The sequence below is a fragment of the Actinacidiphila guanduensis genome, from assembly GCF_900103985.1.
Taxonomy (GTDB): Bacteria; Actinomycetota; Actinomycetes; order Streptomycetales; family Streptomycetaceae; genus Actinacidiphila; species Actinacidiphila guanduensis.
In genome coordinates this window covers 57,272-113,361 of record NZ_FNIE01000019.1, presented here as the reverse complement: position 1 = coordinate 113,361, position 56,090 = coordinate 57,272, and the positions used below count along the sequence as shown (strand labels likewise).

Here is a 56,090-nt window from a genome sequence, read left to right as displayed (position 1 = left end):
GACCGCGCCGAGAGAACTACGCCGGGGCGGGTACGGCTCCAGGCCCTGGAGTGTTTCGAGGGCGGCCGGAAGAACGCGGAGATTGCTGCTGCTCTGCGGATCAGCGTGCGGTCGGTTGAACGGTTGCGCCGTGCCTTGCGTAAGGATGGCGAGGCGGGGGCCCTGCCCAAGGGGTCTCCGGGAAGGCCCGGGCTCAACGAAGCCCAGATCGGCAGGCTGGCGTGGGAGCTGGAGCGGGGTCGACTGGCTCACGGGCGGGCGGGCCAGCGGTGGAACCTGGCGCGGATACAACGGTGATCGATTGGCTCTTCCAGGTCTCTCTGCCCGGTCGAGGGCGCCTGGAAGCTGGTGAAGCGGCACGGCTGGAGGCCAGCCCTTGGCCGACCACCCGCTTCAAGTGCAAGCCCGTGCATGAACTCACCTCCGCTGAAAGGACCCCCGTCGAGGCGCTGGCCGCGGGATGGGCACCGGTCGAACGCGGCGTCGCACGGCTGAGGCCTCGGCGGATCCTCCGGAGATCCCGATGCGTCCCCGACTGCATGACGTCAACCTCCAAAGTCGTCCTCACCCTGGAGCGGCAGCGCTCCGTGGTTGCGCAATCACTGAGTTCGTGGCTCCCGAAGCGGTGGACCTCGTCCATACGATCACCAGCGAGTTGGAGAGCTTCGTGCGTGCCCTCCACGGTCACGCGTTCTGCGGGAACGTCAATTCGCCAGCACCACTCCCAGCATCGCAAGCCAGCCCAGCGAGACGAAGACGGGAAGCAACACCATGACCAGACCGGTCGGAGACGCCTGGAGCCATTCGGATCCCGGGTCTGCCAGCTGGCGCCCCACTATCCGCTGCCCGCCGTGCCACGCCATGTACTCCTCCAGCTCCACGACGGTGCTCTTGCGCTTCTGCAAGTAGCGACGCCCGAAGCGCAGCATGACGGCGAACGCCAGCCCTGACCCGAACCCGATCACCGCGATGACCGCTCCGACGCCCCGGGCCACTGCATGCGACTGCGCGCCCTCTTTGCCGAGGGTGAATGCCAACGTGGCCGCGAGGCCCGCGGTGATGTAGAGGAAGTTGTTGAGCTTGTTCCAGTTGAGGAGGTCCTCATGTTTGTATAAGTCCACCGCGATCTCGTACTGGGTTTCCAGCAGTGACTCGCGCGGCTTGCGCGAGACCCACACCACGCGCATCCGACCGTCCGGCGGTCGCAACCGCGTCAGTTCCTCGAAGCCCATCTTCCGGTGGAATCGGCTCGAGGCTTCGTTGGGCGGCTCGTCGACCACCGCGGCGATCACCGGGTTGGCGGTCCACTGCTCCAGCACGTGGTGGTACAGCCGCGACGCCACGCCCTGTCGCGCCGCCTCGCGGGCCACGCACACCTGCTTGATCACCAGGAAGCTGCCGAGCGTGGTCTTGATCCGGCGGTTCAGCCACTCGTCGGGCTCGATCTGGGTGTCGCTGTAGGCCAGCAGGAATCCCAGGACGTCGTCGCCTTTGACGGCCACATAGAAGTGCTCGGCGTTCACCAGCCGCCTCTGGTACACCTCGGCGGTGTACTCCGAGACCAAGAACCCCTCCTGACTGGCAACAGCCGGATCGATTCCCTCCAGATTCCTGGACTGTGCCAACGCGTGGATCATCGGGACATGCGCCGCAGTCGCCCGCACGATCTCGATCCCCGCTTGAACAGGCGCGGTCACGCGCTCACCTCCGCAGAGCAGACAGACCAGAACCCTGCAGGAAAGCGTGTCCTGACGGCCCGTCCGATGCAAGGGCGCACACTGCCGCAGGGTCCCGTCGCTGTTCACCCCGCATTGCGCGTGGCAACAGCTACGCAGGTGTCGCGCAGGACCTGCGGCAGGTCGTGCCGGTCCAGCACTGCTTCGACGACACGGATGCGGCCTGTGGTCCGCGGCAACTCCGTCAGGACAGTGTCCAGTTCGCCGACGGTACGCACCCGGGTGCAGGTCGCGTCGGCGCCGAAGGCGGCTGGGATGCGCTGCCACTCCCAGCGGGCGATGTCGTTGTAGGCGGCGTTGGGGCCGTTGATGGCCCGTTCCACGGTGTAACCGTCGTTGTTGACGACGATGATGATCGGGTCCAGGCCCTCGCGGGCGATGGTGCCGAACTCCTGCACGGTCAGCTGGGCCGCGCCGTCACCGATGACCAGAACGGCGCGGCGGCGTGCGGCAGTGGCGAGCTGGGCACCCGCGATGGCGGGCAGGCTGTAGCCGATGGAGGACCAGCCGGGCTGTGCGATCACCTCCACGTCGGCCGGGAGGCGCTGGCCCAGGAGGCCGTAGAACGGGGTGCCCTGGTCAGCGGCGACGATGTCGCCGGGCCTGAGGAAGCGGCCGAGGCGGCGCCAGAGCACGTCCTGGGTGAGCGGTGTCGCGGAGGCGGCGGACGCGTACTCCGCGGCGGTTCCGGCCAGGGCTCCCGCGACCCCGGCGGTAACGGGCCGCGCCGGGTCGTCGGGAAGTGCGGTGATGGGCCGCGCCCGGTCATCGGGGAGTGCGACAACGGGCCGCGCCGGGTCGTCGGGAAGTGCGCTGAGGAGAGCGCCGAGTTCGTCGATGGCCTGGTGCAACGGCAGGCGGTCGATACGCGTGGCGCCGACGGTGGCGTGGTGGGGCTGAAGGTCGATCAGGCGGGCCGGGTCCACGCGTGCGGTGAAGCCGCCGGTGTTGAGGTCGTTGACCGTCAGGCCGACGCCGATGACCACGTCCGCGTCCTCGACCGCGGCACGGGTGCCGGGCGCGGAGATGGCGCCTATGTAGAGGCCGGCGAAGGTGTCCTGCGACTCGTCGATGACGCCCTTGCCGCCCGTGGTCACGGCCGCCGTCAGCCGCCCCTTGCGGATCAGGTCGTCCACTTGCCGTCCCACGTCGTACCGGCGGGCCAGGCCGTCCACGAGCACGGTGATCCTGGTGGCCTCCCGCAGCAGGCGCGCGGCGGCCTCGCCGAACGCGGCGGCGGGGGCGTGGGGGTGGAGGGGCGTTCGCGCGGACGGCGCCGCGGCGCTGTCCGGCTCGGTGCGTGCGGGGCAGGGCCGGGTGACGAGGTCGGAGGGCAGAGCGAGATAGCCGGGCCGCTTCTCGTGGAGGATCGCGGCGATCACTCGATCGATCTCGCCGGCCGCGTCGGCGGCCGTGAGGCTCGCCGCCGCGCAGGTGACCTCCCGGGCGGCGCGGACGAAGTGCTGGTGGTCGCCGTCCAGCAGGCTGTGGTGAACGGGCAGGCCCTGGCGCTGGATCGCGCAGGTCGGGGTGCCCACGATGTGCAGCACCGGCACGTTCTCCGCGTAGGCCCCGGCGATGCCGTTCATCGCCGACAGCTCACCGACACCGTAGGTGGTCACGACGGCGGCGAAACCCTTCAGGCGTGCGTAGCCGTCGGCCATGTAGGCGGCGTTGAGCTCGTTGGCGTTGCCCACCCAGCGCAGCTGCGGGTGGGCCTCGATCCGGTCGAGGAAGGTGAGGTTGTAGTCGCCCGGGACGCCGAAGACGTGGGTGACGCCGGTGGCGGCGATCCGGTCGAGCAGATACCGGCTGACGGTCGGGGGTGTGGCATCGGACATGGCGCGCCCTTCCGTGGTACGCGGAGGGGGTGGTCAGGGCATCAGCGGGAGCTTGCCGACCAGCTTGCTGACGCGGTTGCGGGGGCCGACGATGCTGACCGCGCAGTAGTCCATGTCCTCGGCCGCGGTCTTGCCCACGGCGGCCTGGTAGTCGGTGAAGACCAGCGTGCGCTGGGCGGCCGCGGGCATGTCGGCGACGTAGGTGTCGGGGGCCGCGGCTGCCTTGGCGCGGATGGCGCGCAGAGTGCCGGCGTCGGCGGCGAGCACGGTGCAGCCCACCCAGGGCAGGGCCGGATGGACGGTCCCGTCGGCGTCGGCGACGTCGACACCGAGCAGCCCGGGCACCTGGGTGGCCGTGGGAGCGGCCGCGCAGATGGCGGCGTTCGCGGCGCGGCCCGGCGGGAGCGCCTCATCGACGACCACCACCCATTTCAGCCGGGCCGCCCGGGCCGACATGCCCAAGTCCACCTCGTCCGGTGCGAAGCCGACGGCCGGGCCGGTCCGATTCAGTGCGTGCATCCGCGTCTCCTGGTGTCAAATACGGCGACTATGCTTGGATGCTAGGCGCTCGTACGGAGCAGATTCAAAGCATCCGTACATGTATCGGAATGAGGCGGATCTTCGTGGCCCTGGACGAACTAGATACGGCGATCCTGCGGGAACTGCAGTCGGATGCACGGATGACCAACAGGGACGTGGCCGCCAGGGTCGGCGTCTCGCCCACCACGGCGCTGGATCGCACCCGGGCCCTGCGCCGGCGCGGGATCGTGCGCGGAGCGATCCTCGACGTGGACCTCGCCGCGATCGGCCGCTCGGTGCAGGCGCTGATCGCTGTCCGGGTCCGGCCCCCGTCCCGTCCGGTCATCGACAGCTTCCGCGCCTGGGTCAGCGCCCTGCCCGACACGCTCGGCGTGTTCGTGACCACCGGCACCGAGGACTTCATCGTGCACGTCGCCGTCCCCGACAACAACGCGCTGTACGCCCTCGTGATCGACAAGCTCACCCAGCGCCCCGAGGTCGCCGACGTGCGCACCTCGATCGTCTACGAGCACATCACCAACACCCGGATCGCCCCCGTGCCGGAGGGCCCTTCCTGAGCGTGGCGCCCTCAAGAAGGAACGCGGGGCCGGGCATTCTCCCAGGCGGCCGCGGGCGGACCTCAGTCCTTCCAGTTCACAACGGTGCGGACGGTGCGGCCGAGCATCCACTCCTTCTCGGCGGCCGAGAAGGCGCCGGAGTCGAGGAGGTAGTGCAGGCTGTGGGAGTAGGGCGCGGGGTGGGGGGACAGGCCGGGCTTGACGGCCTGAGTGAAGTCGCTGGCCCACAGGATCCGCTCGGGCCCGTAGGCGTCGACGACCTTCCGGAAGTGCGGGACGAGGTCGGGATAGGGGTACGGTTCGGCGGCGAGCCGTTCGACGTGCGACCACTTCAAGTGCAGGTTGCCGTACTCGGCCAGCCTGCGGATCTTGTCCAGCCGGGCATATCGCTCGGTCGGTGCCGTGCCGGCGGCCGGCCAGGCGACGCCGATGTGATCGATGACGAACGTCAGGTCCGGGAACTTCCGCAGGTACGGCTCAAGGGTCTCGGCGCGGGGCGTCACCATGATGAACACCGGGACCTGCTCGGCCTCGCAGGCCGCGAACAGCCTGCTGTAGCCGCCCTGCTCGAACTCCGGGTCGCGCCAGGTGTTGCCGTCGTACTCCGCGTGGACACGGATACCGACGCACCCGGGCTTCCGGCGCAGACCGGCCACCATCTCCTCGAGGGCGGGGTCCTTGTGGTCCACCCGGCTCAGCCAGACGAAGCGGTCCGGGTACCTGGCGACGGCCAGTTCGGAGAACGGCCGCTCCGGGCGCCACGCCCCATTGGCGTGGTAGCTGCCGGGAAGCATGTGGAAGCGGTCGTCGAGTCCGGTGAACTCGTCGAGGACCGCGCCGTGTACGCCCACGGCGTCCATGGCGACGACTGTCGCGTCGAGGGTGGCTTCGAGATCGGCCTCCTGCCATCGGGGGCCGATCTGGTTCGCGTGGAGCTGACCGTCGATGATCTTCATGAGGTGTCTTTCCGTGCGGGTCTTTCAGGCGGCGTCCGGCGGGTTGCATGCTGCGCGTCCGCCGCCGGATGTTCCGGCGTCCTGGTCAGGCGTTCTGGCTGTGGGAGAGGCCCGGCATGTGGGCGGTGATGCCGCCGTCGACGACCAGGACCTGCCCGTTGATGTAGGAGCCGGCGTCGCTGGAGAGGAAGACGACGGTCTCTGCGATGTCCGCGGGCACGCCGGTGCGCTCGACCAGTCCTCCGGTCGCCTTGCGGAACGCTTCCTGGCTCGCGGTGTCGTCGCCGACCATGATCACGCCGGGGGCGACCGCGTTGCAGCGCACTCCCTGTGGTCCGTAGGTCGCGGCGATGGTGCGGGTCAGGCCGATCATGCCGGCCTTCGCCGAGGAGTAGGCGGTGGCGAAGCCGGAGATGCTGTACAGCGCCGCCGTCGAGGTCATCATGGTGATCGCACCGGTTCCCGCGGCGATCATGTCGGGGAGTACGCGCCGCGCACCGAGCATGGGACCGCGGAGGTTGGTGGCGACGACCCTGTCCCACACCTCCAGGGAGCTGTCGAGCAGCCCCCGGTCGCCCGCCACCGACGCCTTGAGTGCCGCATTGTTCACCAGCACGGTCACCGGGCCGTGGCGCTCCCGTACCGCCGCGAGCACCGACTCCCAGGCGGAGTCGTCGCCGATGTCCAAGGCAAAAGCCTCCGAGGCGCCCCCGGCCGCGCGGATGTGCTCACTGGTCGCCTGGGCCGTCGCGCGGTCGATGTCGGTCGCGATCACCGTCGCGCCCCTGGCCGCGAGGGCGAGGGCGCATCCGCGGCCGATACCGGCGCCTGCGCCGGTCACCAGCGCCTGACGCCCGTGAAGGGATGTGTCCAAGATGATCTCCTGATGTGCCCGCTCGTACCGGGACCGGGGTCAGGGCGCTCGACAGCGTCGGGACCTAACCGTAGGGACCCTTCGAATGTACCGTAGGGTCTCTACGGTTAGCAACCGTAGCCGTAGGGGTCCTACTCTTGGAGGGGCATCCGCGATTCACCAAGGAGACGGGTCCATGTCCCAGGCCGCACCTGCAGGCGCACCCCCGGTCCGGCGCATGCGCGCCGACGCGCAGCGCAACTACGACAGGCTCCTCGAGGCCGCCGGACTGGCCTTCGAGGAGCACGGGGCGGCTGCGGCCCTGGACGACATCGCCCGGCGGGCAGGCGTCAGCATCGCCACGCTGTACCGTCACTTCCCCACCAGGCAGGACCTGTTGGAGGCCGTCTTCCTCCGCATCGCGGACACGCTGCGCGATCAGGCGGTGGAGCTGCTGAACAGCCCCGACCCCTTCCAGGCGCTCGTGGAGTGGCTGCGCCTGCACCTGGAGAGCGGGGCCACCGGCCGCGGGCTCGCCGCCAGCGTCATGAGCGCCAAACTGCAGGACGGATCCGCGGTCAACACGAGCTGCAACGAGATGAAGGCCGCCGGCGAACGTCTCCTGGCCCAGGCGCAGGCGGTCGGTGGCGCCCGGGACGGGATCGACCTCGGCGACCTGCTCCTCGTCGTCCACGGAATCGTCCTCATCAACGAGCAGCTCCCGACATCCCCCGACCGGCCGGAACGCATGCTCAAGGTCGTCGTGGACGGGCTGCGTCCAGCGTCCTGATCAGCGCGCCGGCACGGACACGACGCCTCCCCTGGTGCCTGCGCAGCGGCGGGCCCGTGGTGTGATGTGGTGCTCCATGAGGGGCCGTTAGGCGAGCTGGGACCAGGGTTGAGGCGGTACGAGGATGACGGGGCGGGCCGGATCGCACGGGCCGGGGGCCGGGGACGCGCAGGAGCCAGGGCTCCGTGGCACTTCGGGGGAGGGGGCACCCCGTGACGGGCGCCGCGTCTCGGGGGAGGCGGAACCCCGCGACGGGCGCGTGCCGTTGCGGGTGGCCGGGGCGCCGCTCACCGCCGGGGAGCGGGAGATCCTCCGCGTGCTGCGCCGCTCGGGCGAGATCGGCGGGGTCACCGACGAGATCCTCATCGCGGTCGGCAGCGGCATCGTCGAAGGACGGCTCAAGCCCGGCGACGACCTCAACTCCGTCGAGCTGGCACGGCGGTTCAACAGCAGCCGCACCCCCGTGCGTGAGGCGCTGCTGACCCTGGAGCGCGAGGGCCTGGTGGAGATCGCCGCCCGCAAACGCCCCCGGGTCAGGCGGCTGGGCCTGACCGAGGTGCGCGAGATGTACGAGCTGCGCGCCGAGTTGTACGGCCTGGTCAGCCGCCGGATCGTGGAGCGGTGCGGCCCGGAGCGGGTCGCGGTCTTCCACGGCATCCAGGCCCGGCTGGAGCAGGCGGCCGCGGCCCACGACCAGGAGCGGTACTTCTGGCTGATCGTGGAGTTCCGCAACACCGAGGCGCGCCTGGCCGGCAACGAGACGGTGCGAACCGTGCTGGACTCCGTCGGCCTGCGCACCCTCCAGCTGCGTCACCTGAGCCTGTCGCTGCCGGGCCGGCTGGAGACCTCGGTGGACGACCACCGCCGGCTGGTCCGGGCCTACGACGACGCGGACGGCGAGCTGGCCGCCGCCCTCACGCGCTCCATCGTGCGCCGGGGGCTGGCCGCCGTGGAGCGCTCGGGCTGGACGGGCTCGGCGGACTGACCTTGCCGAGGAGTCCCGCGGCGGCGAGGACGGTCGCCCGCTCGGCGTCGGTCAGGGCGATCGCGTCCACGGCCTCGACCGGCCGGTCGAGCCGCATCGGGAACGGGTAGTCGCTGCCGAGCACGACCCGTTCCGCGCCGACGACGTCCACCAGGTGGCGCAGCGCCCCGTCGTCGTGCAGCACCGAGTCGAACCACAGCCGGTCCAGCAACTGCCGTGGCCTGAGCGCCCCCTTGGCGCGCACCGGCGGCGGCGCGGCGGTGAACCCGCGGTCCAGCCGCCCGATCTGGTAAGGGACGAAACCGCCGCCGTGGACGAGCAGCACCCGCAGCCGCGGGTGGCGCTCCAGCACGCCGCCGAGCATCAACGCGGCCGCCGCGTAGGTGGTTTCGGACGGGTTGCCGACCAGGATGTGCAGGAACAGCCGACGGACGCGCTCGGGCACCTCCAACTCGGCGGGGTGCACGACGACGGGCACGTCCAGCTCCTCGGCGGCCGCCCAGAAGACGGCCAGCCCCGGATCGTCCAGGCCGAGTTCGTTGACCCGGGCGCCGATCTGCACCGCCCGGTGATCCAGGTCGCGCACCGCCCGCCGCAACTCCTGGGCGGCGAGCTCCGGTTGCTGCAGGGGGACGGCGGCGGCCGCCCGGAAGCGGCCGGGGTGCGCGGAGACCAGCGCGGCCAGCGCGTCGTTCTGCACCCGCGCGAGCCACAGCCCGGCCGGGCCGTCGAGGTGGTAGCCGGCCAAGTCCATCCAGGGCGCGACCAGTTGGACGTCGACACCCGCGGCGTCCATCCAGGCCAGCCGGGCCGCGACATCGCTCAGCGGCGGGATCAGCGGCAGCCCGGTCAGGCGTCCCGCGACCTCCACGCGGGTCACCGGACCCTGCTCCACCAGCCGTACGCCGTACTCGGCGCCCTCCTCGCGGATGCGCTCCACGGCGGGGTCGCCCACGTGGTGCGCGTGCACGTCCACGACCAGCGGGGCGGTCATGAGCGGCCCCCCGCCCGGGAGTCGGCGGCGGCCTCGTCGAGCAGCCGTACCAGCGCGTCGACCACCACCGCGGGGTTCTCCAGCGGCGTCAGGTGCCGCGTGCCCGGGACGACGACCGCCGGGCCGGCGCCGACGCGCGCCGCGAGGTCCCGGGCCATCTCCGGCGGGGTCGCCTTGTCGTCCGCGCCGACCAGCACGGCCGCGGGAGCGCCGATGGCGGCGGCCGAGGCCCGCAGGTCCGCCGCGCCGAGCATGGCGCACGAAGCCTCATACGCCGCAAGGTCGTTGGCGGTGAAGATGCCGGTCAGCTCCGCCATCAGGCCGGGGCGGGCGGCGCGGAAGTCGTCGCCGAACCAGCGGGTCAGCTGGAACGGGACGAGCGAGGCGAGGCCCTTCTCCCGGGCGGCGGCCGCGCGCCCGGCCCAGTCCGCGGCGGCGGTCGGCCCGTACCAGGCGGTGGTGTCCACGAACAGCGCGGCGGTCGTCCGGTCGGCGTGCCGCGCGGCGAATGCCTGGGCGACGCAGCCGCCCATCGAGCAGCCGGCGACCGCGGCCCGCGGCCAGCCGAGGTGGTCCAGCAGGTCGCGCAGGTCGTCGGCGAACTGCTCGACGGTGTACGGGCCCGCCGGGCGGCCGGACCTGCCGTGGCCGCGGCAGTCCAGGGCGACCGTCTCGGCGCGCCCGTCCAGCGCCTCGGTGACGCCCGACCACAGCGAGCGGTCCAGGGCCAGGCTGTGCACGAAGGCGATCCGGGGGGCGCCCTCGGGCGCCGGGCGGCGGGTGTAGGCGAGCGCGACGCCGTCGCGTGTGGTGGCCATGCCCTCGACGGCGGTCATCGGGCGGCTCCTTCCGCGGCGCGCAGCGCCGCCGTGGTCAGGGCGCGCCGGGCGAACTCGGCGATCATCCGAGTCTTGTACGCCGCGGAGCCGCGGACGTCGCTGTAGGGGCGGGTCCGGTCGGCGGCGCGCCGGGCGGCCTCCTCGATCACCGCGTCGCCGACGCCGCCCGGGCCGCCAGGGTCACGGCCGGCCGCATGCACCAGGTCGGCGAGATCGATCAGGACCGGCCCGCCGGTCACCGAGCCCACCGCCAGGGAGAGTTCGCGCGCCGCGCCGTCCGCGTCCAGCCGCACCACCGCGGCGACGTTCACGCAGGCGTATTCCCACAGGCCGCGGACCAGGAACTTCACGAACGACGAGCCCACCGCGCCGGCGGCGGTCAGCGGCAGCCGCACTTCCTGGATCAGCTCGTCGCCGCGCAGGCCGCCGAGGTCGCCGACCGCGAGGGTGCGGGTGGAGCAGGCGCTGCGGACGGTGAGCCGGGCGCCGGCCGCGGCGAGGGCCACCGGCGGGTCGTGGCTGTCGTCGCGGGCGGCGAGGTTCCCGCCGAGCGTGACCATCCGGCGGATGCGGGCGGTCGCCACCGAGCCGGCCGCCTCGGTGACCGCCGGCCACACCGCGGCGAGCCGGGCGTCGGCTTCGAGGTCGGCGAGCCGGGCGCCCGCGCCGATCACCACCTCGTCCCCGCTCCAGGTGACGGTGCCGAAGCCGGGCAGCCGGCCGACGGAGACCAGTGTGGCGGGTGTCGGGAGGCGGTCGTGGCGGCGCAGGGTGTGGCGCACGCCGCCGGCGACCGCGGCGGCCTCCGGCGCGGCCAGCAGCCGGAGCGCCTCGTCCAGGGAGTCCGGGGCCAGCAGCACCGGCGGCTGCACGGGCCCGGTGTGCTCGGGGGCGCGGTCGAGGGTGGTCATCGCGATTCGCCTTCCTCGCGGGCACGGCCGTCCGGGTCGTGGATGCCCCAGTAGATCTTCTCGGCGGTGATGGGCAGTTCGTGGACGCGCACGCCCACCGCGTCGGCCACCGCGCTCGCCACGATCGAGGGGACCGGGTCGAGCGCGATCTCGCCGACGCCCTTGGCGCCATAGGGCCCGGTCGGCTCGTAGGAGTCGGCGAACTCCACGTGCAGCTTGGGCATGACGCCCGCGGTGGGGAGCTTGTAGTCGGTGAAGCTCGGCCGGGTCGGGGCGCCATCGGCCCACGCGAAGCGCTCGGTGATCGCCATGCCGAGGCCCTGGGCGATGGCGCCCTCCACCTGGCCCTGCGCCAGCGGCGGGTTGAGGACGGTGCCGCAGTCGACCGCGGCGGCCAGCTCCAGCACGGTGACCGCGCCGGTCGCCGGATCGACCTCGACCTCCGCGGCCTCGGCGACGAAGTTGTACGCGCCGGACTCATTGCCGAACCGCGACTGGTCGGGGAACTCCGACGGGTTGTCGAACGCGCCCATGCCGACGATCGGCTGGCCGTCCGGCCGGTACAGCTCGGCCCGCACGACGACCCCGACCGGCACCTGCACGGGTGTGTCGTCGCCCGCCGCGGGCGGTGCGTGCACCACGCCGTCCTCGACCCACAACTCGCTGGCGGGCCGGTCGAGTTGGCGGGCGGCCGCGGCGAGCAGCTGCTCGCAGGCGTGCTCGGCGGCGCGCTTGACCGCGTTGCCCGCCACGTAGGTGACGCGGCTGGCCAGGGCGCCGAGCGCATGGGTGGTCAGGTCGGTGTCGGGTCGGGTGACGGTGATGTCCGCGACGGGCAGGCCGAGTTCGGCGGCGGCGATCTGCGCGAGGGTGGTGCGGGCGCCGGTGCCGATCTCGCCCTCGCCGACGATGACGACGGCCCGGCCGTCCTCGGCGAGCCGCACCATCGCCGAACTGCCGTCGTAGTCGCCGAAGCTGCGCCGGCCCGAGACGTGGACGCTCACCCCCATCGCCAGGCCCCGGTTGGGCGTGGGCGCGGCCCGCTTCTCGTACCAGCCGATGGCCTTGGCGGCGCGGCGGATGCACTGCTTGAGCTCGCAGCTGCCGATCCGGTGGTTGTGCGGGGAGACGCTGCCGGCCTCCACCGCGTTGAGCAGGAACAGGTCGGGCGGTTCGATGCCCAGCCGGGTGGCCGCGAGGTCCCACGCCTGGCCGACGGCCCAGTCCGCGGAGGGGTTGCCGAAGCCGCGGAAGGCGCCGGTGGGCACCAGATTGGTGTAGACGAGGCGGGAACGGGCCCGCACCGCACGGTAGTTGAAGAGTGCGTCGTGCCGTACCGTGGCCGCGCCCAGGACCGCCTGCGCCTTGCCGGTGTAGGCGCCGTTGTCGGCGATCATGTCGATGTCCTTGGCGGTCACCAGGCCGTCGGAGGTGAAGCCGAGCCGGACGTGGTAGCGCATCGGGATGCGGGGACGGCTGGCCAGGAACTCCTCCTCCCGGGTGTTGACCAGCTGCACCGGGCGGCCCGCCTTGCGGGCGAGGATCGCACAGATCACCGAGGTGTTGTCGTCGCCCGACTTGCCGCCGAAACCGCCGCCCACCTCGGTCTGCACCACGCGCACCGCCCGCAGCGGCATGCCGAGCGCGGTGGCGTACCGCTGCCGGGCCAGGAACGGCGTCTGAGTGTTCACCCACAAGGTGACCCGGTCCTGCGACCACTCCGCGGTGCAGCCGATCGTCTCGATCGAGCTGTGCCACTGGCGGGTGCTCTGCCAGACGCCCTCCACGATCACATCGCTGCGGTCGAACCACGCGTCGGCGCCGCCGCGGTCGAAGGAGAACTCGTGCGCCAGGTTGCCGGCCGCGTCATCGTGCACCAGCGGCGCACCCTCGGCGAGCGCCTCGTCCAGGCTGAGGACGGCGGGCAGCACCTCGTACTCGACCCGGACCAGCTCGGCCGCCCGCCGCGCGGTCTCCACGTCGACGGCGGCCACGGCGGCGATTTCGTCGCCGACGTAGCGGACCTTCTCCAGCGCCAGCGGGTAGAGGTCGGGGCGGAAGGCGCCCCACTTGATCCGCGCGGTGTCCGCGCCGGTGACCACCGCGTGGACGCCCGGCAGCCGCTCGGCGAGCGAGGTGTCGACGGACACGATGCGCGCGTGGGCGTGCGGCGAGCGGACGACGGCGCCGTGCAGCATCCGCGGCAGGCGGACGTCGGCGGCGTAGGCGGCCCGGCCGGTCACCTTCTCCACGGCGTCGACCCGCTGCACCGCGGTGCCGATCACCGCCGGCAGCACGGCGCGGTCCGGGGGCAGTTCGGGCGCCGGTGCCTGCGGGGCGCCGGCGGTACGGGCGGCGGGGACGTGGGCGGTGGACATCAGCGCACCTCCCCGGCGCGGGCCCGCTCCAGCGCGACGGCCTCGCGCGCGGAGTCCAGGATCTTCACGTAGCCGGTGCAGCGGCAGTAGTTGCCGTCCACGGTCTGCCGCAGCTGCTCCTCGTCCGGGTCGGGCTCCTTGTCGAGCAGCGCCCGCACCGCCATCACGTGGCCGGGCGTGCAGAAGCCGCACTGCATGCCCGCGCAGGCGACGAACGCCTCCTGCACCGGGTCCAGGCCGCCGGGACCTGACAGGTCCTCGACGGTGCGGACCTCGCGGCCGTCGAGCAGGCCCGCCATCTGCAGGCACGCGGGCACCGCCTCGCCGTCCACGATGACCGTGCAGGCCCCGCAGTACCCGACGGCGCAGCCGGACTTGGTGCCGGTCAGGCCGAGGCCGCCGCGCAGCAGATCGAGCAGGGTCGCCGCGGGGTCGTCGAGATGGACCTCCACGTCCTCGTGGTTGAGCCGGAATCGCAGGGGAACCGCCATTGCCGTCCTTCGTGTCGATGGTGCCGACCAGTTGCTTGCTCACATGCGGGCCCGGGTACGGGACTGCTCGCCGGCCCCGGTGCCTGCCGTTCCCCGCGGCCCGGTGTCCTCAGGGCTCCTCCCCGGTCCACCCCGAGCGCTCGACCGCCGCGAGCCCGGAGAGGACCAGGGACCGGGTGAGGGCCGCGGCCAGATTCGCGTCGCGGTCCTCGTACGCCCGCAGCAGCCGGGCGTGGTCGGACAGCGACGGGTGCAGCCGGCCCGGCTGGGACAGGCTCAGGTGCCGCAGCTGCAGGGCGCGCAGGCCGAGGGTGTCCAGCACGCGGCGGATCGTGGCGTCCCGGGCGATCTCCGCCTCGGCGTTGCGGAACTGCACATTCGTCCAGAAGTACGCGTCCACGTCGCCCGCCGCGACCGCCGCCGCAAGCGCCCGCTGATGGCGGCGCAGCACCTCCAGGTCCGCCTCGGTGGCGACCCGGACGACGGTGCGGCTGACCACCGAGTACAGGTAGGCGCGCAGGCTGTACAGCTCGCGCACCTCCCGCAGCGCCAGCCGGGCCACCCGCGGCCTGCGCCGGGCGGCCAGCTCCACGAAGCCCTCCCGCTGGAGCACCACCAGCGCCTCGCGGACCGGGGTGCGGCTGGTCCGGAAAGTGCGGGCCAGCTCCACGGAGTTGACGTCGTCGCCGGGCGAGAGCCGGCCCTCGATGATGTCGGCGGCCACCGCGACCGCGATCTCGTCGGCGATGCTGGCCTCCGCCGTGCCGCGCCTGAGGATGCGCATCAGCTCCAGCCGCCGGGTCCCCTCGCTGACCGAGGGGAACCCGGAGCCGGCCGACACGGCGGAGTCGGTGCTCACCGCGATCCGCCCAGCACGTCCGGCCAGCGGCGCACCACGTGGTCGAGCAGCTCCCGGCCGGACTCGGCGACCCGCGGGAAGTCGGCGAGCCGGGTCCAGGGCCGGCAGGCGTCGATCACCGCGCGGGTGTTGAACGGCGGCAGGCCCGGCGCGCGCAGCGGGTCGACCCGGCTGCCCCACGTCTGGCGCATCGTCTCGATGTCCTCGGCCGGGTCGGTGCGGGTGCACACCGCCCACATCACGTCGTTGAGGCTGCGCGGGTCCACATCGGCGTCCACGACGATGACGAACTTGTTCATGTAGGCCGCGGACGGCAGCTGCGAGGTGAGGTACCCCGCCTGCCGGGCGTGGCCGGCGTAGCTCTGCTTGATGGCGACGGCGAGCAACTGCCGCCCGCCGCCCACCTCGTGGGCCCACACCCCCTCCACACCCGGCAACCCGGCCCGCACCAGGGCGTCCTGGATCATCGCGGACTTCATCACGCTGCGCATGTACGAGTAGTCGTGCGGCGGCTTGCCGGGAGGGGCACCGAGCTGGATCGGGTCGTCGCGGTGGTAGATGCGCTCGACGTCCATGGTGAGGACCGGCTCGACGCCGCCGCTGTAGTAGCCGGTCCACTCGCCGAAGGGCCCCTCGGGCTCCTTGCGGTCCGGGTACAGCCAGCCCTCCAGGACGATCTCGCTGTACGCGGGCACCGGAAGCCCGGTCACCTCGCCGCGCACCACCTCCACCGGGCGCCGCCGCACCGCACCCGCGTACTCCAACTCCGAGAGCCCGGTGGGTACTTCGGTGCCGGCCACGACGAGCAGCAGCGGGTCGTGGCCGAGCGAGACGGTGACCGGGGCCCGGCCCTCGCGGGCGAACCAGGCGCGTACGTGGGCGGCGCCGTGCTTGCCCGCTTCCATGTTGATGCTCGCGGCCCGGCCGCCGTTCTGCACTTGCATGCGGTACGCGCCCGCGTTGAGCACTCCGGTGTCCGGATCGGTGGTGAACACCGCGCAGCCGGTGCCGATGTAGCGGCCGCCGTCGGCCTCGTGCCACTTGGGCACCGGGAAGGCGAGCAGGTCGGCGTCCGGCGCCCGTACGACGTTCTCGCACACCGGCCCCGAATCCACCTCCTGCGCCGGGTACTTGTGCGCGCTGTCCACCCACTCGCCCGGCCGGGTGCGCAGCGCCTCGACCAGGCCGCGGTCGTCCAGGTCGGTGCCGAGCCGCAGCGTCATGCCGAGCCTGCGGGCGTTGGCCATGCTCGCGGTGAGCACCCGCTGCCCGGGCGCGTAGCCCTCGATGGCGTCGAAGAGCAGCGCCGGGGGCGACGGGAGGCGGTAGTTGACCTCCGACGCTGCGCCGATCTCCTTGTCCCAGTGGGCGCCGGAAAGGGTCCGCACCTCACCCATCTCCTGCGCCAGGCCGAGCCAGTCGCGCAGGTCGTTGACATCCTCAAGGGAGCCCAAGTGGCCCGCCTCCTCATCGTCTCCGTGGTCCGCCAGAGCCCAACTGCGGTCCGTTGCCCACTACTTGTACAGGCCGGCGATGTATCCGGACTTCACCAGGCTGTCCACGAAGGAGTTGTCGACGTACTTCGCCGGGTCCGCGGGCTTCTTGCCGCCGGAGGTCGCCACCGCCTGGGTGAAGGCGTCGTCGATGAGCTGCGGCGCCACGCTCGGTGTCTTCGCCCACAGCGGCTCGAAGAAGTCGTAGGAGTACTCCGCGAGGGAGCGGTCGCTGTTGCCGCTGTGCTTGATGATGCTGGCGATCGCCGCGGACTTGTCGCGGTGCAGGATCGACAGACACTCGGCCTCGGACTTCACGAACGCCGCGACGGCCTTCTTGTTCTTGGCGAGGTAGTCGCCCTTGACCGTGTAGGCGTTGGCGGCGGCCGGGAACTTGGTGAAGTCCATGATCTTCTTGAAGCCCTTGGACCGGGTCTGGGTGCCGGTCGGCGGCTGGGTGACGATCGCGGACACGGCGCCGTTCTCCAGCGCGGTGACCTCGGCCGGCGTGCTCTTCAGGAACGTCTTCTTCACATCGCTGCCGCTCCAGCCCTTCTGCTCCAGCAGCGCGTCCAGCGAGGCGTCACCGAGCGAGCCGGGCGAACTGAGCCCGATCTTCTGGCCCTTGAGGTCGTCCACCGACGAGATCGACGGCTTGCCCCACATCTCCAGGTAGTAGTGCGAGATGGGCAGCGCCACGTACTTCAGGTCCAGGCCCTTCATGATGCCCTGCGCGGTGGTCCGCGCCGCGCCCGCGCCGACCTGCACGCTGTTGCTGACCAGCGCCGCCGCCAGCTGCGAACTGCTGTTGAGCAGCGTGAGCTTGACGTGCAGGCCGTTCTTCTTGAACACGCCCCGGTCCTGGCAGACGTACAGGTCGGAGTAGGCCGCGCCGATCGCGGTGTACCCGATGTTCATGCTCATGCTGGACGACGGGGTGGAGGAGGTCCCGTTGCAGCCCGATATCAGCAGGGCGAGGGCGGCCGCCGCCGGCAGCGGGGCCAGTCTGGCGACTCTGGCGATTCTCATGGAGGTTCCTCGGATGGGGTGGCGCACGAAAGGGGAGGGTGGGCACTCGGGTGGGGGAGCCGGGGCCGGGGCCGGGGCACGGGCCCGGAGCGGGGCCGGGCCGCAGGGTCAGTCCGTGCGGGACCAGAAGGTCAGCCGCTGCTCCAGGTACGCGACGCCGTGGTTGAGCAGGACGGCGATGATCGCGATCACCGCGATGGCCGCCATGGCGTCGTCCGTCTGGAAGTTGGAGGTCTTGAGCTGGACCACGTAGCCCAGGCCCGCCGAGCCCATGAACAGCTCCGCGACGATGGCGCCGATCAGCGCGCGGCCCACCGCCTGGCGGACACCGGCGAGGATGTAGGGGAGGGTGGCGGGGAAGGCGACCGAGCGCAGGGTCGTCAGCCGCGAGGCGCAGAAGACCCGGGAGACCTGCAGGTGGCTCTGCTCCAGGTTGCGGGCGCCGGCGATGACGTTGATGAGCAGCGGGAACATCGCGCTCCACACCACGATGACCACGCGGGCGTCGGCGCCGATGCCGAACCAGAAGATGAGCATCGGCAGGAAGACCACGTAGGGGACCGAGTACATGATGCTGATCAGCGGGTCGGTGAGCGCGTACAGCACGCGGTTGCGGCCGATCAGCAGGCCGAGCGGGATCGCCGCGACGATCGAGATGAGCATGCCCCAGGCGACGATGGACAGTGTCGAGCCCAGCGGGGACCACACGTCGCCGGAGGTGAAGGAGTCGACCAGGGCGCGGAAGGCGCCCGACGGCGAGCTGCTGAACTTCGGGTCGACCACGCCGGTGGAGGCGCAGATCTGCCAGGCGGCCAGCACCACGGCGACACCGAGCACGCCGAGCGCCGGGTTGAGGTAGCGGTCGAGGGCCCTGCGGCGCCCGGGCGCGGTGGCACCGGCCGCGGTCTTGCGCACGCTACCGGGAGAGAGCTGCGTTGCTGTCATGGTCTTCCGTCCTCCGACCGGGCTGGTTCTGGCTCATGACGAGGCTGAGGATGTGGTCGCTGATCTCCTGGAACCGCGGCGAGCGCTTGACGCCCGCGCCGCGCGGGCGCGGCAGGTCCACCTCGACCACCTCGACCAGGTGGGCGGGCCCGCGGGAGAAGACGATCACGCGGTCGGCGAGGAAGACCGCCTCGGGCACGTCGTGCGTGACGAACACTGCGGTCTTGCCGGTGCCGGCGCCGTCGGCCTGCCAGACCCGGGTCAGCTCCTCCTGCATCAGCTCGCGGGTCTGGGCGTCCAGGGCGGAGAACGGCTCGTCGAGCAGGAGCAGGTCGGGGTCGGTGGCCAGGGCGCGGGCGAGGTTGACCCGCTGGCTCATGCCGCCGGACAGCTCGCGCGGGTAGCTCTCCTCCTTGCCCGCGAGCCCGACGAGTTCGACGAGTTCGGCCACGCGCGCCTTGCCCTTCGCGTCCAGCCGGCGCTGGGCCTTGAGGCCGAACTCGATGTTCGCCACGACGGTGCGCCAGGGGAACAGCGATGCCTGCTGGAAGACGAGCGAGCGGTCGGGAGCGGGGCCGGTGATCTGCTCGCCGTTGAGTTCCAGTCGGCCGGACTCCACCGGGGTCAGGCCGGCCAGCGCGGTCAGGAACGTCGTCTTCCCGCAGCCGCTCGGGCCGACGATGGCGACGAACTCGTTCTCCGCCACGTCGAACGTCAGGCCGTCGCAGGCGAGGGCGAAGGAGCCGCTGCGGCGCGACCAGTGTCCGATCCGCAGATCGTCGACGACGAGCTTTCGGCGCGGATTGTTCACGGGGATACCTCCTGCTTGAGGTGGAGCCGAACACCGGGTGCGGTCCGCGAAGTGTCGACACTCGGATTCAAGCAGTGGGGTAAACGCCGTGTCCAGACGTCGGCAAGCGAAAAAATTCGGGGCGAGGTGTCGACACTTCATGAGGGCGGAACGGCATGCTGCATGCGTCAGGCCCGATTCCGCGACAGTTCGCCGCGCGAGGGCGGCACACCCGGCGGCGCCCCGGCACCGCCGTCGCCCGCACCCGCGCGGCGCCGAAGGAGGAACGTTGACCGACGACTCCGCGCCCCGCTCCCCGTACGTGCGCCAGGTCGACTTCGCGGCACTTGCCGCGGCCGGCCCCGACGTGCGCTACGTGCAAAGACTGCTCGACCGGGCGGACGGCGCCGACGCGGTGGGCGTCGGCTGGATCCGCACCCCACCGGGCGGCGGCTCACCCGAGGGGCTGCACACCCACGTGGTCGAGCAGGTCTTCTACGTGCTGGCGGGCACCATGACGGTCGAGGTCGCCGGGCAGCGCAGCGAGGTCGGCCCCGGCGGCCTGGTCCGCTTCCCCCGCGGCGTCCCCCACCGCAACTGGAACGCGGGGAGGACGGAGACGATCCACCTCTCCATCACGGGCCCGGCCCCCGACCCCGCCACCCCCTTCGCCCTCCCCGCGGAGGAGCCCCACCCGGCCTCGCCCTGACCCGGGGCGGGCGCTGTTCGAAGTGGTCGCCCCTCCGCCCGGCCCGCTGCCGACGGTGTTCCGGTGCACCGGCCCTGCCGCCGCGGGGCCTACCGGGCCGCGGCCGGCAGCGCCGCGACGGTGGGACGGTCCTAGCGGGCGGGCAGCCGTGTGAGCGCGGCCGTGAACGGCGCCACACTGCTGACGCGGACGTACGCCACGCCGGACCGCCGGTTGAGGCGGCGGGCGGCCGCGGGCAGGAGCCCCACCTCCTGGCCGCGGGCCACTGCGAGCAACAGTGCCTCCATGCCGTCCGCGACGGCCCACAACGCACTCGTAATGCGTAGGTCTCGGGTTCGAATCCCGAGGACGGCTACACGGAACCCCAGGTCACACGGCACGTGACCTGGAGATTTTGCTTTTCCCTCGCGCCTGGCCGGTTCTCCCGAGCGGCAAGTGATGCCCGCAGAGGCCAAGGGGAGCGCGGGGGGAGCGCATTCGGGCAGGCGAAGGACATCGAACTGCTCCCTGGGGAGCTCCTGGTGCGCGCCGCAGTAGCTCGGCCTTGCTGCGAACGGACAAGCTGCGCGTACACCACCTGGACGCAATGTTCGACGCCATCAACGAGACCAACATCGAGATCGCCGAGCAGAACACGCAGCGCCGGGCCCGCCATCACGCAACTGCGCGACGCGCAAGCAAATGTCACGGCTGCCTTGCCACCGTCATCATCGCCGCGACCGCGGCCGGCGGCTTCTCAGCCGCCCTGGTCGGCACCGTTCCCACCACCGGGCAGGTGCCGCCCGCCCCGCGGACCACGCCCGCGCCAGCAGTACGGCTGCGGCCGACCGAGCGCTCAACCGCGGGCCCCGCCGGCTGCGCCCGGAGACGGTGGAGACCACCGTCGACCGGGTCCACCACGTTTCGCAGCGCCAGGACCTTATGCGAGGGCTGTACACGTGGGAGCGGATCAACGAGCACCCCCTCAGGCGAGCGCGGCTGACAGTCGGTCGAGGCCGGGCCGAGGAGCTTGTCGCCTGCGGGCGGGCGAGGGGAGCAGTGCCCACTGATACCTCTCAGCAAGTGGCGGCTTGGGTAAAGTGAGCAAAATCAGCCCTCGGCCGAGCTGAACGCGCAGGTGGTCTCCTGTGCTCCCCGCGCCCGCGGGGTTGGTCCCGTCCGCGCGATCCCCAGCTTCAGCGCGCACACGTGCTCCCCGCGCCCGCGGGGTTGGTCCCGCCCCGTGGATCGAGGGCACGCCCGATGACGTGTGCTCCCCGCGCCCGCGGGGTTGGTCCCAGCGGAAACCCCCTATTGTGAGTGGACCACGGTGCTCCCCGCGCCCGCGGGGTTGGTCCCGGCCTCTGCCGGCTTTCGGTGCGCGGGTTCGGCGGTGGTGGCAGTGGTGCTGGTCGCTGGTCGGCGCCCACGACTGCTTTGCGCTCTGACGCATGCCGATGTTGACGTCAGGAGACGAGTGCTGCCCACGTGTTGCTGCCGACGATGCCGTCGGCGGTGAGGCCCTGGCCGGTCTGGAAGGCGACGACCGCGCTCCGCGTCGCCGGGCCGAAGTCGCCGTCCACGGTGACGGGGTGGCTGTGTGCGGTCAGTTCGTCCTGCGCGGCCTTGACGGCCGGTCCACTGTCGCCCTCCTGCACGGTGATGATGAGGGCCTGCCAGGTGTTGGGGCCGACGATGCCGTCGGCGGTGAGGCCCTTGCTGCTCTGGAAGGCGATCACCGCGCTCCGCGTCGCCGGGCCGAAGTCGCCGTCGACGGTGAGAGTGGAGCCATGGGCGTCGAGAAGGTACTGAATGGCTGTCGTGCTGTGGCCGGTGGCGCCCTGGGAGACGACGGGCCAGCCGCTGCCGGGGGGCGGCGGGGGCGGGGTGTAGGTGCCGTGGGCGAAGGTCTTGAGGTCCGCGGTGGTGCCGTTGAAGACGTCCTGGTCGCCGGGGAAGGTGCCGCTTTCGGCGTTCTGCCAGATGGTGTAGGTGCTCCAGCCGCGGGGGAGCGGGGTAGGGGATCCGCTGTAGTCGGCGATCCACAGGGGGTCGTGCTGGCCGGGCGTGGCGGAGTTGCCGGTGCAGGTCGACCACCAGTCCCGGGTGGAGTAGACGATCGGGTAGCGGCCGGTCCTGGTGTGGTACTCGGAGCTGAAGGCGGTGATCCAGGAGACCATCGCGCTTTGGCTGAGGCCGTAGCAGGTGGCTCCGTAGGGGTTGTATTCGATGTCGAGGGCGCCGGGGAGAGTCTTGCCGTCGTCGGACCAGCCTCCGCCGTGGGCGACGAAGTAGTCGGCCTGGGTGCTGCCGCCGGCGGTGTTGGGCAGGGCGAAGTGGTAGGCGCCGCGGATCAGGCCCGCCGCAGCGGATCCGTTGTACTGCTGGGAGAACTGGCTGCTGGTGTAGTCGACGCCCTCGGTCGCCTTGACGTAGGCGAAGGACGCGCCGTTCGATGCCACCGACGGCCAGTTGATGTTCTCCTGGAACGCGCTGACGTCCAGGCCCTTCAGCGTGCCGGTCACGTCGGGGGCCGCAGCGGCGGTGACCGACTCGTGAACGGTCCTGGCCGCCATGCGGGCGGTGAGCCCGGAACCCATGTGGTCGGCGTCCTCGTGCCAGGGATGGGCCGGGGTCGCCGCTGCCGCACGGGCTCCGTCGTGCGGCAGACCGGCCGACGCGGCCAGCACGGTGAGGCCGAGGGTGACGGCGGCGGCCAGGGTTCTGTTCATCGGTGGTTCTCCTTTTCGGAGGTCGGCGCAGGGTTGACCGGCGCCGCGAGGCACGTCGTGTGCCCTCCGCGGCGCCGGCCGGCAGGTGGGTCGTGATACCGGTGATGGCGGTCGTGCCGGACAGTCCTTAGGGCCGGACCAGCCCGTAGAAGACGGAGCTGGACAGGGAGTAGCTCTTGTCGTAGACGCCGATCTGGCTGGAGTTGCTCGGGTTGGAGGTGTTGCCCGAGATCACGTAGACGGTTGATCCGCTGACGCGGTCGACGATCCCGATGTGATAGCGGTTGGTCGCGGTGCCGAAGATGATCATGTCGCCGGGGAGCGCCGAGTGCAGTTGGCTGGTGCCGTACCAGCGGTTGTGGCTGACCGCCCAGTCGTAGACGTTCGGCACGTAGGTCATGAACGGGATGTTCTCGCCCGCGTCCCGCCAGACCCAGGTCGCGAAGGCCGCGCACCAGTCCGCGCAGATGCTGTACGGCTTGCCGGGCACGCAGTTGTCGGAGTCGGCGCGGACGCCGAGCTGGCTCTTGGCCACGCTCACGATCTCGTCGCGCTGGGCGCTGCCGGTGTGGCAGCTCGCGACGAGTCGCGTGATGCCCATCGACTTCATGGTGTCCGGGCCGGCGATGCCGTCGGCGGTCAGCTGGTGCGCGCTCTGGTAGTTCTTGACGGCGGTGGTGGTGCCGCTGCCGTAGTCCCCGTCCTGGTCGACCCCGGCCTTGCCCTGGACCTCCTTGACGACGGTCTCCAGTTCGCCGAGCGTCTGGGTGCCGATGATCCCGTCGACGCTCAGGCACCGGTCGGACTGGAAGGACTCGGCGGCGGCCTCGGTCTGGGGTCCGCTGACGCCGTCGACGGTGCCGGCGTTGTACGCCAGCCCGTTCAGGTCCGCTTGCCCCAGCCTGATATCGGCCGAATCCGCCGACGCCGCGGTAGGCCCGGCCAGCACCACGCCGGAGACGAGTACCGCCGTGAGGGCTCCGAGTACGGCCCTTCTCGTCCGCAGTAGTGCGGAATGCTTCACTTCGCTGCTCATAGTCGTGCGTTCCTCTTCCCCGTGTGACCGTCACCGCCGCTTCTGCGGTGGTGGCTCGTTTGTAGGGGACGGGACGTTGTCCGCTGTCGGCCGCTGGACGGCGGACAACACGCTCCGCACAATGAGCACTCCGCGAGGACAGGTAGGAGGCGACGGTGCCCCGCAGCGAGCGGCCGTTGGACGACGAGGGCACCCATCTGGTCAGGTTCGCGGCGGACTTGAGGAAACTGAGGGACAAGGCCGGCGCCCCGCCCTACCGCAAGCTCGCCCGCGCCGCGCACTACTCCTCGACCACCCTCGCCGACGCCGCCTCCGGCCGTAAGCTGCCGAGTCTGCCGGTCACCCTCGCCTACGTCCGCGCGTGCGGCGGCGACACGGCGGAATGGGAACAGCGCTGGCATCGCCTGTCTGCCGAGCTGGCCCGCACCGATGAGCTCCCGGACGCCGCTGAGGGGGATGACGACTGCCCCTACGTGGGACTGAGCCCCTTCGAAGCCGCAGACGCCGACCGGTTCTTCGGACGCGAACGGCTCACCGACGACCTGGAAGGCCGCATCCGCAGCCACCGGTTCGTCGCGGTGTTCGGCGCCTCGGGCTCCGGGAAGTCCTCGCTCCTGCGGGCCGGCCTGATACCGCGGGTGTCCGGCGGTGGCGAGGCATCGTGGGCCGCACTGGTTCTCACTCCTGGCCCGCACCCCTTCGAGGAATGCGCGGCACGGCTCGCCGCGCTCTCCGGCTCCTCCGCCGTCGCCCTCCACGACGATCTGCGGGCCAACCCCCGCGCCCTGCACCTGACCGCACTCCAGCTGCTCGCACAACAGCGCCCGGAGACCGAACTCCTCCTCGTGGTCGACCAGTTCGAGGAGATCTTCACCCTCTGCGCGGACGCGGACGAACGGGCCGCCTTCATCGCCTCTCTCCTCACGGCAGCCGGTGCGGCCAACAGCCGGACGCGCGTCGTCCTCGGCGTGCGGGCGGACTTCTACGCTGCCTGCTCACAGCACGCCGACCTCGTGGGCGCCATCCAGGACTCGCAACTGCTCGTCGGCCCGATGACCACCGATGAGCTGCGTCGGGCCGTCACCCAGCCCGCCGTCCAAGCCGATTCCACGGTCGAAGGCCCCCTGCTCGCCCGAGTGGTGGCCGAGGCAACCGGGCAGGCCGGCGTCCTGCCCCTCGTCTCCCACGCGATGCGCGAGACCTGGCGGCGAAGGCGCGGCAACACTCTGACCCTGAGCGGATATGAGTCAGCCGGCGGCATCACCCACGCCCTGGCAAACACCGCCGAAACCGTCTACAGCAGCTTCACCAGGGAGCAGCAGCGCCTCGCGCAAGGCATCTTCCTGCGCCTGGTGTCCCTCAACGACAGCACCGGGGACTCCAAGCGCCGCCTGGCCAGGGACGAACTCGATCCCAGCGCGGAAGCCGTCGTCGACGCACTGGCCCGCGCCAGACTCGTCACCCTCGACACCGACAGCGTGGAAATCACCCACGAGGCACTGCTCCACGCCTGGCCGAGACTGAGCGGCTGGATCAGCGAAGACCGGGCCGGCCTGCTCATCCGGCAGCAGCTCACCGACGCCGCCACGGCATGGGAAAGGGAACAGCGCGATGCGAGTGCGCTGTACCGGGGCTCCCGGCTCGCCGTCGCTCAAGAGTGGGCCCAAGCGCACGTGGACGACGCACGGTTGAGCCGGCGAGAGGCGGAATTCCTGGCCGCCTCCACCCGGCACGAAGGCCGGGCGGCTCGACGCCGCCGCGCGGCAGTGGCCGCGCTCTCGCTACTGACCGTCCTCGCCGTGGCCGCTGCCGGAATCGCCCTCCAGCAGCGATCGACCGCCCGGGCCGTACGCGCGAGCGACACCTCCGGCCAAGTGCAGGCCCAGGCCGGCGAACTGCGCGGGACCGACCAGTCACTGGCCGCTGGGCTCGATGTCGCCGGCTACCGGATCCACGCCACCGGCGTGCTGTCCACCGACCTGCTGGGCACTCAGAGCGCACCGCTGTCCGCTCCGCTGACCGGGCACAGCGCGACCGTGTACGCGGTCGCCTTCAGCCCACGGGGCCAGGTGATGGCCAGTGCGGGTATGGACGACACCGTCAGGCTATGGGACGTCTCCGACACCACGCATCCGGCGCCACTCGGCAACCCGATCCGCGCACACGCCAGCGGCATCATGTGGCTGGCTTTCAGCCCGGACGGTCACACCCTCGCCGGAGCGGGCCGCGACCACACCGTACGCCTGTGGAACCTCACCGACCCCAGGCACCCGACGGCGTTGCCCGCACTGCGCGGACACACGGGCATCGTCTTCTCCGTGTCGTTCAGCCCGGACGGCCGCACCTTGGCCAGCGCGGGCGACGACGGCACTGTGCGCTTGTGGGACGTCTCCGACCCCGCCAGCGCGAGCGAACTCGGCGACCCCCTGCGTAGTCAGAAAGGACCCATCGCCTCGGCCGCCTTCAGCCCCGACGGCCGCACCCTGGCCAGCGCTGGCCACGACAAGACTATCCAGCTGTGGAACGTCACCAATCCGGCGGCCCCGTCGGCCTGGGGCCAGCCGCTGCGCGGCCACACGGGCACGGTCTACGCGGTCGCCTTCAGCGGGGACAGTCGGATCATGGCGAGCGTCGCGAACGACTTCACCGTACGGCTGTGGAACGTGTCCGACCCGGCGAACCCGGTCACCTTAGGCACGATTCCCGACGCCGCCGCCAACACGATATTCGCGGTCGCCTTCAGTCCTGACGGGAAGGTGCTGGCCACCGCGGGCGCCGACCAGACGGTCCGCCTGTGGAACGTCACCGACCCCTCGGCCCCCCTCGCGCTGTGCCCGCCCCTCACCGGCCACACAGGATATATCTACTGGCTTGCCTTCGACCCCGACGGGCACTCCCTGGCCAGCGTCAGCGCCGACAACACCGTACGGCTGTGGAACCTGCCCCGGACCGTGCTGCCCACCCCCAGCTACGAGAACACCGTCGCCTTCAGAGCGGACGGCCGCGTGCTGGCCGCAGGCGCCACCGACGGCGCGATCCGGCTGTGGAACACCGCCGACCCCGCCCGGCCCGCCCCCATCGGCATCCCGCTGACAGCCGGCGCCAAAGCCGTGAACCAGATCGCCTTCAACCGCGACGGCCATCTCCTGGCCAGTGCCGGCCGCGACGGCACGCTACGGCTGTGGAACGTCACCGCCCCGGCACACCCCCGCGAGCTGAGCGAGCGGACCCCCGATCCGGCCCACGCCGCCGTCACCACGGTCGCCTTCAGCGCCAACGGCCGCATCCTGGCCAGCGCCGGCTACGACCACAAGGTGCGGCTATGGGACGTCACCGACCCCGCCCACCTCCGCCAGATCGGCACCCCGCTCACCGCGCACACCGACACCGTACGGGCGCTGGCCTTCAGCCCGGACGGCCGCACCTTGGCCAGCGCCGGCGCCGACGACACAACCCGCCTGTGGAATGTCACCGACCCCGGCCACCCCGAACGGTGGTGCCCGCCGCTGGCCGCCCGCACCGGTGGCGTGGGATCGGTGGCCTTCAGCCCGGACGGCCGCACCCTCGCCACCGCAAACGACGATCACACCGTACGCCTGTGGAACGTCAGCGACCCCCGCCGTCCCGCCGCCCTAGCCGCGCCACTGACCGGACACACCAGCTTCGTGCTGTCCGTAGCGTTCAGCCACGATGGCCGAACCCTCGTCAGCAGCGCAGCCGACGGCACCATCCGGCTCTGGAACGTCGCCGACCCCACAGCACCCACCGCCTGGGGCGGCCCCATCAGCGGCCACACCGGACCCATCGACCAAGCGGTACTGGGCCCCGACGGCCGCACCATCGCCAGCGCGGGCGACGACCACACCGTCCAGCTGATGTCCCTGAACCCGGATACTGCCGTCCACCGCGTCTGCGCCACCACGACCGGCGTCCTGACCGCATCGACATGGCACCGGTTCGTGCCCTCGTACCCCTTGCCGAGGGCGTGTTCCTGACGCGGAAGCCCGTATGAACAGAGCCCGGCACTGCGGCCCTGCCGTCCGCTGCTTTGTCCGCAGCCTGTTGTCCGATCTCGCCGGGCCGACACCGGACAACCCCGCGGGACGTAGACAAGTGGTCACAGCGCTCCGACCGGAGCGTGTAGTACTACCAAGGAGGCTCGCCATGCCGAAGTCCCGTATGGGGAGGCCGCGGACGGCACTCACGGTCGCCGCGTTGAGCGCCATCGCGGTCGGCGGACTGGCCCTGCCGGCCCACGCCATCAGCGGCCACACATATGCCGCTTCCGCGTCAGCCCAGAGCGCCGCACCCGCCACCACCTACCAGTGCAACAAGACGTATTACTCGGGGACTGCCATCACCGAGGAGGGTGACACCGGATCCCGCGTGATCGAGGTGCAGTGCCAGCTGTACTGGCGCGGCTACCTGACTTCCGACCAAGTCGACGGCATCTTCGGGCCGAATACCTACAAGGCGGTGCTGAAGTTCCAGCGTGAGTGGTCCAACGAATGCGGTAACCAGCTGTCCATCGACGGCGTCGTCGGCACCTACACCTGGGGCGCTCTCCGTTCGGCCTGCCCGAACTGACCCGGCTCATCGACGAGGGGCGGTGACGAACAGCACCGCCCCCTCGGCGCAAAGAACCAACTTCTGACGGAAGCACAAGGAGAGGACGAGAACGTGGCGGGAAAACTCAAAGCGGCGCTGACCGTCGCCATGGGGACGGCAGGACTCCTCGGCGCCGCTGTCGCGCCGGCTGCGGCCGCCTCGCAGTCCAACTGGAGCAGCTGTCCGAGCGGCTACTTCTGTGCCTGGACGGGTTCGAACGGCACAGGAAGCCGGTGCCAGTGGGTCGACGACGCCGAGACCTGGGAAGCGTGCTCCTGGGCCGGTGACGGCGTGGATCATCCGCATTCGGTGTACAACCATGGCGTCACCGGCCTCGGAGTGACCATCTTCCGCGACATCGACTGGCACAGCCCCATCGGCGCTTGCGTCACCCAGGGCAAGCAGGTAAATCTGGCCGGCACCTACGACATCAACTCACACGCCTGGGACTGCCGAGCCTAGATCCCGGCCTCGCTCTCTTGATGGCTGGATTTGGGGCCGAGTCTGTTGTGCGCGTCGGTCATCCAGGTCCGTCGTCAGCGGGCCGGGAACCGGTCCTGGACCTGCGTGACTACCGCCGTCGCCCTGACCCACCTCGGTGAGTAAGGCGCATGCCAGCTGCTGATGCTGCATCGCGAAGATGCCCTGACCACTGGGGCATCTTCGCGATGCGCTCCGGGTGGGCGACGCCGACGTAGCGCATGGCGGTTCGCTCTGTAACGCCGAAGAGCCTCATCAGCTTCAGCGGGTCGGCGGTTTCGGACGTTTCGTCGAGGATCCGGTCTTGGTACAGCAACGGTACTGGTCGTAGACGCGGGGGCCATGGGCGCCGTCGCCGCACGAGCGGCGCTGCCATTGGCGACAACAACAAGCCCGCACCAGTGCGCACGCACCCTCAGTGTCCGGCCCGCGCGAAGCGACCGGCTTCGCGTGATCGTGCTGATGGACGAGCGCCCAGGCTGGGCGGCGCCTGATCGGCTGGGTGAGCCGGGGCCGTGCGGCCTGGCCGTCGCACGTTCGCGCGCAGGTGTGTACGTCAGCTGCAGGTGATGACCAGCGAGGTGACCACCGTGCAGGTCCGCGTCGCAGTGTCGTCGGCGGTGTTCGGGTCGGCGGGCGAACTGCCGGTGCGCGTGGCGGTCACGGTGTAGGGCAGGCCGACGGTGAGCAGGCCGACGGGGACGGAGAAGGTGCGGGTGGTGGAGGCGCCCGCCGCCAGCGGCCCGACTGTGCAGGTCACCCGACTGCCCGTGGCGTCACACGAGTTGCTGGTGGCGGTCGTCGACGGCGGCAGGGTGGCGGTCACGGTGCCGGAAGCCAGCGCGGACGGCCCGTGGTCCGTGATCGTCACCGTGTAGTCGATGCGGCCGTTGACCAGGCCGGGTACGCCGGTGGCGGTCAGGCTCACGCCGAGGTCGGCGCGCGGGGGAACGGGCACGGCCGCGATCCCGGCCGGGTGACTGCCCACGGTCACGGTGGAGGCGACCGTGCTGGTCGCGGTATCGATCACCGTCACCGTGTCGGACGCGCTGTCGGTGACGTACGCCCGGCTGCCGGACGGGTCGAAGGCCACACCCTGAGGTGAAGGCCCGACCGGGACCGTGGCGGTGACGGTACCCGTGGCGGCGCTGATCACCGACACCGCGTCGGTGTTGCCGTCGGCGACGTAGACCCGCGTGCCGTCGGGGGAGACGGCCACCCCCTCGGGCAGGACGCCGACGGGGATGTCCGAGGTGACCGTGCCGGTCGCGGTGTCGATCACCGCGACCAGGGCGCCGTTGACGAGGGAGACGTAGGCGAGCGCGCCGCCCTGACCGAAGGCCACGCCGTACGAATGGGCGCGGACCGGGATGGAGGAGGTGAGGGTGTGGGTCGCGGTGCTGATCACCTGGACGGCGTTGGTCTCGCTGTCGTTGGTGACGTACACCTGTGTCCCGGCCGGGTTGACGGCCACGGTGACAGGGGCCACGCCCGCGGGGATGGTGGCGGTGACCGTGTCGGTGGCGGTGTCGATCACCGAGACCGCGTTCGCGCCGAGGTCCGCGACGTACACCTCGGAACCGTCCGGGGTGACGGCAGCGGAGTACGGGATCGCGCCGACTGGGACGGTGGCGGTCACCGTGTCGGTGGCGGTGTCGATCACCGAGACCGTGTTGCCGGTGGCGTCGGTGACGTACGCGGTGGCGCCGTCGGGGGAGACGGCCACGCCTTGGGGCGAGCCGCCCACGCTGACGGACGAGGTGGCCGTGTCGCTGCCGCCGTCGACCACCGAGACGTCGCCCGAGCCGCTGTCGGCGACGTACAGCAGGGGGCCGGCCGGGGCGGCGGCCGCCGCCTCGCCCGTGGTCAGGTCGGCGACGCCGGTCGCTGCCAGGGCGAGGCCCGTGAGGAGGGCGGCGAGGCGCCGGCGCACGGTGGCCGTCGGTCCGGATCTCGTCACGGCAGGGCTCCTTCTCGAGGGCGCCCGGCCTGCGGCAGGCGGCGCGCTCAGGCAGCATGCCCTCACCGGTAGATCGTCGAACCCACAGTCGCACACGGGCGGGAGGGAACGGGAGGGAAGGGGGCGCACTCGACTCAATGGGGACCGGGAGCGCTGACGGCCGCGCATCCCCGCCTCACGAGCCACCCGGCGACCGAAGGGGCCCCGGCTCGCGCTCCTTCGGGGGCCCGGTGCGTGATGCCGTGGTGTTCGCGGGGCCTGGCCTCGCGGGTGCGTCCCGCGTCACGTGCGTGCCCGTCGGGCACGCACGCTCCGTCCTTCGCTCTGCGGACGCGGCGGGTGAGGTGCGCGTTCAGCACTCCGTTCCGTCGGGGGCGACCACTTCACGCTGCGCGGTCTGTGCCACGCGCGCGAGCAGCGTCCGCAAGTGCTCGGTGTCCGTGGGGTCGAGGTCGGTGAGGAGACGTGCTTCGGCGGCGCCGAGGCTCTCCCGTACCTGGGCGAGGCGTGCGCGTCCGGTGTCGGTGATGAGGACCTGGCGGGCACGCCGGTCGCGCGGGTCGGGCTTGCGGGTCACCAGGTTGTGGGCCTCGAGGTCGTCGAGGAGGTAGGTCATCACGGTGCGGTCGAGACTCACCTCCTTGGCCAGGGCGAGCTGTGACGGCGGCTCGCGGTCGCCGGCCAGAGCGACCAGGACCAGGTAGCCGCGGGCTCCGCCGGGCAGGTCCGCGACGGAGTCGGTGGCGACGCGGCGAAACGCAGCCGAGACCATGCGGATCGCCCAGCCCAGGTCGGTGTCCAGCGCGAGGGATTCCGACGCGTCACGCGGTTTCTTGCTCTCGGACATGGATGCGCTCACCCCGACATCCTAGCGCATGCTCTCAAGAGCAGATGTTCTTGTCAGCAGATCATCTGTCATGCATAGTGGATTGCGGAAGGGCGCCGGTCGTGATCCGTACTGCGCGCTGAAAGCACCACAGCGAGGAAGAACACCATGAGCGCCAGCACCGCCTTGCAGGGCCGCACCGCACTCGTGACCGGAGCGACGTCGGGCATCGGCAAGGCCATCGCGCAGAACCTGGCCGCCCAGGGCGCGAGCGTTGTCCTGCACGGCCGCGATCGGGCCCGTGGCGAAGCCATGGTCAAGGAGATCGAGACCGGGGGCGGCAGCGCCCGTTTCATCACCGCGGACCTCACCGACGCCGAGGACACGCTGCGCCTGGCCGCCGAGGCAGGAGCGGTGGACATCCTGGTCAACAGCGCGGGCCTGTACGAGTTCGCCCCCACCGCTGCGAGCGACGCCGCGAGCTTCGACCGGCATGTCGCGGTCAACACGCGCGCCCCGTTCCTGCTGGTCGGCGCGCTGGCACCCGGCATGGCCGAGCGCGGCCAGGGCTCGATCGTGATCGTCGGCTCCAGCGCGGCCCGCATGCCCGCCCCCGTCGGCGCCGCCTACGGAGCCTCCAAGGCCGGCGTAGAAGTCCTCACCCGCTACTGGGCCACTGAGTTCGGCCCCTCCGGCGTGCGCGTCAACACCGTCTCGCCCGGTCCCGTGCACACCGAGGGCACCAGGGCCATGCTCGGCGAGCACATCGCGATGCTGGACAAGACCTCCGCCCGCGGCCGCGCCGGAGACCCCGGCGAGATCGCCGAGATCGTCTCCTTCCTGGTCAGCGACGCCAGCTCCTACGTCAACGGTGCCGTGCTGTTCGCCGACGGCGGCGAACTGAGCGCCCTGCCCTCCTGAGAAGGCCGTGAACATCTTCGTCATCGGCGCCACCGGCTTCGTCGGCGGCGGCCTCGCCCGGCACCTTTCCGCCGAAAGCCACGCAGTCACCGGCCTGGCCCGCACGGAAACCGCTGCCGCCACCCTCGACTCTCAGGGCATCACCCCTGTGGTGGGCGACCTGGAAGAGCGGCGCCCCGCCGTCATCAAGGCGGCACAGACCGCCGACGCGGTCGTCTATGCCGCCCAGGCGGACCCGGAACAGGAAATCGCGACCGTCCAGGACCTCACCCGGGCCCTGACCGGCACGGACAAGTCGCTGATCTTCCTGTCCGGCAACGGCGTGCTGATACAGCGCACCGCGGGCGCCTGGAGCCCCGACGTCTTCGCCGAGGACGACCCGTTCACACCCGAACCCCTGGCCGGCTTCCGCAAGGCCGCCGAGGACACCGTCCTGGCCGCCGCCCGGGACGGGCTGCGCGCGATGGTCATCCGGCCCGGTCTGATCTGGGGCCCCGGCGATCACGGCCATGTGTCGATGGTCTACCGGTCGGTGGCCGTCACAGGGTCGGCCTGCTACATCGGCCAGGGGCTGAACACCTACAGCCATGTCCACATCGACGACGTGACCCGCCTGTTCTCCCTCGCCCTCGAAGGGGGCCGTCCCGGCGGGCTGTACCACGCCGTGGCCGGAGAGACCCCCACCCGCTGGATCGCCGAACGCGTCGCCGCCGACCTGGGCGTCAAGGCACGCAGCCTGACCCCTCAGGAGGCCACCGGCGTGTGGGGCGAATTCGGGGCCCTCATCATGGCCGTCTCCGGCCGCATCCGCGCCGTCCGTGCCCAGCAGGACCTGGGCTGGCAGCCCCGGCACACCGACATGCTGACCATGATCGGCGAGGAACGCCTGCGCCGGCTCGCCATCCCCGCCGTCTGACCACGGCTTCGCCACGGCAACCTGGCACGTCGCCTGCGGCGGCATCGGCTGCACCGCTTGCTATACGGGCGCGTGCGGAGGCTTCGGTGTCCGGTTGCGCTGAAGTCGCCATGCCTCGGGGGTGACCGGCGTGTAGAGGTTGACGAGCGATCCGTCGGGGTCGCGGACAAGAGCCGACAGATTGCCCCACGGCATCATGGCCGGCGGCTGAACGACATCGAGATCGTCGCCGAAGTCGGCCGCAAGCCTCTCGAATACGGCGTTGGTGTCGTCGACGAGGAACTCGATGATGGCACTGCTGTTTGCGCCCCCACGGGGTGTGTTGGTGGTGATGAAAGCGACGCGGGCGGAGCCACTGACAGCGACGGTGGCCGAGGGGGTGACCAGTTCGACGAAATCCTCGGTGAGGTACTGCGGGGTCGCACCGGTGAGGGCCTCGTAGAAGCGGACGAGCCGCGGAATGTCATCGGTGATGAGGCGGACGGAGGCGAACTGCACTGCGGTTGATGCGGTCATGTGGTCACCCTAGAAGGAATACAGGTCATATTCCGCCCGGAAATCCCGCATCATCGCAGGTATGACCCGACCCACCGCACGCGTTCTCGCCCTGCTGGAGTTGCTGCAGACGGGAGGGACCCGCACGGTTGCCGACCTCGCCGAGCGCCTCGGAGTCGATGAGCGCACCGTGCGTCGCTACGTCGAGCAGCTACGCGACATGGACATCCCGGTGGACGGGGTTCGCGGCCGGTACGGCGGCTACCGGCTGGCCCGTCACTACCACATGCCGCCGCTGATGCTGACCGACGAGGAAGGCCTTGCCGTGGTGTGGGCGTTGCTGGTCAACCAGCATGCGCACAGTGGTCCGGTGACCCCGCTGGTGATGGAGACGGCCACGGCGAAGGTCCGCCGGGTACTGCCTGCCGCGCTCGCTCGCCGCATCGACGCGGTACTGCGGGCAGTGGACTTCACCGGTGAGCGGCGCCCGGGCGCGGAAGACCACGACGACGCCGAAGCTCGTCCTGGTGCCGGCGAAGGCGCTCGAACGCTGCTCGGTCTGGCCGAGGCGGCACGGGACCAGCGCCCGGTCGCGTTCGCGTACCGGACGCGGCAGGGGCATGCGGCTACGCGGCACGTACAGCCGCACGGCATCGTGGCGCACCGAAACCTGCTCTACCTCACCGGCTTCGACGCCGACCGCCAGGCGCAGCGTACCTACCGCCTGGACAGGATGGCCGATCTGCGGCTTCTGCCGGGCACATTTGAGGCGCCCGCGGACGTCGACCCAGTGGCCCAGGTGCTGGGACCACTGTCGGCGGCACCTTCGCGACACGACGTCTCCGTGCTCATCCGCGCCGATCCGGCCCATGTGCGGCGCTGGATTCCGGAAACCCTCGGGTCCGTCGCGCCGGCGTCTCCTCCCGATGGTGCGGACGGTCATGACTGGCTGCAGGTGTTTCTGCGGGCTGAACGCCTCGAGTGGGTCGCCGGCACACTCGCCATGCTGGACCGGCCCTTCATCATCCAACAGCCGGAAGCCCTCAAAACGGTGGTCCTCGCTCTCGGACGCCGACTGGCCGAACACTCCGCCCAATAACCCGAAGTCACCGAGGACGACGAACGACTTGGTGCCGCCCGCGGCCCTCCAAGCGCCCAGCGGACAGCGTCACGCCCTCGCCGGCCGGGTACGGCGCGAACGCGGTCCTGGAGGATCACCGTACGCGCTCAGTCGTGGCCGCTCTGTGCCGCTTCGATTGTCTGCATATGACCTGAATTTGCCAATATTCCGGTAAAATACCATGCTCGATGATATGGAGATGCACGGCGTCCCCTCGGGAGACGCGGCGGAGCCTTCCGCCGTGGAAGAGCACGCGGCGCTCTTCCCGATCGGCACCGACGAGGGGCCGCTCGCCGACTGGGTGCTGTCCTGGTCCAGCGTCGCGCTCGCCGTGCACGACGCCGACCTGCGCTGCGTGCGGGAGAACGCGGCCATGCACCGGCTCGGCGGGGAGGCCGTGGAGCCCGGCGCCTTCGCGGCCGGCACGCGGTGCCGGCTCGCCTCCGTGCTGGCCGACCCCGACCGCGACGCCTGGATCACGCTGATGCGGCGCGTGCTGCGCACCGGTGAGCCGGAGACGGACTTCCGCGTCCGGGCCCGCACCGGCACCCACCCCGACCACGAGCGGGTCCTGTCGATCTCCGTCTCCCCCCTGCGCCAGGAGGCAGGCCGGGTTCCCGGCGTCTGCACGACCGTCGTCGACGTCACCGACCAGCAGCGCGACAAGGACCGGCTCACCCTGCTCAACGAGGCCAGCACCCGGATCGGCAGCACGCTCGACGTGATGCGCACCGCGCAAGAGCTGGCCGACGTGATCGTGCCCGCCGTCGCCGACTTCGTCGCGGTCGACCTGCTGGAGGCGCTGCTCAGTGGCGACGAGCTCTCGCCTCTCCCGATCACCGGCGCTCCGGCCCTGCGCCGCAGCGCCAACGCCTCGGTGCGGTCCGGTGTCCCCGAGGCGGTGGTGCGGCTCGGCGACGTCGACGTCCACCCCGAGCGCAGCCCGAGCGCCCGCGTCCTGCGGTCGGGACGCTCGATGCTCTCCCCCGACCTCGCCTCCGTGCTGGAGGACTGGGCGAACGACGATCCGGTGCGCGGCGCGAGCATGCGCAAGCACGGCTTCCACTCCGGCATGATCGTGCCGATCATCGCGCGCGGCACCACGCTCGGTGTCCTGCTGCTCGCCCGCTCGGCCAACGAGGAGCCGTTCGACGCGGAAGATCTGTCGCTGGTCGAGGAGTTGGTGGCGCGGGCGGCGGTCTGCCTGGACAACGCGCGGCGGTTCACGCGGGAGCGCAGCAGTGCCGTCGCCCTGCAGCAGAGCCTGCTGCCGCAGTGGTTGCCGGAGCTGTCGGCGGTGGAGGCTGCTTCGCGGTATCTGCCGGCGGCGCCGCGGTTGGGGGTGGGCGGGGATTGGTTCGATGTGATTCCCCTGTCGGGGGCGCGGGTTGCGCTGGTGGTGGGGGATGTGGTGGGGCACGGTCTGCAGGCGGCGGCGACGATGGGGCGGTTGCGGACGGCCGTGCGGACGCTTGCGGATGTGGAACTGGCGCCGGATGAACTGCTCACGCATCTGGACGACTTGGTGCTGCGGCTGTCGGCGGAGTCGGAGACCGGCCGGGGTACGGCGCGGGGTGAGGCGGGGGACATCGGGGCGACGTGTCTGTACGCGGTCTACGACCCCGTGTCGGGGTGCTGTTCGCTGGCGCGGGCGGGGCATCCGCCGCCCGCGGTCGTACGGCCCGACGGGAGTGCGGAGTTCCTGGATCTGCCGGCCGGACCGCCGCTGGGGCTGGGCGGGTTGCCGTTCGAGGCCCGCGAAGTGGAGCTGCCCGAGGGCAGTTTGCTCGCTCTGTACACCGACGGCCTGGTCGAGTCCAGGGAGTACGACGTCGATGTGGGCCTGGAGTCCCTGCGGCAGGCCCTGGTCGCGGGGGAGGAGAACCTGGAGGACCTGTGCGACGGTGTCGTGGCGCGGCTGCTCGCCACCCACCGTACGGATGACGCGGCGTTGCTGCTGGCGCGGCTGCGGCGGCTGGATACCCGGCAGGTCGCCGCCTGGGACCTGCCCACCGACCCCGCGGCCGTCCCCGCCGTCCGCGCCGACGCCCTGCACACCCTCGCCGACTGGGGACTGGAAGAAGAGGGCTACGTCACCGAACTGGTCGTCAGCGAACTGGTCACCAACGCCATCCGCTACGGCGGCGACAACATCCGCCTGCGCCTCATCCGCGACCGCGCCCTCATCTGCGAAGTCGCCGACACCAGCAGCACCGCCCCCCACATGCGCCGCGCCCGCGCCAACGACGAAGGCGGCCGCGGCCTCCTCCTCGTCGCCCAGCTCACCGACCGCTGGGGCAGCCGCCAGACCACCACCGGCAAAGTCATCTGGTGCGAACAAACCCTCCCCGAGAGCCGTTACTGACTTCGGCGCTTCAAGGTGGTTGGCCGGTTCGTACGGCAGCCGTGCGAGGTGCTGCCGCATGGTGAGAAGGCTGAAGACCCCGACGTCAGACCTTCCGGATCCGGTCGGCGATCTCCGGCCTCGCCGCGAACCCGGCCGCTTTGTACGTGGCGATGCCGCCGACGTTGGGGCTCGGCGTGCACACGCGGACGCTCGATGAGCCCATTTCCCGCAGCGCGGCCGCCCCGGCGAGGGTGATCGTCCGGCCATGGCCGCGGCCGCGGTGGTCCTCGTGGACGCCCATCGGCTCGACCAGTCCCGGCTTCCCCGGGCCGGCCGACCAGACCGTCACCACCGCCGCGCAGTTGCCCTGGCCGTCGTAAGCACCCAGGCATCGGGCGTCGGCGTAGAACGGTCCCGCGGACATCTTGTGCCGGTACTCGCGCGTGGGCTTCGTGGTGTTGAACGCCGACCGCAGGACGTCGGCGAGGTCCTGTGCCTGCTCCAGGCCGATCGCCTTGATCCGCACGCCGGGGTCCTCCACCGGCTCGGTGAGGTCACGGAAGAGCGGCGTCCACGGCTCGCCGACACCCCAGCCCTCCTTGCTCAGCAGGTCGTGGAGCAGCAGGCCCTGCGGTGCCTCGATGGACACCGCACCTTCCGGCAGCACGCCGCGCTCGGGCAGCGAGAAGTCCTCGACGAGCCGCCGCGCCAAGTCCGCGTCCTGGAAAGCATCGGGAGCGACCGTCATCCGCACCAGTGTCGGCGAGTCGAGCATCCCGACGGCGAGGATCCGTCCGTCCCGGCTCCAGGTCCGGACCACCGCGGCCGTCTCGGCCGTTCCGAACCGGTAGTTCCAGCCGATGTCCCCAGGATGCAGCTGCATCGGCGCTTTGTCATGCTGCCACTCCCGCAGCACGGCCATGGCCTCGCGCACTGTGTCGGCCGTCGGCGTACTCAGCACGATCGTCATAGCCAGGATCCGACACCCCGCCTCGGTGGCGTGCAACCGATTAACTGCCTTCGGCGAGTCGGTCGAGGGCAACGCCGGCGAGGCCTACGATCCCGGGTGTTCTTCCGATCGGAGGGCGCGGACCGTGGGGAGGGTGGGCGCGATGGCCGAGAGGGCACTGGAGGTGCCGCCGGGGGCCGGCCCGGAGCTGGTGGTCGGCCACGGCGAGGCCGGGCGTTGAGTACCCAGGGCCGGGGGACGGGCGACTCCATCGCGGCCGTGGCGGACGTTGCCCAAATGGCCTATCTGGCACGGCTGTTCCGGTTCTTCGGGCGGACGCAGTGCGAGGGGCGGTCGGCGGTCTACGCGGGGCTCAGCGCGGTCGTGGCCGAGGAGCCGGAGGTGCTCGGTCTGCTGCTGCGGGCGCCTGCCGAGCAGCGCCGGCCGAGCCTGCTGTTCGCCGCCGTCAACCACCTGCTGCGCGAGCGTCGCGACCATCCGCTCGCGGCCTACTACCCCATCCACGGGGGCGCGAAGCCCTTCGACGACGGGGCCCCGGCCGCCTTCCGGGACTTCTGCCGCCAACACCGCGACGGCCTGGCGGAGCTGCTGGCCCACCGCACCACTCAGACCAACGAGGTCCGCCGCTGCTTCGCCCTCCGGATGGGGCTCGCCCGGGTCGCCGCCGCCTGGCCCGGCCCGCTCGCCCTGCTGGAGATCGGCGCGAGCGCCGGCCTCAACCTCCGCTTCGACGCCTACGGTTACCGCGTCGGCGACCGGCAGACCCGGCCCGAGGACGGTTCGCCCGTGGTGCTCTCCACGACCGTGCGGGGCGACGGGCCCGTGGACGCCGTCTTCCGGCGACCACCGCACGTCCCCTACCGGCTCGGCGCCGACCTGGACCCCGTCGACATCGCCGACCCCGAGGCCGCACGGTGGCTGGAGGCCTTCATCTGGCCCGAACAGGTCGCGGAACTGAGGACGTTGAGGGCCGCGATCGACGTGGCCCGCCGCAACCCGCAGCCGCTGGTCCGGGCCGACGCCGTACGGGACACCGCCCGGCTGATCGCCGAAGTCCCCGGCCGCGCCCCCGTGGTGGTCTTCACCGCCTCCCTGCTCACCTACCTCGACGCCGAGGCGCGCAGCCGCTTCGCCGCCCAACTCGCCACTGCCGCGCGGGACCGCCCGGTCGCCTGGCTCTTCACCGAGGGCCCCGGCCTGCTGGCCGGCACCAACGTGATCACCCCCCTTGCCGACCCCCTGCGCACCACCGGCGAGCTCTACGCGGTGGGCGTCAGCCTCCGTGACGCCCACTCCCACCACGACGAACTCCTTGCCCTGGCCGACCCCTACCTCCAGTGGCTCGCCCCCGCCCGCTCCCCGCACGACGACTTCACCTGGCTCGCCTCCTCCTGAGCCCCCGGTCCCTTGAGCGCGGGCACACCGCGGCAGCAGGGCCGCTACTGCTGCGGCGGGAAGTACTCGTCGTCCACGATCTTGGACAGGTCCAGTTTCGAGACGCCCGGGGTCTTGGCCAACGCGTCCTTGGAGGTCTGGAGTTGGGCGACCGTGGGAGTCGGCTGGCTGGGGAGGACCTCCTGGGCGAAGTACGTCCAGGTGGCCTGGAGGGACTTCTCGTCGTTCACCTTCAGGTGCTTGCGCAACTCGCTGACCGAGTACGCCTCGTCGGACTTCTCCCGGGCGATGGCCTGCTTGAGCGCGGTCATGAACTTGCCGACCTGCGCCTTGTGGGACGTCACGTACGAGGAGGTCGCGGCGATCCCGACGTTGGAGGTGGGGATCTTCTGCTTGGCCAGATCCAGCAGGCTGTGGTAGCCGGCGGCCTCGATCTGGGTGGAGGCCGGCGGGTGCGAGAGGGCGGCGTCGATGCTGCCGGCGATCAGCGCGTTGTTGACGTTGGTGACCGACCCGAGGGACACGAGCTTGACGTCCTTCTCGCTCAGGCCCAGCTGCTTGAGTGCCGCGAGCGTGCCGACGTACACCGAACCGCTCGCCGAGGTGATGCCGATGCGCTTTCCCTTCAGCTCGGCGGCCGAGTGGACCTTGGCGAAGAGCTGGTAGGGGAAGACCGGCGTCAGCGTGGCGAGGTAGCTGACCTTCGCGCCGGAGGCCGAGCCCGAGACCATCTCGGAGGCGCCGATGGACGCCATCTGCGTCTGGCCCGAGATCAGCGCCGGGAAGCCGTCCGAGCCGGAGAGGCTGGTCAACTGGACGTCCAGGCCCTGCTTCTTGAACAGGCCCGAGTCGACGCCGATCCACAACGGCAGCTCGTCGGCGACCACTTGGCTGTAGCTGACCTTGATGGTCGACCCGTTTCCGCCCGAACTCCCACCGCCGCAGGCGGAGACGAGAACGGCGAGCGCTCCCGCGGCAGCCGCGAAGCCGGCGACTCTGCTGTGCTTCTTGCCTGTGATCATGGTTCTTCCCTTGCTGGGCGGCGGGTCGGTTGCTCGGTGCGGCGTGGTCCGGTGGGGAGGGGGAAGCGGGGGACGGGCTACGGGAAGGAGGGGCGGTGAGGCCCCTGCCCGAGCGGCGGTCAGGCGGACTTGCGCCAGGCGTCGAAGTGCCGCTCCACCCGCTGGAGCAGGGCGTTGAGCGTCACGCCGGTCAGCGCGAAGATGAACAGCCCGGCGAAGACGACGGACGTCTGGAACTGCTGGCCCGCGTTGTTCATCAACATCCCGACGCCGTGCTGGGCGCCGCTCAGCTCGGCGACGAACACCCCGATCAGCGCCTGTCCGACGGCCAGGCGCAGGCCGCTGACGATGAACGGGACGGTGCCGGGCAGCGCGATGGTGCGGAAGATCTGCAGGTCGGTGCCGCCGAAGCAGCGGGCGACCCGCAGGACGGCGGGGTCGAGCCCCTGCACACCGCTGGCGGCGTTGATCGTGATCGGGAAGACCGCCATCAGGAAGACGATCATGATCTTGGACGAGTCGCCGATGCCCAGCCAGATGATGAGCAGCGGGGTGAGCGCGATGCGCGGGGTGGCGTACAGGAAGCTCACGAACGGGCTGAGGACGTAGGAGAGTTTGCGGTACCAGCCGATGAGCATGCCCAGCGGCAGGCCGACGACGGTGGCGAAGACCAGGCCGAGCAGCAGCTCGCGGCCGCTGGTGGCGAGGTCGGTCCAGATGGCGCTGGTGCTGAACAGCGTCCTGAAGGCGCTGATGACGTCGGTCGGGCCGGGCAGCACGATCTTGGGCTTGACCCGCAGCAGCGCCACGACCTCCCAGGCCGCGAGGGCGACGACCACGGCGACGGTCCCGTACACGTACTTCTCGCTCGGCCGCCGGCGGGACTTGCGGGCCTTCGTGGGCTCGGTGGTGCCGGGGGCCTCCTTGCTCGCGGTGACGGCCATCAGCGCGCACCTTCCGTTTCGGGGCGGCCGGCCGGCAGGGCGCTGTCCGCGGCGCCGTGCAGGGTGTCGGAGATCTCGTCCACCAGCGCGGTGAACTCCGGCAGCCGGCGGATCTTCTGGTCGCGGGGGCGCGGCAGGGACACGGCGATCTCCTTGACGATGCGGCCGGGCCGCGGGCCGAACACGCACACGCGGTCGGCGAGGAAGGCCGCCTCGGTGATGTCGTGAGTGATGAACAGGGCGGTGACGTGGCGCTCGGTGCAGATGCGCAGCAGCTCGACCTGCATCACCTCGCGGGTCTGGGCGTCGATCGAGGCGAACGGCTCGTCCAGCAGCAGGACTTCGGGCTCGACGGCGAGGGCGCGGGCCAGGTTGACCCGCTGCTGCATGCCGCCGGAGAGCTGGCCGGGGTGCTGGTCGGCGGCGTGCGCGAGGCCGACCAGGTCGAGCAGGTCGCGGGCGCGCTCGCGGGCCTCGGCCCGCTTCATCGACCTGGACAGCTCCAGGCCGTAGGTGACGTTGTCCAGCACGCTGCGCCAGGGCAGCAGGCTCGCGTGCTGGAAGACCATCGCCCGGTCCGGGCCCGGTCCCGGGATGTCGCGCCCGTCCAGGCGCAGGGTGCCGCGGGTGACGGGCAGGAACCCGGCCACGGCGTTGAGGAAGGTGGTCTTGCCGCAGCCCGACGGGCCGACGATGCACACGAAGTCGCCCCGGGCCATGGTCAGGTCGACCCGGGAGACGGCGGCCGTCGTCGCGCCGCCGCGCTCGCCGGGGCGCGGCCCGTACTCGATGCCGACACCGACGGCCGCCAGGTGCGCGGCGGGGGGCTCGACGGTGGTTCCGGATGGGTTCGGCGCGTCCTGCTGCCCAGTGCGCGAAGGCGCGTCCTCGGGGGATCGGTGGGTGCTGGGAGACATGGCGCCGGAGTCTAGGGTCATAACATCAGACCAAGCAATGCATGTGCACGACCTAATTGTCTTACGGCACAACCCTTGAAAAGGTACGACAGTTAGCCCCATCATCGGGACCACCCCGGCGATAGGAGATCGGCAGTCATGTCGAAGCAACCCAGCGACGTCATCCAGAGCGATCTGCGCAGCTTCATCGAGGCGGTGGACGACGGCGGTGAGCTCGAAGTCGTGTCGGGGGCGCACTGGGACAAGGAGATGGGCGCCGTCACCGAGGTGCTCTACCGGCAGAAGGTCGAGAAATCGCCGATGCTGGTCTTCGACAAGGTGCCCGGATATCCGGATCAGCACCGCTGCCTTTACGGCATGTTCGGCTCCCCGCTGCGCCTCGCCCTCGCGCTCGGCATGGAGCCTGCGGTGTCGGCGAACCGCACGGAAATGCTCAACGACTTCCGCAAGGTGACCAAGCGCGGCTTCGACCGGATTCCGCCGAAGACCGTCGCCGACGGCCCCGTCCTGGAGAACGTGGTCGAGGGCGACGACATCGACCTGACGGCGCTCTTCCCGGTGCCCGTGCACCACGAGCTGGACGGCGGGCGCTACATCGGCACCGCGTGCGGGGTGGTCACCAAGGACCCCGACACCGGCCGGGTGAACCTGGGCACCTACCGGGTGCAGGTGCGCGGCAAGAACCTGTGCGCCTCGTACATCTCCAACGGCAAGCAGGGCCGCATCCACCGCGACAAGTACCTGGCCGCCGGCAAGCCCTGCCCGGTGGTGATCATCGTGGGCATGGACCCGGTGACCTACCTGGCCTCCGGCTACACCCTCGCCGACCAGATCCCCGAACTGGAGTGGTGCGGCGGGGTGATGGGCCGTCCGCACGAGGTGATCGAGGGCGAGCTGACCGGGCTGCCGTTCCCGGCCCGCTCCGAGATCGTGCTGGAGGGCGAGATCCTGCCCGGCGAGACGACCGAGGAGGGCCCCTTCGGCGAGTGGCACGGCTACTACGCCGGCGAGGCCAAGGACGAGCCGCTGATCCACATCAAGCGCGTGTACCACCGCACCGACCCGATCCTGACCTGCGCCGCCAGCCAGAAGCCGCCGCACGCCCACCTGTTCGAGCGGTGCTTCCTGCGCTCGGCCGCGCTGCTGGACTCGCTGGAGGGCGCCGGCATCCCAGACGTCGTCAGCGCCTGGACCCACCAGGCGGGCTCCGGCCGCACCTTCGTCGTGGTGTCCGTCAAGCAGCGCTACTTCGGCCACTCCACGCAAGTCGGCCTGGTCGCCTCGCAGGTCAACCCGGTGGGATACGTGGGCCGTTGGATCGTGGTGGTGGACGACGACATCGATCCGAGCGACATCCACGACGTCATCTGGGCGATGGGCACCAGGTGCGACCCCAAGACGATGACGACGACTCTGGACCGTACCTGGTCCTCCCGCCTGGACACCCTCGTCACCGACTACGACCGGCTCTACAACTCCCGCATGGTCATCGACGCGTGCATCCCCTACGAGCGGCGCGACACCTTCCCCACCGTCGCCCAGACCTCGCCCGCACTCGCCGCAGAGGTGCGGGCGAAGTACCCCCACCTCTACAAGTGAGGCGGCCGCCCGTGCACATCGGCGACACCGGCGACAGCCGCCCCCCTTCGGCGCAGTCCCGCAGGCCGCGGCTCGTCGTCGGCGTCTCGGGCTCCAGCGCCCCCCAACTCGCCTTCGCCTTCCTGGAGACGGTGCGCGCGCTCGGCACGGTGGAGACCCACCTGGTGATGTCGGCGGGCGCGCGCCTGAGCATCGAACTCGAAATGCGCCGCGACCCGCTGGAGTTGGAGAAGCTGGCCGACGTCGTGCACGACGCGCGCAACATGGGCGCCGCCATCTCCTCGGGCTCCTTCAAGACGCTCGGCATGGTCGTCGTCCCCTGCTCGATGCGCACGCTCGCGGCCGTGGCGACGGGTAACTCCGACAACCTCGTGGCGCGCGCCGCCGACGTCACGCTCAAGGAGCGCCGGCCGCTGGTGCTGGTCGCCCGCGAGACCCCGCTGAGTTACATCCACCTCGAGAACATGCGGACGGTCACGCTGGCGGGCGGCACGATCCTGCCGCCGGTGCTCTCCTTCTACCACCAGCCCAAGAGCCTGGACGACGTGCTGCGCCAGGTCTGCGGCAAGATCCTGGACCGGCTCGGCATCGAGAACGAGACGTTCGACCGCTGGACGGGCTGAGCGCGGGCCCGGGCCGGACGAGCGACGCGTCAACGGCCGTGCGGTGACCGGCGATCCGCCGGCCGCTGCACGGCCGGCGCCGGTCGGTGGCACGGTCTACTCCTCCAGCGAGGCCAGGAAACTCTCCGCCGCCTCCCGCACCCGCTCGCGGTCGTCCGTGGTGAGCAGGTCCAGCAGCAGCCCGCGGATCGTGGCGACGACCAGGGTCGCCGTCCGGGTCGCGGCCACCGGGTCCGCGTCCGGCCCCTGCGCCGCACGCAGGGACTCCATCCAGTCGGCCACCACGTGCTCCAGGAAGTCCGCGAACTGCTCCGGCGCCTGGAGCGCCCGCCCGTAGACGGCGAAGAACAGCCGGAACTCCGCCCCCCGGGCGGGGTCGGAGGTCCGCTCCCACACCGCCCGCACGGCCGTCGCGAGGCCCGGCTGCCCGCGGACCGCCTCGCCGGTGGCGCGGAAGATCCGCTCGCGCAGCCGCCCGAGGACGGCCTGGAGCATCTGCTCCTTGGTGACGAAGCGGTGCACCAGTGTCGTGGGGGAGACCCCGAGCGCTGCGGCCACGGGCCGCCAGGACAGGTCGGCGAAGCCGTGCTCGACGGTGAAGTCGACCACGGCGTCGAGCAGTTCGGCGCGCCGCTGATGGTCGACGGGGCGTCCCGCCATCGCTGCCTCCCGGTGGTCGTCGTCGCGGCTTGACATTACTAGCACGACCGTACAAAGAATGGGGGGTGACGGCAAGGGCCGCCCGCCGCGGAACCGCCCGGCCGGGGCCCGTGCCACTGGAGGATTCCCCATGCGCGTATTCGTCACCGGAGCATCGGGCTGGGTCGGCCGCGGCCTGGTCCCCGATCTGCTCGCCGCCGGCCACAGCGTCACCGCTCTCGCCCGGTCCGGCGCCTCGGCCGAGGCCCTGCGCGCGGCAGGGGCCGAGCCCTGCCCCGGCTCGCTCGACGATCTGGACACCCTGCGGGAGGCCGCCGCGGCCGCCGACGGCGTCGTCCACCTCGCCTTCCGGCACGACATCGCCTTCAGCGGCGACTACGCCGGAGCCTCCGCCGCCGACCGCGCCGCCATCGACGCCTTCGGCGAGGCCCTTTCCGGCACCGGCAAACCGCTCGTCATCGCCTCCGGCATCCTCGGGGTGCTCGGACTCCCGCCCGGCGCGACGGCCACCGAACGCGACGGGCTGACAGCGCAGGCCGCCGGCGGGAAGGGCCCGATCAGCGGCGGGGGAGGGCGGATCGCCAACGCCCACCGCGCCCTGGCCCTCGCCGATCGGCAGGTGCGCGCCTCGGTCGTCCGGCTCCCCCCGGCCACCCACGGCGCCGGCGACAACGGCTTCATGGCGGCCGCGGTCGGCTTCGCCCGCGAGAAGGGCGCCGCGGCCTACGTCGGCGACGGGGCCAACCGCTGGCCCGCGGTCCACCGCGACGACGCGGCCCGCCTGTTCCGCCTCGCGCTGGAGGCCGCCCCCGCCGGGTCGGTGCTGCACGCGGTCGGGGAGGAGGGCGTACCGATCCGCGAGGTGGCCGAGGTGCTCGCCGCGCACCTCGGCATCCCGGCCGTCTCCGTCACGCCCGAGCAGGTCCGCGACCACGTCGGCTGGCTCGGGGGCTTCTGGGGGCTGGACGGCCCGGCCTCGTCGCGGATCACCCGCGAACTGCTCGGCTGGCAGCCGGTCCGCCCAGGGCTGATCGCCGATCTCAAGGCGGGCCACTACTTCGGCTGAGCGGCAGGGGCCGGGCCGGCCGGAGCGCCCGGCCCGCGCGTCCGAAGGGCGTTAGTCCTCGATCGGCGTCAGCACGAAGATCGGCATCTTCCGCGTCGTCTTCTTCCGGTACTCCGCGTAGTCCGGCCAGGCGGCGACCGCCCGCTCGAACCACTCGTCGTACTCCGCGCCGTCCACCTCGCGGGCCAGGTAGTCCTTCTTGACCGGGCCGTCCTGCAGCTCCACGTGCGGGTTGGCGGCCAGGTTGTAGTACCAGACGGGGTGCTTGGGGGCGCCGCCCAGCGAGGCGACGACCGCGTACTGCCCGTTGTGCTCCACCCGCATCAGCGGCGTCTTGCGGATCTTGCCGGACTTCGCGCCGATCGACGTCAGCACGATCACCGGGCCGCCGCCCTCGTTGACCAGGCCCTGCGTGCCGCCCGAGCTCTCGTAGAGCTCGACCTGCTTGCGGGCGAACTCGAACGCGCTGGGCTCGTACTCTCCGGTCAGTGGCATCTGTGCGTCATCCCTCTGCGTGGTCCTGGCCGGCGCTGCGGCCGGCGGCGGGTGGATTGCGGTCTTGCTGGCTGCTGGGGAAAGGCGCGGCCGCGCCCTGCGGCCGTACCCGGTACTGCAACGGGCGGCGGCACCGGCGGGGTGCGGTGGTCACCCCGCCAGGATGTCGCGGACCATCGGGATCACCTTCGTGCCGTACAGCTCCACGGCACGCAGGCGCGCGCTGACCGGCTGGGCGCCGGTGGTGTACACGAGGTCGAACCGGCCGGCGCCCAGCGCGGAGACGGCGGCGGCGATCTTGCGGGCGACCGTCTCGGGCGAGCCGACGTACAGCGAGCCGTGCCGGACCTCCCGCTCGTACTCCTCCCGGGTGATGGGCGGCCAGCCGCGCTGCGCGCCGATGCGGTCGCGGATCACCCGGTAGTGCGGCCAGTGCAGCTCCAGCGCCTGCTCGTCGGTGTCGGCGACGAAGCCCGGCGAGTGCATGCCGACCGGGTGGGCGGTGGTGCCGAACTGCTCGGCGGCGCGGTGGTAGAGGTCGACGAACGGGGCGAAGCGCTCCGGGTCGCCGCCGATGATGGCGAGCATCAGCGGGAAGCCGTAGCGGGCGGTGCGCACCACCGACTGGGGCGAACCGCCCACCCCCACCAGGGTTTTGAGGTGCCCGGACTCCGTCCTCGGGTAGACCTCCGCGTTCTCCAGCGGCGCCCGTACCGTGCCGTGCCAGGTGACCGGCTTCTCCTCCAGCAGCTTGGCGAAGAGCGCGATCTTCTCCTCGAAGAGCACGTCGTAGTCGCCGAGGTCGTAGCCGAACAGCGGGAAGGACTCGGTGAACGAGCCGCGCCCGAGGATCACCTCGGCCCGGCCCTCGGACAGGGCGTCCACGGTGGCGAACCGCTGGAAGACGCGGACCGGGTCGTCTGAGCTGAGCACGGTCACGCCGGAGGACAGCCGGATCCGGCGGGTGCGGGTGGCGATGCCGGCGAGCACGGTCTCCGGGGTGGAGACCGAGAACTCCGGGCGGTGGTGCTCGCCGAGCGCGATGACGTCCACGCCGAGGTCGTCGGCGAGCACGGCCTCCTCCACGATCTGCCGGATCGCGCGGGCGTCGGAGACCAAGGTGCCGTGGTCGTCCTGGGGCACGTCGCCGAACGTGTCCAGGCCGAAGGCGAGATCGGACATGGCTGCGCGCTCCTCCTGCGATTCCCCGCCGGCGCGCACCGCCTGTGCGTGCCGGCCGGCGAAGTAGTTGTGGTCTCAACCATCGCTCCATATGATTGACGTGTCAATAACCCAGGACGGCGGGACACATGGCAGAGCGACGCGGAGACCTCCCCACCGCCGCGGAACTGCGGATCTGGCGCGACTTCATCGAGGCCACCGAGGCCCTGCGCGGCGAGCTCGCCGCCCGGCTCCAGAATCAGGCCGCCCTCTCGCCCGGCGACTACGCGGTGCTGCTCGCGCTGCACGAGGCCGACGGCCACCGGCTGCGCTCCTCCCGGCTGGCGGCGGGGATCGGCTGGGAGCGCAGCCGGCTCTCCCACCAGATCGGCCGCATGGAGCGGCGCGGGCTGATCCGGCGCGAGGAGTGCGCCGCCGACAGCCGGGGCGCCGAGGTGGTGCTCACCAACCAGGGCGCGGACGCCTTCCGGGCGGCCACCCTGCCCCATCTGCGGGCGATCCGCGAGCTGTTCGTGGACGCGCTCACCCCCGAGCAGCTCGCCGCGGCCGGCGGGATCGCCGCCGCCCTCAGGGCGCGCCTCGACACCTGAAACCGATCGGTGTACCGTCGGATGGAGCACGGGGAAACCGATCGGTTTCCTGTGTGTCCGCCGCCGTGTCCCGTGCGGTGGCGGCTCCGCGATCCCCAGGAAGAAGGCCACCCCTCATGACCCTCAACGGCTCCGTCGCCCTCGTCACCGGCGGCAACCGCGGTCTCGGCGACAAGTTCGTCCGCGCCCTGCTCGAAGCCGGCGCGAGCAAGGTCTACGCGGCGGCCCGCGACCCCCGTACCGTCACCGCCGAAGGCGCCGTCCCGATCCGGCTCGACGTCACCGACCACGCCTCCGTGCTGGCCGCCGCCGAGCAGGCCCAGGACGTCACCCTGCTGATCAACAACGCGGGCTCGGCCACCGGCGCCGGCGTCCTCGACGGCGACTTCGACGCCTACCACCTGGAGTACGACACCCACGTCCTGGGCACCCTGGACGTCAGCCGCTCCTTCGCGCCGATCCTCGCCCGCAACGGCGGCGGCGCCGTCCTCAACGTCCTGTCGGTGCTGTCCTGGGTCTCCTTCCCCGACATCGCCGCTTACTGCGCCGCCAAGGCCGCCGCCTGGTCCGTCACCAACGCGCTGCGCGTGCAGCTCGCCGGGCAGGGCACCCAGGTGACCGCGCTGCACGTCGGCTACATGGAGACCGACATGACCGCCCGCCTCTCGGACGTCCACAAGGAGGACCCGGCCGAGATCGCCCGCATCGCCCTCGAGGGTGTCGAGAAGGGCCTGACCGAGGTCGTCGCCGACGAGATCAGCCGCCAGGTGCGCGCCGGCCTGTCGGCCGGCGTCGAGGCCCTGTACCCGCAGCTCGCCGCCTGAGGCCGAAGGGCCCCGCGGGGCCGGACCGCTTTCCGCCTGTCAGTGAAGTGGCGAGCGGTCCGGTCTCCGTCCGTCTCCGGTGCTCGACGGCCTCCGGGACGGGCGGCTCCGGGAAGCGGTGGTGCGGCCGCTGCCGTCCGCACGGTGCGCCGGCCGCCCTGCCACCGTCGCCCCGGACCCGGATGCGGGCTCGAACCCGGGCCTCGAACCGGCCTGCGGGCTCCCGGAGTTCGGCAGGGCTGTGCGGCCTCTTCGCGGGTAGACGCGAGAGCGGCCCATCACGTCGGCGGAAGGACGGCCAGTGAGCGCATCGGAGCGAGCCCGGCAGGTGGTGCGGGCGGTCGTCCTCTACGACGGACGGCTGCTGCTGGTCGACCGCGGCCACGGATGGGAGCTGCCGTCCGGGACCCCCGAGCCGAGCGAGCCCGCCGCGGCCACCGCGGCGCGCGTCGTCCAGGAACTCACCGGCTTCCTCGCCGACGGAACCGAGCCGTTGACCCCGTCCGGTCCCGGGGAGACGGACAACCCGCCCGCGGTGGTGTGCCAGTTGCTGAGCGAGTCCCCCTCGGACGGAGCCGCGCTCCCACCCGGAAAGGTCCGCTGGTCGCCGATCCCCGAAGCGCTCGACGCCGGCCTCCCCGCCGCCGTGAACGACTACCTCCGGGGCCACACCCCCGTCTGACCCATGGCAGGCGCGGCGCGTCCGCCCCCGGCCGGCGGACCGGGGGCGGGACGGCATGCGGCACAAGTCGCATGGGGGAGGGGAGGCTTGGTTGCTGCGAGCGGTCCGGCTACTTCGCGGTCAGGAACTCGCTGTGCGACAGCGGGCGGTTGACGATGCGGGTGTCGCCGATGTTGCCGAGGAAGACGATGTCGATCGCGCCCGCGTACTCGTGGCCGCCCAGCAGCCAGGGCAGGCCGAGCGACGTCAGGCCCACCGAGACGCGGTTGGGGTTGTCCACCACCGGGGCGCCCTCCACGTAGAGCTTGGTCAGCCGGCCGTCGTTGACCACCGCCAGGTGCCACCACTTGAGCTCGACCAGGCCGTGGCCCCAGTTGGTGGTCGGGTAGGTGTCGTTGAGCGGGTAGTGGTTGAACTGCGGCTCGCGGCCGTTGTTCGAGATGGCGAACTGCACCACCGGCTCGTCAGGGTCGGTGTTCTTGCCCTGCTTGCCCGCCGCGCCGGCCGACCCGCGCCGGGTGAGCAGGGCCGCCCAGCCGTTGTTCCCGGCGTCCCAGTCCAGCGGCATGGAGACGAAGGTCTCGATGGTGTAGCCGGACCGGAACGTCTCGGTGTTCAGCGGGGCCTTGGCGGCAGTGGTCAGGTACGTGCCGTGCACCGGGTTGCGGCCGCCGACGAACTTCAGGCTGGCGTGCCCGGGCTGGTCGGGGTGGTGGTCGGCGGACCAGGTCAGCGCGTCGGCGGCGGTGCCCGGCACGCTCACCACCGTCAGGTCGTTGCCCTTGCCGGACAGGTCGCGCACGGTCTGGCCCGCGCTCAGCGAGGTGCCGGCCGCGCCCTGGCCGTCGAAGCGCCAGTACGCCAGCGTGCCCTTCACCAGTTCCTCGGCGGCCGGCCGCGCGGGCCGCACCGGCACCGGGGCGAAGCCGGCGAACCGCTGCATGAAGTCGATCGGCACCGAGAAGTTGTCCACCGCGCCGGTGACGTGGGCCAGTTCGGCCGCGAGCGTGGTCCGGGCCTCCGGCTCCTGCTCCAGGATCCAGGGGTTGATCGTCTCGACGTCGATCGTGTTGCGGACCAGGTCGAAGTGGTACAGCCGGATCATGCCGCCCCCGCCGAAGTACCGGTTCTGGTAGTTCGTGATGTGCAGGTGCACGTCGTTGCCCGCGGTGTTCTGCATGGTGGTGCGCCCGGGCGGCCAGTAATGGCCGTTGAGGGTGAGGAAGACCTGGTCGTTGTCCTTGATCAGCTTGTCCCAGGCCGCCTGCCCGTTGGCCTCCAGCACGGCGTTGTTCTCGGGGTCGCCGGACTGGTACGGGAAAACGTTGTCATCGTAGGGGGAGGCGACGATGTCGTGCGAGGTGACGATCACCGGCATCTGCGGGTGCGCCTTGATGACCTCGTTGGCCCAGGCGTACCCCTGGTCGGTGGTGCGCCAGTCGAGGGCGAGCAGCAGCCAGGAACGGCCGGCGGCCTGGAAGATGTGGGCGGTGTTGTAGCCGGTGGCGTCGGCGCCGGCGAATGTCTTGGACCGCTTGAACCGCTGCGGGCCCATGGTCCGCAGGTACGGGGTGTCGCCGCGGCTGTCGTCGCCGGAGACGTCGTGGTTGCCGGCCAGCACGCTGTAGGCGGCGCCGTGCTCGTCGAGCAGCGCGAACGCCTTGTCGACCTCCTGGAAGGAGGAGGCGTCGGCGTCCTCGGTCAGGTCGCCCAGGTGGGCCATGAAGACGATGTTGGCGTCGGGGTCGGAGCTGTGCTCGATGATGTAGCGGAACGAGGCTTCCTGGGGCGCCCGGTTGACGCTGTCCTGGCTGCCCCAGTACAGGAACTGGGTGTCGGGCATGACCGCGAGGGTGAACTGAAGGGCGGCCGGGTCCGGGTTCCACGTGCCGGCGGGCCGTCGCGCAGGGCGCCCGCTCTGGTCCGCGGCCTGCGCGGGGGTGGCGCCGAGCATGGACGCGCCCGCTCCCGCGACCGCCGTACCCGCGCCGGCCAGCGCCGCGTTGCGCAGAAACCCTCGTCTGTTCTGGCCGGCCGGTTCCTGTGACGGAATGTCACCGTGCTTGCACATGGGAGGTCCTTCTTGAGAGGGAGGATCGAACTCCGCCCGACGCTACCCAGGCATTTCCGCAGGCTGGGCGCACGCAAGATGACGAACGAGGGTCGGCTGTCTGTCCAACCCCGGACGCGCCGCTGCGACATGCCGGGAATGTGAGGTAAGCGCGGTTGTGTGCACAGCCGTTGGGCAACGCAGCGTAGTGAGCCGCGGGCCTACGGTCCGCCTCGGGCCGGTGGAGTTCCTGACTGATGAGCAGGCCGAGGCGTACGGGACGGTCTCCGAGGTGCCCACGTGCCCGGAGCTGGAGCGGTCGGGACCCGGTGGCGACCTGCTGGCTGTGGATCGCTTCACCGGCACCCGCTTCCGCCGCGCCTGATCCGCCGGCGGGGCCGGTCCTCCGGCTTGACATCGAGCGCGCTCCAAGTCCTAGCGTCGAAGGCGTTCGTCAGCCCTCGAGGTACCGCCCGGTCCGCTGGGCAGGAGGAGTGTCGGCGCATGATCACCCGAACCACGCTCGGCTCGCCCGGTCTTACCGTCAGCGCGATGGGCCTGGGGTGCATGGGGATGAGCGAGAGCTATGGCGCCGCCGACTGGGACGGCGGCATGGCCACCATCGACCGGGCCCTGGAGATGGGCATCACGTTCCTGGACACCGCCGACGCCTATGGCGCCGGCCACAACGAGGTACTGGTGGGCCGGGCCATCCATGGCCGCCGGGACCAGGTGCAGCTGGCCACCAAGTTCGGCATCGACCGCAGCGCCGGCGACCGGGCACGCCGCATCCGCGGTGCCCGGGACTACGTGCTGCGCTCCTGCGACGCCTCGCTGCTGCGGCTGGGCGTCGAGGTGATCGACCTGTACTACGCCCACCGCCCGCCCCAGGACGTGGAGATCGAGGAAACCGTCGGGGCGATGGCCGAACTGGTCCAAGCGGGCAAGGTTCGCCATCTGGGCCTGTCCGAGGTCGACGGCGAGCTGCTGCGCCGGGCGCACGCGGTGCACCCGATCACCGCGGTGCAGAGCGAGTACTCGCTGTGGACCCGCGACGTCGAGGCGGTCACCCCGGTGATGGCCGAACTGGGGGTCGGGCTGGTGCCGTACTCGCCGCTGGGACGGGGGTTCCTGACCGGCACCCTGGACCGCTCCGCGCTGGGCGAGAAGGACTTCCGGCGCACCAACCCCCGCTTCGCCGGCGAGGCGGGCGAGGCCAACGAGAAGATCGCGCAGACCGTGCGCGAGGTGGCCGACCGGCTGGGTGCCACCCCGGCCCAGGTGGCGCTGGCCTGGGTGTACGCCCAGACCGAGCGGCTCGGGGTGGCGGTGGCGACCATTCCGGGCACCCGCAGTCCGGCCCGGCTGGAGCAGAACGCGGCCGCGCTGGAACTCACGCTGGACGCCGAGGCACTTGCCGCGCTGGACCCGCTGAGCGACCAGGTGATGGGCGAGCGGTACACCCCCGCACACACTGCTGAGGTCGCTCGGGGTTAGCCGGTGGGCTCGGCGCGCACGACGGCCGGCTCGACGACGTCGTTGACGTAGCGCCCACCGGTGACCTCGCCGGTCACGGCCAGGGTCGCCCAGCCGGCGCTCGGCGTCCGCCGGCACCGGGCCCGGGCCGGCGGACGGATGTACTGCTGGGGACGCGCGGCCGGGCACCGCGCATGATGCCTGCCCCTGACGAAGCGGCTGACGTTCCGGGCAGGTCGGCATGTGGCTGCCGAGGTCACTGCCGATCAGCCGGTCGATCACGGCAGTTGGCGCTCAGCTCTGCCGGAGGGGCGGCATCGGGACGGGGACGGAGTAGGCGCTCGACCCCGCGCCGACGCCGCCTTCGCAGGTGTTGGGCGGGTCGGTGGTCACCCCGCGGGTCGAGGGGCGTTCCGCGGCCCAGAACATGTACCCCAGCAGGCCGTTGGTGGTGCCGGCGCCGGCCGGTGCCGCGTTCTGCGTCCAGCTGCCGGTGGCGTTCTGCAGCGAGGAGGAGAAGTCGGTGCATTCCGGCCTCACCTGGGAGCCCTCGGCGATGTAGAGGCTGCCGGTGAACTTCGCGGGGGCCAGCGGCGGGATCGGCGGACTGTAGTTGGCCTTGCCCGAGATGTGTTCCTGCCAGTTCGACTCCGCGCCGCCGGCCGACGGCTGCTTGCTGGGCACCATGGCGTTGGCGTAGTCCAGCACCGGGGCACCGGGGGTGAGCCAGTGCGCGGTCGCGTACTGGTCGAGGTCGATGAGCCAGCGGTCGCCGGCCGCGACATCGATGGTGAGCCGCGCGGTCGGATCAGCACCCGAGGCGTCGTACGGGTGCGCGGCCCGGTAGGCGTCGATGAACGCCTGGAGACCCGCGGTGTTCGGACCGGAGCTCTGCTCGTAGTCGATTTCGATGCCGACGCCGAGTCGGGTGGCGAGCGCGGCGGCCTTCTGCCCGAGCAGTGTGGGGTTCTGGGCGAGCGCGGTGTCCCAGTCGTCGGTGTAGGTGATGCCGCCGATGGAGAGCATCACGCGGATGCCGTGGCTGGTGAAATAGTTCACCACTGCCTGGTTCATGCCGACCGGGACGCCATCGGTGTTGCCGCTGTTCGTCGTGCCGCTGAGGAGGGTGAGCGGGTTGACGAAGCTGAGCACCACGAGGTTGACGGAGGGGTGGCCGTCACCGCGGTCGATGAGCCAGTGGTTGTCGTGGTCGAAGTCGGTCATGTCGCGGACGGTTGCCCACGTGCAGGCATCGTCGCCGCAGTGCCATGCGCCGTAGACCTGCGGGGCGTTGCCGGCCACGGCACTCGCGGCGGTGGCGGGGGCGGCCGTGGGAAGGGCCGCCGCGACGGCCGCGATAGCGGCTGCCGCCGCGAAGGACTTCACTCTGCCGAGCAGCACACGCATGAACGCCTCCTGGCGATCAAGGGGTCTCCGTGAAGGGGCGTGCCACCGTGACGGATTGGTCTGGACCTTGTCAATGAGGGTCCCATACCGTGCCGAATCGCCACGAGGGGCCGGGCCGATGCGTTCTCCGGAAGCGATCTTGAGAAGCGAGAGCGCGCGCTCGGGGTGTGACCGGTGGTGATCGGTAGCGGCGGCGATTGGTGGCGCATTGCCGCAGCGCGATCTGCATGAGCAGACCGCGATACAGCGGTGGATGCGGTCGGCCGAGGACCGACCGCTGCGGGAACCTGTGTGCGACGCGCTGCGCTCGCTGCGGACGGTCGCGGCTGGGACGCCACCCGGACGAGAGGCCGACGCCGGTCCCGGTACCAGGTCCCGATGCGGATCAGGGTCCGGACTCAGCGGCAAGGCCGTGAAGTGCGCGGCGACTGCCCGTCGCGGACCCATCCGGTGGGCTCCTCCGCGCGAGCCCTGCCTGCCCCGGTGCGCAGCCGCCGACGAGGCTGCATCCCACGTTGGTGGACAGGCTATCCGGTATCGCTCTACGATTGACGGACAGGCTATCCGGAAATCGTCGAGGAGCACCGCTATGCCCAGCCCGTCCCGCCTGTCCCCAGGCGCCGCCGCATCCGCGGCACCCGATGCCGACCCCTCGCACGGGGTGGCCAAGCGCGGTGTCGCGCTGGCCGCCGTCGCGGCCGTCGCGTGCGTGGCGCAGTTCATGGTGGTGCTGGACTCCTCCATCGTGAACGTGGCACTGCCGGCCATGAAGTCGGGCCTGGGCCTGTCGGCATCCGCCCAGCAATGGGTGGTCAACGGCTACCTGGTCGCTTTCGGCGGACTGCTGCTCTTCGCCGCGCGCACCAGTGACCTCTTCGGGCGCCGCCGCGTCTTCCAGGCCGGGCTGGTCGTCTTCACACTCGCGTCGCTGGCCGGCGGGCTGGCCCAGGACGGCTGGATGCTGCTCGCGGCCCGAGTGGTGCAGGGCGCCGGGGCGGCGGCGCTCGCGCCGTCGAGCCTCAGCCTGATCACCGCCAGCCACACCGAGCCCTCCCGGCGCACCCGGGCCATG

The 56,090-nt window shown here is 71.5% G+C and carries 51 protein-coding genes and 2 pseudogenes (2 of these 53 running past the window's edge); 23 read left to right on the top strand and 30 right to left on the bottom strand.

Features of this window, described 5'->3' with window-relative positions; genetic code table 11:
• A pseudogene (locus BLR33_RS30690) lies at positions 1-366 on the top strand (helix-turn-helix domain-containing protein); its annotated part reaches 26 nt to the left of the window's first position; the annotation flags it as partial.
• A 2-nt stretch (positions 367-368) separates the two neighbouring features.
• Positions 369-584: pseudogene (locus BLR33_RS36485) on the top strand (IS5/IS1182 family transposase); the annotation flags it as partial.
• Positions 585-704: 120 nt separating this feature from the next.
• On the opposite strand, the gene BLR33_RS30685 reads toward BLR33_RS36485, so the two are convergent.
• The 3 genes from BLR33_RS30685 to BLR33_RS30675 all read right to left on the bottom strand — a co-directional run bounded on the left by BLR33_RS30685 (position 705) and on the right by BLR33_RS30675 (position 4,096).
• Entirely contained in the window at positions 705-1,697 is a 993-nt protein-coding gene (locus BLR33_RS30685) for a GNAT family N-acetyltransferase (RefSeq protein ID WP_245771770.1), read from the bottom strand.
• A 104-nt stretch (positions 1,698-1,801) separates the two neighbouring features.
• The gene (locus tag BLR33_RS30680) at positions 1,802-3,577 is read right to left on the bottom strand and encodes an alpha-keto acid decarboxylase family protein (RefSeq protein ID WP_093787921.1); all 1,776 of its coding nucleotides are present in this window, start codon (positions 3,575-3,577) and stop codon (positions 1,802-1,804) included.
• A gap of 33 nt (positions 3,578-3,610) precedes the next feature.
• Positions 3,611-4,096, bottom strand: a complete 486-nt coding sequence (locus BLR33_RS30675) for a DUF2000 domain-containing protein (protein WP_093787920.1) — start codon at positions 4,094-4,096, stop codon at positions 3,611-3,613.
• 89 nt (positions 4,097-4,185) lie between these two features.
• Here BLR33_RS30675 and BLR33_RS30670 point away from each other — a divergent pair, with 89 nt between their 5' ends.
• Complete coding sequence (locus BLR33_RS30670) at positions 4,186-4,674, top strand: Lrp/AsnC family transcriptional regulator (RefSeq protein WP_245771769.1); 489 nt, start codon at positions 4,186-4,188, stop codon at positions 4,672-4,674.
• 62 nt (positions 4,675-4,736) lie between these two features.
• Here the strand turns inward: BLR33_RS30670 and BLR33_RS30665 are convergent, their stop codons facing one another.
• Positions 4,737-5,630, bottom strand: coding sequence for an amidohydrolase family protein (locus BLR33_RS30665; protein WP_093787919.1), 894 nt, complete (start codon positions 5,628-5,630; stop codon positions 4,737-4,739).
• 85 nt (positions 5,631-5,715) lie between these two features.
• Entirely contained in the window at positions 5,716-6,504 is a 789-nt protein-coding gene (locus tag BLR33_RS30660; RefSeq protein ID WP_176930652.1) for an SDR family NAD(P)-dependent oxidoreductase, read from the bottom strand.
• 175 nt (positions 6,505-6,679) lie between these two features.
• On the opposite strand from BLR33_RS30660, the gene BLR33_RS30655 reads away from it, so the two are divergent.
• Entirely contained in the window at positions 6,680-7,273 is a 594-nt protein-coding gene (locus BLR33_RS30655; protein WP_176930650.1) for a TetR/AcrR family transcriptional regulator, read from the top strand.
• 259 nt (positions 7,274-7,532) lie between these two features.
• The gene (locus BLR33_RS30650) at positions 7,533-8,258 is read left to right on the top strand and encodes a GntR family transcriptional regulator (RefSeq protein WP_218136734.1); all 726 of its coding nucleotides are present in this window, start codon (positions 7,533-7,535) and stop codon (positions 8,256-8,258) included.
• Here the strand turns inward: BLR33_RS30650 and BLR33_RS30645 are convergent.
• The 10 genes from BLR33_RS30645 to BLR33_RS30600 form a co-directional block, all read right to left on the bottom strand.
• Positions 8,188-9,252, bottom strand: a complete 1,065-nt coding sequence (locus BLR33_RS30645) for an amidohydrolase family protein (protein WP_093787916.1) — start codon at positions 9,250-9,252, stop codon at positions 8,188-8,190. The two genes, BLR33_RS30650 and BLR33_RS30645, sit on opposite strands and share 71 nt — an antisense overlap.
• Complete coding sequence (locus tag BLR33_RS30640; RefSeq protein WP_093787915.1) at positions 9,249-10,088, bottom strand: alpha/beta fold hydrolase; 840 nt, start codon at positions 10,086-10,088, stop codon at positions 9,249-9,251. Before BLR33_RS30640 ends, BLR33_RS30645 begins: the two co-directional genes overlap by 4 nt.
• Positions 10,085-11,002 carry an FAD binding domain-containing protein gene (locus BLR33_RS30635; RefSeq protein WP_093787914.1) on the bottom strand — a complete coding sequence of 306 codons (918 nt, stop codon included), beginning with the start codon at positions 11,000-11,002 and terminating at the stop codon, positions 10,085-10,087. The genes BLR33_RS30640 and BLR33_RS30635 overlap by 4 nt, the downstream gene beginning before the upstream one ends.
• Positions 10,999-13,380, bottom strand: a complete 2,382-nt coding sequence (locus BLR33_RS30630) for a xanthine dehydrogenase family protein molybdopterin-binding subunit (RefSeq protein WP_093787913.1) — start codon at positions 13,378-13,380, stop codon at positions 10,999-11,001. The genes BLR33_RS30635 and BLR33_RS30630 overlap by 4 nt, the downstream gene beginning before the upstream one ends.
• A complete protein-coding gene (locus BLR33_RS30625; protein ID WP_093787912.1) occupies positions 13,380-13,871 on the bottom strand; it encodes a (2Fe-2S)-binding protein in 492 nt (163 codons plus the stop codon). Before BLR33_RS30625 ends, BLR33_RS30630 begins: the two co-directional genes overlap by 1 nt.
• Before the next feature lie 109 nt (positions 13,872-13,980).
• A complete protein-coding gene (locus BLR33_RS30620) occupies positions 13,981-14,730 on the bottom strand; it encodes a GntR family transcriptional regulator (protein WP_218136733.1) in 750 nt (249 codons plus the stop codon).
• Positions 14,727-16,184: a UbiD family decarboxylase gene (locus BLR33_RS30615; protein ID WP_093787911.1), complete on the bottom strand. Its 1,458-nt coding sequence runs from the start codon at positions 16,182-16,184 to the stop codon at positions 14,727-14,729. The genes BLR33_RS30620 and BLR33_RS30615 overlap by 4 nt, the downstream gene beginning before the upstream one ends.
• Before the next feature lie 60 nt (positions 16,185-16,244).
• Positions 16,245-17,252 carry an ABC transporter substrate-binding protein gene (locus BLR33_RS30610; protein WP_093787910.1) on the bottom strand — a complete coding sequence of 336 codons (1,008 nt, stop codon included), beginning with the start codon at positions 17,250-17,252 and terminating at the stop codon, positions 16,245-16,247.
• Between the two features lie 108 nt (positions 17,253-17,360).
• The gene (locus BLR33_RS30605; RefSeq protein WP_093787909.1) at positions 17,361-18,197 is read right to left on the bottom strand and encodes an ABC transporter permease; all 837 of its coding nucleotides are present in this window, start codon (positions 18,195-18,197) and stop codon (positions 17,361-17,363) included.
• Positions 18,169-19,008, bottom strand: a complete 840-nt coding sequence (locus BLR33_RS30600) for an ABC transporter ATP-binding protein (RefSeq protein ID WP_093787908.1) — start codon at positions 19,006-19,008, stop codon at positions 18,169-18,171. The genes BLR33_RS30605 and BLR33_RS30600 overlap by 29 nt, the downstream gene beginning before the upstream one ends.
• 268 nt (positions 19,009-19,276) lie before the next feature.
• Between BLR33_RS30600 and BLR33_RS30595 the strand changes: the two genes are divergently transcribed.
• Positions 19,277-19,696, top strand: coding sequence for a cupin domain-containing protein (locus BLR33_RS30595; protein ID WP_176930648.1), 420 nt, complete (start codon positions 19,277-19,279; stop codon positions 19,694-19,696).
• A gap of 131 nt (positions 19,697-19,827) precedes the next feature.
• On the opposite strand, the gene BLR33_RS35435 is transcribed toward BLR33_RS30595, so the two are convergent.
• From BLR33_RS35435 to BLR33_RS30580, 3 genes are all read right to left on the bottom strand, one after another.
• On the bottom strand, positions 19,828-19,971 hold the full coding sequence (locus BLR33_RS35435; RefSeq protein ID WP_218136732.1) for a hypothetical protein: 144 nt from the start codon (positions 19,969-19,971) through the stop codon (positions 19,828-19,830).
• A gap of 1,170 nt (positions 19,972-21,141) precedes the next feature.
• A complete protein-coding gene (locus BLR33_RS30585) occupies positions 21,142-22,407 on the bottom strand; it encodes a GH25 family lysozyme (RefSeq protein WP_093787905.1) in 1,266 nt (421 codons plus the stop codon).
• A gap of 127 nt (positions 22,408-22,534) precedes the next feature.
• Positions 22,535-23,443 carry a peptidoglycan-binding protein gene (locus BLR33_RS30580; RefSeq protein WP_093787904.1) on the bottom strand — a complete coding sequence of 303 codons (909 nt, stop codon included), beginning with the start codon at positions 23,441-23,443 and terminating at the stop codon, positions 22,535-22,537.
• 155 nt (positions 23,444-23,598) lie between these two features.
• On the opposite strand from BLR33_RS30580, the gene BLR33_RS30575 reads away from it, so the two are divergent.
• The 3 genes from BLR33_RS30575 (at position 23,599) to BLR33_RS30565 (ending at position 28,513) form a co-directional block, all read left to right on the top strand.
• Entirely contained in the window at positions 23,599-27,438 is a 3,840-nt protein-coding gene (locus BLR33_RS30575; protein WP_093787903.1) for an nSTAND1 domain-containing NTPase, read from the top strand.
• 169 nt (positions 27,439-27,607) lie between these two features.
• Complete coding sequence (locus BLR33_RS30570) at positions 27,608-28,030, top strand: peptidoglycan-binding domain-containing protein (protein WP_245771768.1); 423 nt, start codon at positions 27,608-27,610, stop codon at positions 28,028-28,030.
• Positions 28,031-28,123: 93 nt separating this feature from the next.
• Entirely contained in the window at positions 28,124-28,513 is a 390-nt protein-coding gene (locus BLR33_RS30565) for a peptidase inhibitor family I36 protein (RefSeq protein ID WP_093787901.1), read from the top strand.
• Between the two features lie 574 nt (positions 28,514-29,087).
• Here BLR33_RS30565 and BLR33_RS30555 read toward each other — a convergent pair.
• Together BLR33_RS30555 and BLR33_RS30550 are read right to left on the bottom strand one after the other, a co-directional pair.
• Positions 29,088-30,491, bottom strand: a complete 1,404-nt coding sequence (locus tag BLR33_RS30555) for a beta-propeller fold lactonase family protein (protein WP_245771767.1) — start codon at positions 30,489-30,491, stop codon at positions 29,088-29,090.
• A 352-nt stretch (positions 30,492-30,843) separates the two neighbouring features.
• Positions 30,844-31,350, bottom strand: a complete 507-nt coding sequence (locus tag BLR33_RS30550; protein ID WP_245771766.1) for a MarR family winged helix-turn-helix transcriptional regulator — start codon at positions 31,348-31,350, stop codon at positions 30,844-30,846.
• A 135-nt stretch (positions 31,351-31,485) separates the two neighbouring features.
• On the opposite strand from BLR33_RS30550, the gene BLR33_RS30545 reads away from it, so the two are divergent.
• Together BLR33_RS30545 and BLR33_RS30540 are read left to right on the top strand one after the other, a co-directional pair.
• Positions 31,486-32,238 (top strand): SDR family NAD(P)-dependent oxidoreductase, encoded by a 753-nt coding sequence (locus tag BLR33_RS30545; RefSeq protein ID WP_093787898.1) that lies wholly within the window; start codon positions 31,486-31,488, stop codon positions 32,236-32,238.
• Positions 32,239-32,245: 7 nt separating this feature from the next.
• Positions 32,246-33,154: an NAD-dependent epimerase/dehydratase family protein gene (locus tag BLR33_RS30540; RefSeq protein ID WP_093787897.1), complete on the top strand. Its 909-nt coding sequence runs from the start codon at positions 32,246-32,248 to the stop codon at positions 33,152-33,154.
• Positions 33,155-33,214: 60 nt separating this feature from the next.
• On the opposite strand, the gene BLR33_RS30535 is transcribed toward BLR33_RS30540, so the two are convergent.
• Entirely contained in the window at positions 33,215-33,670 is a 456-nt protein-coding gene (locus BLR33_RS30535; protein WP_093787896.1) for a VOC family protein, read from the bottom strand.
• Positions 33,671-33,731: 61 nt separating this feature from the next.
• Here BLR33_RS30535 and BLR33_RS30530 point away from each other — a divergent pair, with 61 nt between their 5' ends.
• Entirely contained in the window at positions 33,732-34,748 is a 1,017-nt protein-coding gene (locus BLR33_RS30530; RefSeq protein WP_093787895.1) for a helix-turn-helix transcriptional regulator, read from the top strand.
• A gap of 214 nt (positions 34,749-34,962) precedes the next feature.
• On the top strand, positions 34,963-37,134 hold the full coding sequence (locus BLR33_RS30525; RefSeq protein ID WP_456049204.1) for a SpoIIE family protein phosphatase: 2,172 nt from the start codon (positions 34,963-34,965) through the stop codon (positions 37,132-37,134).
• 85 nt (positions 37,135-37,219) lie between these two features.
• On the opposite strand, the gene BLR33_RS30520 is transcribed toward BLR33_RS30525, so the two are convergent.
• The gene (locus BLR33_RS30520) at positions 37,220-38,086 is read right to left on the bottom strand and encodes a GNAT family N-acetyltransferase (RefSeq protein ID WP_093787893.1); all 867 of its coding nucleotides are present in this window, start codon (positions 38,084-38,086) and stop codon (positions 37,220-37,222) included.
• A gap of 276 nt (positions 38,087-38,362) precedes the next feature.
• Here BLR33_RS30520 and BLR33_RS30515 point away from each other — a divergent pair, with 276 nt between their 5' ends.
• Positions 38,363-39,481, top strand: coding sequence for a DUF2332 domain-containing protein (locus BLR33_RS30515; RefSeq protein WP_176930644.1), 1,119 nt, complete (start codon positions 38,363-38,365; stop codon positions 39,479-39,481).
• A gap of 44 nt (positions 39,482-39,525) precedes the next feature.
• Here the strand turns inward: BLR33_RS30515 and BLR33_RS30510 are convergent, their stop codons facing one another.
• From BLR33_RS30510 to BLR33_RS30500, 3 genes are all read right to left on the bottom strand, one after another.
• On the bottom strand, positions 39,526-40,503 hold the full coding sequence (locus tag BLR33_RS30510) for an ABC transporter substrate-binding protein (protein WP_093787892.1): 978 nt from the start codon (positions 40,501-40,503) through the stop codon (positions 39,526-39,528).
• Between the two features lie 119 nt (positions 40,504-40,622).
• Entirely contained in the window at positions 40,623-41,447 is an 825-nt protein-coding gene (locus tag BLR33_RS30505) for an ABC transporter permease (protein ID WP_093787891.1), read from the bottom strand.
• Positions 41,447-42,364 carry an ABC transporter ATP-binding protein gene (locus BLR33_RS30500; RefSeq protein ID WP_093787890.1) on the bottom strand — a complete coding sequence of 306 codons (918 nt, stop codon included), beginning with the start codon at positions 42,362-42,364 and terminating at the stop codon, positions 41,447-41,449. The genes BLR33_RS30505 and BLR33_RS30500 overlap by 1 nt, the downstream gene beginning before the upstream one ends.
• Positions 42,365-42,502: 138 nt before the next feature.
• On the opposite strand from BLR33_RS30500, the gene BLR33_RS30495 reads away from it, so the two are divergent.
• Together BLR33_RS30495 and BLR33_RS30490 are read left to right on the top strand one after the other, a co-directional pair.
• The gene (locus BLR33_RS30495; RefSeq protein ID WP_093787889.1) at positions 42,503-43,963 is read left to right on the top strand and encodes a UbiD family decarboxylase; all 1,461 of its coding nucleotides are present in this window, start codon (positions 42,503-42,505) and stop codon (positions 43,961-43,963) included.
• A gap of 11 nt (positions 43,964-43,974) precedes the next feature.
• Positions 43,975-44,586: a UbiX family flavin prenyltransferase gene (locus tag BLR33_RS30490; protein ID WP_245771764.1), complete on the top strand. Its 612-nt coding sequence runs from the start codon at positions 43,975-43,977 to the stop codon at positions 44,584-44,586.
• 96 nt (positions 44,587-44,682) lie between these two features.
• On the opposite strand, the gene BLR33_RS30485 is transcribed toward BLR33_RS30490, so the two are convergent.
• On the bottom strand, positions 44,683-45,246 hold the full coding sequence (locus BLR33_RS30485; RefSeq protein WP_093787888.1) for a TetR/AcrR family transcriptional regulator: 564 nt from the start codon (positions 45,244-45,246) through the stop codon (positions 44,683-44,685).
• 130 nt (positions 45,247-45,376) lie between these two features.
• Here BLR33_RS30485 and BLR33_RS30480 point away from each other — a divergent pair, with 130 nt between their 5' ends.
• A complete protein-coding gene (locus tag BLR33_RS30480) occupies positions 45,377-46,312 on the top strand; it encodes an SDR family oxidoreductase (RefSeq protein ID WP_093787887.1) in 936 nt (311 codons plus the stop codon).
• A gap of 51 nt (positions 46,313-46,363) precedes the next feature.
• On the opposite strand, the gene BLR33_RS30475 is transcribed toward BLR33_RS30480, so the two are convergent.
• Positions 46,364-46,807, bottom strand: a complete 444-nt coding sequence (locus tag BLR33_RS30475) for a nitroreductase family deazaflavin-dependent oxidoreductase (protein ID WP_093787886.1) — start codon at positions 46,805-46,807, stop codon at positions 46,364-46,366.
• Between the two features lie 150 nt (positions 46,808-46,957).
• Positions 46,958-47,989 carry an LLM class flavin-dependent oxidoreductase gene (locus BLR33_RS30470; RefSeq protein WP_093787885.1) on the bottom strand — a complete coding sequence of 344 codons (1,032 nt, stop codon included), beginning with the start codon at positions 47,987-47,989 and terminating at the stop codon, positions 46,958-46,960.
• A gap of 128 nt (positions 47,990-48,117) precedes the next feature.
• Here BLR33_RS30470 and BLR33_RS30465 point away from each other — a divergent pair, with 128 nt between their 5' ends.
• The 3 genes from BLR33_RS30465 (at position 48,118) to BLR33_RS30455 (ending at position 50,085) form a co-directional block, all read left to right on the top strand.
• Positions 48,118-48,579, top strand: coding sequence for a MarR family winged helix-turn-helix transcriptional regulator (locus tag BLR33_RS30465; RefSeq protein WP_093787884.1), 462 nt, complete (start codon positions 48,118-48,120; stop codon positions 48,577-48,579).
• Positions 48,580-48,695: 116 nt separating this feature from the next.
• Positions 48,696-49,403, top strand: a complete 708-nt coding sequence (locus BLR33_RS30460) for an SDR family oxidoreductase (protein WP_093787883.1) — start codon at positions 48,696-48,698, stop codon at positions 49,401-49,403.
• Positions 49,404-49,704: 301 nt separating this feature from the next.
• Complete coding sequence (locus tag BLR33_RS30455) at positions 49,705-50,085, top strand: NUDIX hydrolase (RefSeq protein WP_093787882.1); 381 nt, start codon at positions 49,705-49,707, stop codon at positions 50,083-50,085.
• 109 nt (positions 50,086-50,194) lie between these two features.
• Here BLR33_RS30455 and BLR33_RS30450 read toward each other — a convergent pair whose 3' ends face one another.
• The gene (locus tag BLR33_RS30450; protein WP_093787881.1) at positions 50,195-52,156 is read right to left on the bottom strand and encodes a LamG-like jellyroll fold domain-containing protein; all 1,962 of its coding nucleotides are present in this window, start codon (positions 52,154-52,156) and stop codon (positions 50,195-50,197) included.
• A gap of 220 nt (positions 52,157-52,376) precedes the next feature.
• Here BLR33_RS30450 and BLR33_RS35430 point away from each other — a divergent pair, with 220 nt between their 5' ends.
• Positions 52,377-52,520: a hypothetical protein gene (locus BLR33_RS35430; RefSeq protein WP_176930642.1), complete on the top strand. Its 144-nt coding sequence runs from the start codon at positions 52,377-52,379 to the stop codon at positions 52,518-52,520.
• 119 nt (positions 52,521-52,639) lie between these two features.
• Entirely contained in the window at positions 52,640-53,632 is a 993-nt protein-coding gene (locus BLR33_RS30445) for an aldo/keto reductase (protein WP_093787880.1), read from the top strand.
• A gap of 273 nt (positions 53,633-53,905) precedes the next feature.
• On the opposite strand, the gene BLR33_RS30440 is transcribed toward BLR33_RS30445, so the two are convergent.
• Positions 53,906-55,018 carry a glycoside hydrolase family 18 protein gene (locus BLR33_RS30440; protein ID WP_093787879.1) on the bottom strand — a complete coding sequence of 371 codons (1,113 nt, stop codon included), beginning with the start codon at positions 55,016-55,018 and terminating at the stop codon, positions 53,906-53,908.
• Between the two features lie 589 nt (positions 55,019-55,607).
• Here BLR33_RS30440 and BLR33_RS30435 point away from each other — a divergent pair.
• Positions 55,608-56,090 carry the 5' portion of an MFS transporter gene (locus BLR33_RS30435; protein WP_176930639.1) on the top strand. The gene runs 993 nt beyond the window's last position, so the window shows 483 of its 1,476 coding nt (coding positions 1-483); it begins with the start codon at positions 55,608-55,610; its stop codon lies beyond the right edge, outside the window.

What these genes read in the sequence shown, in the direction of transcription:
- BLR33_RS30680 (WP_093787921.1), bottom strand. Translation starts at nt 3,577, where the DNA reads ATGTCCGATGCCACACCCCCGACCGTCAGCCGGTATCTGCTCGACCGG.
- BLR33_RS30675 (WP_093787920.1), bottom strand. Translation starts at nt 4,096, where the DNA reads ATGCACGCACTGAATCGGACCGGCCCGGCCGTCGGCTTCGCACCGGAC.
- BLR33_RS30670 (WP_245771769.1), top strand. Translation starts at nt 4,186, where the DNA reads ATGAGGCGGATCTTCGTGGCCCTGGACGAACTAGATACGGCGATCCTG.
- BLR33_RS30665 (WP_093787919.1), bottom strand. Translation starts at nt 5,630, where the DNA reads ATGAAGATCATCGACGGTCAGCTCCACGCGAACCAGATCGGCCCCCGA.
- BLR33_RS30655 (WP_176930650.1), top strand. Translation starts at nt 6,680, where the DNA reads ATGTCCCAGGCCGCACCTGCAGGCGCACCCCCGGTCCGGCGCATGCGC.
- BLR33_RS30645 (WP_093787916.1), bottom strand. Translation starts at nt 9,252, where the DNA reads ATGACCGCCCCGCTGGTCGTGGACGTGCACGCGCACCACGTGGGCGAC.
- BLR33_RS30640 (WP_093787915.1), bottom strand. Translation starts at nt 10,088, where the DNA reads ATGACCGCCGTCGAGGGCATGGCCACCACACGCGACGGCGTCGCGCTC.
- BLR33_RS30635 (WP_093787914.1), bottom strand. Translation starts at nt 11,002, where the DNA reads ATGACCACCCTCGACCGCGCCCCCGAGCACACCGGGCCCGTGCAGCCG.
- BLR33_RS30630 (WP_093787913.1), bottom strand. Translation starts at nt 13,380, where the DNA reads ATGTCCACCGCCCACGTCCCCGCCGCCCGTACCGCCGGCGCCCCGCAG.
- BLR33_RS30625 (WP_093787912.1), bottom strand. Translation starts at nt 13,871, where the DNA reads ATGGCGGTTCCCCTGCGATTCCGGCTCAACCACGAGGACGTGGAGGTC.
- BLR33_RS30610 (WP_093787910.1), bottom strand. Translation starts at nt 17,252, where the DNA reads ATGAGAATCGCCAGAGTCGCCAGACTGGCCCCGCTGCCGGCGGCGGCC.
- BLR33_RS30605 (WP_093787909.1), bottom strand. Translation starts at nt 18,197, where the DNA reads ATGACAGCAACGCAGCTCTCTCCCGGTAGCGTGCGCAAGACCGCGGCC.
- BLR33_RS30585 (WP_093787905.1), bottom strand. Translation starts at nt 22,407, where the DNA reads ATGAACAGAACCCTGGCCGCCGCCGTCACCCTCGGCCTCACCGTGCTG.
- BLR33_RS30580 (WP_093787904.1), bottom strand. Translation starts at nt 23,443, where the DNA reads ATGAGCAGCGAAGTGAAGCATTCCGCACTACTGCGGACGAGAAGGGCC.
- BLR33_RS30570 (WP_245771768.1), top strand. Translation starts at nt 27,608, where the DNA reads ATGCCGAAGTCCCGTATGGGGAGGCCGCGGACGGCACTCACGGTCGCC.
- BLR33_RS30545 (WP_093787898.1), top strand. Translation starts at nt 31,486, where the DNA reads ATGAGCGCCAGCACCGCCTTGCAGGGCCGCACCGCACTCGTGACCGGA.
- BLR33_RS30535 (WP_093787896.1), bottom strand. Translation starts at nt 33,670, where the DNA reads ATGACCGCATCAACCGCAGTGCAGTTCGCCTCCGTCCGCCTCATCACC.
- BLR33_RS30530 (WP_093787895.1), top strand. Translation starts at nt 33,732, where the DNA reads ATGACCCGACCCACCGCACGCGTTCTCGCCCTGCTGGAGTTGCTGCAG.
- BLR33_RS30525 (WP_456049204.1), top strand. Translation starts at nt 34,963, where the DNA reads ATGGAGATGCACGGCGTCCCCTCGGGAGACGCGGCGGAGCCTTCCGCC.
- BLR33_RS30520 (WP_093787893.1), bottom strand. Translation starts at nt 38,086, where the DNA reads ATGACGATCGTGCTGAGTACGCCGACGGCCGACACAGTGCGCGAGGCC.
- BLR33_RS30515 (WP_176930644.1), top strand. Translation starts at nt 38,363, where the DNA reads ATGGCCTATCTGGCACGGCTGTTCCGGTTCTTCGGGCGGACGCAGTGC.
- BLR33_RS30510 (WP_093787892.1), bottom strand. Translation starts at nt 40,503, where the DNA reads ATGATCACAGGCAAGAAGCACAGCAGAGTCGCCGGCTTCGCGGCTGCC.
- BLR33_RS30505 (WP_093787891.1), bottom strand. Translation starts at nt 41,447, where the DNA reads ATGGCCGTCACCGCGAGCAAGGAGGCCCCCGGCACCACCGAGCCCACG.
- BLR33_RS30500 (WP_093787890.1), bottom strand. Translation starts at nt 42,364, where the DNA reads ATGTCTCCCAGCACCCACCGATCCCCCGAGGACGCGCCTTCGCGCACT.
- BLR33_RS30495 (WP_093787889.1), top strand. Translation starts at nt 42,503, where the DNA reads ATGTCGAAGCAACCCAGCGACGTCATCCAGAGCGATCTGCGCAGCTTC.
- BLR33_RS30485 (WP_093787888.1), bottom strand. Translation starts at nt 45,246, where the DNA reads ATGGCGGGACGCCCCGTCGACCATCAGCGGCGCGCCGAACTGCTCGAC.
- BLR33_RS30480 (WP_093787887.1), top strand. Translation starts at nt 45,377, where the DNA reads ATGCGCGTATTCGTCACCGGAGCATCGGGCTGGGTCGGCCGCGGCCTG.
- BLR33_RS30475 (WP_093787886.1), bottom strand. Translation starts at nt 46,807, where the DNA reads ATGCCACTGACCGGAGAGTACGAGCCCAGCGCGTTCGAGTTCGCCCGC.
- BLR33_RS30470 (WP_093787885.1), bottom strand. Translation starts at nt 47,989, where the DNA reads ATGTCCGATCTCGCCTTCGGCCTGGACACGTTCGGCGACGTGCCCCAG.
- BLR33_RS30465 (WP_093787884.1), top strand. Translation starts at nt 48,118, where the DNA reads ATGGCAGAGCGACGCGGAGACCTCCCCACCGCCGCGGAACTGCGGATC.
- BLR33_RS30460 (WP_093787883.1), top strand. Translation starts at nt 48,696, where the DNA reads ATGACCCTCAACGGCTCCGTCGCCCTCGTCACCGGCGGCAACCGCGGT.
- BLR33_RS30450 (WP_093787881.1), bottom strand. Translation starts at nt 52,156, where the DNA reads ATGTGCAAGCACGGTGACATTCCGTCACAGGAACCGGCCGGCCAGAAC.
- BLR33_RS30445 (WP_093787880.1), top strand. Translation starts at nt 52,640, where the DNA reads ATGATCACCCGAACCACGCTCGGCTCGCCCGGTCTTACCGTCAGCGCG.
- BLR33_RS30440 (WP_093787879.1), bottom strand. Translation starts at nt 55,018, where the DNA reads ATGCGTGTGCTGCTCGGCAGAGTGAAGTCCTTCGCGGCGGCAGCCGCT.